The organism is Bhargavaea cecembensis (assembly GCF_001619585.1).
Lineage (GTDB): Bacteria > Bacillota > Bacilli > Bacillales_A > Planococcaceae > Bhargavaea > Bhargavaea cecembensis_A.
Window position 1 is genome coordinate 391,902 of sequence record NZ_LQNT01000011.1, and the last position, 57,671, is coordinate 449,572.

The window sequence follows — 57,671 nt, forward strand, 5'->3', positions numbered from 1 at the left end:
GTAAGAACCGTCGAAGAGCTTGGCTTTGACGTCGATAACAGGGAAGCCTGCAACGACACCGTTTTCGAGTGCGTCTTTGACACCCGCTTCAACAGCAGGGACGTATTCACGCGGAACAACACCGCCGACGATGCCGTTCGTGAACTCGAAGCCGGCGCCTTCTTCGTTTGGCGAGAATTCGATCCAGACGTGGCCGAACTGACCGCGGCCGCCGGACTGGCGTACGAATTTACCTTCGACATTTGCGGTCTGGCGGAACGTCTCACGGTAGGATACCTGAGGCGCGCCGACGTTCGCTTCAACCTTGAACTCGCGCTTGAGGCGGTCAACGATGATGTCGAGGTGAAGTTCACCCATACCCGCAATGATAACTTCACCAGTTTCCTGGTCAGTATGCGCGCGGAATGTAGGGTCTTCTTCCTGGAGCTTGCCGAGGGCAATACCCATCTTGTCCTGGTCGCCTTTGGTCTTCGGCTCGATTGCAACCGAGATGACCGGCTCAGGGAATTCCATCGACTCAAGGATGACGAGTGCTTTCTCGTCGCAGAGCGTGTCGCCTGTGCCTGTGTCTTTCAGGCCGACGGCAGCGGCGATTTCACCTGCGTGCACTTCGGAGATCTCCTCACGGGAGTTCGCGTGCATCTGCAGGATCCGGCCGACGCGCTCACGCTTGCCTTTTGTCGAGTTCTGAACGTAAGAACCGGACTGAAGGACACCGGAGTAGACACGGAAGAATGTCAGCTTACCGACGAACGGGTCAGTCATGACCTTGAACGCGAGTGCCGAGAACGGCTCGCTGTCGTCAGCATGGCGTTCCATTGCTTCGCCTGTTTCAGGGTCTGTGCCGTCGATTGCCGGGATGTCCAGCGGGGACGGGAGGTAGTCGACAACTGCGTCGAGGACGAGCTGGACACCTTTGTTCTTGAACGCCGTACCGAGGACAACCGGGTAGAATTCTACCGCGAGTGTCGCTTTACGGATGGCTGCTTTGATCTCTTCAACAGAGAGTTCTTCGCCGCCGAGGTATTTTTCCATGAGCTCTTCGTCGAACTCCGCGAGTGCTTCGATGAGCTTTTCGCGGTACTCATCAGCCTGATCCTGATACTCAGCAGGGATTTCAGTGATTTCGGTATCCGTGCCGAGGTCATTGCCATACATGATGGCTCTCTGCTCGACGAGGTCGATGATTCCGCGGAATTCATCTTCAGCGCCGATCGGAAGCTGGATCGGGTGAGCGTTCGCCTGGAGGCGGTCATGAAGCGTCTTGACGGCATACAGGAAGTCAGCACCTGTTTTGTCCATCTTGTTGACGAATACGAGACGCGGTACGCCGTAAGTGGTTGCCTGGCGCCATACAGTCTCTGTCTGAGGCTCAACGCCGGACTGGGCGTCAAGGACCGTTACCGCACCATCAAGTACGCGGAGGGAACGTTCAACTTCAACTGTGAAGTCGACGTGTCCAGGCGTGTCGATGATGTTGACGCGGTGGCCTTTCCAAGCAGCAGTCGTTGCAGCGGATGTAATCGTGATTCCGCGCTCTTGCTCCTGCTCCATCCAGTCCATCTGGGAAGCACCTTCGTGCGTTTCGCCGAGTTTGTGAATTTTACCTGTGTAATAAAGAATACGCTCAGTTGTCGTAGTCTTACCGGCATCGATGTGAGCCATGATCCCGATGTTACGAGTGTTCTCCAAGGAGAATTCTCTAGCCATAATGTGTTTCTCCTCCTGTTATGTCGGAATAGAGTGGACTTCGGCTTGAACTTACCAGCGGTAGTGAGCGAATGCTTTGTTCGCTTCCGCCATCTTGTGAAGGTCTTCGCGACGCTTCACGGATGCACCAGTGTTGTTGGATGCATCAAGGATCTCGTTTGCCAGGCGCTCTTCCATCGTCTTCTCACCGCGCAGGCGGGAGTAGTTGACGAGGTAGCGGAGGCCGAGTGTGACACGGCGGTCCGGGCGGACTTCAACCGGTACCTGGTAGTTCGCGCCACCGACACGGCGGGCACGGACTTCGAGAACTGGCATGATGTTTTCAAGAGCTGCTTCGAATACTTCCAGAGGATCCTTACCGGAACGCTCACGGACGAGTTCGAATGCGCCGTAGAGGGCTTTCTGGGCAGTACCCTTCTTGCCGTCTACCATGATTTTGTTTACAAGACGTGTCACGAGCTTCGAGTTATACAGCGGATCAGGCAACACGTCACGTTTTGCTACTGGACCTTTACGAGGCATGTGTGTTCCTCCTTTCAAACTTTAAGGCACCTTTTAAAAGGTGATTATTTTTTCTCTTTTGGCTTCTTCGCGCCGTATTGGGAACGGCTCTGCATACGGCCTTGAACGCCGGCTGTATCGAGGGCGCCGCGTACGATATGGTAGCGGACACCCGGAAGGTCTTTAACACGGCCGCCACGGATCAGGACAACACTGTGCTCTTGCAGGTTGTGGCCTTCGCCAGGGATATACGCGTTGACTTCGATCGTGTTCGTCAGGCGGACACGAGCGTATTTACGAAGCGCGGAGTTCGGCTTCTTAGGCGTCATAGTGCCGACACGTGTGCAGACACCGCGCTTTTGAGGCGAGTTCACATCTGTAAGAGATTTCTTGAAGCTGTTGTAACCTTTCCCGAGTGCCGGAGACTTCGACTTGGTCGCTTTCGACTTGCGCGGGTTGCGGACCAGTTGGTTAATTGTAGGCATCGATAGGGTCCTCCCTTCAGTTCTTTTTAATACCACACATCCAGGTGGTTCATTTTAGGGGTAAAAACAAAGTCTTTGCGCAGCATGACGCAAAAACCTACTCAGTAATGGCGATGACCGATGCGCCGACATCGATTCCGTATGCCCGGCCGAGGTCTTTCCTCGTGCCTTCATAGCGTACCGGAATCCCGTTCTCTTCCGCAAGGGACAGAACGTCGCCGATCAGCCGCCCGTCAGCATCCGAAGCGAGAATCACTTCCCGCACCAGGCCCTTCCGGAGCGCCTTTACTGCCTGCTTTATACCGATGATCGTCTGTTTCTGATTCGCTTGTCCATGAGACATGCCATTTCCTCCAAGGAACCAAAAGTCAACTCTCAACCTTGAACATATTATCATCCCTGATACGGGATGTCAATAAAAAACATATCATTTTTTCGGGTGCGAAGTAAAGGCTGATTGTATAGGTAAAGTGGTGAGTTCCGAAGGCTGCAGGTGATCCCGTGAATCCTTGCTCCCCCGTACGGTTTCCGGCTGCGAACTGCGATTCCGCCTGGATCATCCGTCTGGCCCAGACGAAACTCTGATTCTCCCAGTCTCCCTCCATTATTCCCTGCCCGCCCCAAACAAAAACCCCCGGGAAGCGCTGGGCTTCCCGGGGGTTTTGCAAGGATTATTCCGCTGCTGCGGTTTCTTCCTGTTCTTCCATGCCTTCGTAGGCCATTTCGATCTGACGGTAGCGCTGCATGCCGGTACCGGCAGGAACGAGTTTCCCGATGATGACGTTCTCCTTGAGTCCGAGGAGTTCGTCCATCTTGCCTTTGATGGCGGCGTCGGTGAGGACGCGGGTCGTCTCCTGGAACGAGGCGGCCGAGAGGAAGGATTCCGTCTCGAGAGACGCCTTTGTAATTCCGAGGATCACCGGGCGGCTTGTCGCAGGCAGACGGCCGTCGCGGATCGCATCGAAGTTCGCTTCCGTGAACTGGTGGATGTCGAGCAGCGTGCCCGGAAGAAGATCGGTTTCGCCGGCTTCGATGACGCGGACTTTGCGCATCATCTGGCGGACCATGACCTCGACGTGCTTATCGCTGATCTCAACGCCCTGCATCCGGTAGACTTTCTGGACTTCCTTCAGCAGGTATTCCTGGACGGTCTTGACATCCTTGACGACGATGAGCTGCTTCGGATCGATGGACCCTTCGGTCAGCGCTTCGCCGCGCTTGACGGTGTCGTTCAGGCCGAAGCGGAGGCGCGCATTATACGGCGGCGTATATTTGCGTGTCTCGACTTCGCCGGTGACGGTGATTTCCTTCTGGCCTTCGCGGATTTCGTCGATCTCGGTGATGACACCGTCGATCTCCGAAATGACCGCCTGGCCTTTCGGGTTCCGTGATTCGAAGATTTCCTGGATTCGCGGAAGACCCTGGGTGATGTCGTCTCCGGCAACACCGCCTGTGTGGAACGTACGCATCGTCAGCTGCGTGCCCGGCTCCCCGATCGACTGTGCCGCAATGATGCCGACTGCTTCGCCGACTTCGACCGCTTCGCCTGTCGCCAGGTTCATGCCGTAGCACTTCTTGCAGATGCCGTGCTTTGTGTTACATGTGAACGCGGAACGGATGGTGACGGTCTCGACGCCCGCATCCAGGATCGCACGCGCGATGTCCTCGGTGATGAGCCCGTCGCGCTCGACGAACACTTCGCCCGTTTCCGGATGGCGCACCGATTTTTTCGCGTGGCGGCCGATGATCCGCTCATCAAGTGTTTCGATGATTTCCGTACCTTCGGTGAGCGCGCTCACTTCGAGTCCGCGGTCCGTGCCGCAGTCGTCTTCGCGTACGATGACGTCCTGGGCAACATCGACCAGACGGCGTGTCAGGTAACCCGAGTCGGCTGTCTTCAGTGCCGTATCGGCAAGACCTTTACGTGCACCGTGTGTCGAGATGAAGTACTCGAGGACGGTGAGGCCTTCACGGAACGACGACTTGATCGGGAGCTCGATGATCCGGCCGGCCGGGTTGGCCATGAGGCCCCGCATCCCTGCGAGCTGCGTGAAGTTCGATGCGTTACCCCGGGCACCGGAGTCGGACATCATGAAGATCGGGTTCGTGTTCTCGAGGGACTCCATCAGCAGGGACTGGATGGTGTCCTTGGCCTGGGACCAGTAAGAGATGACACGATCGTACCGTTCCTCTTCGGTAATAAGACCGCGGCGGAACTGCTTCGTGACCTTGTCGACCTTGTCCTGCGCCTCCTGGAGGATTGCCCCCTTGTTCGGCAGGACGACGATGTCCGAGATGCCGATTGTGATGCCGGCACGGGTCGAGTATTTGAATCCGAGGTCCTTCATGCGGTCGAGCATCTTCGACGTTTCCGTGATGTGGAACCGTTTGAAGATCTCGGCGATGATGTTTCCAAGGATTTTCTTCTTGAACGGCTGGACAAGCTCTGCTTCCCCGATCTTCGCCTTGACATCATCAGTCGGATCGATGAAGTACTTTTCAGGCGTTTCGACCTGCAGGTTGTGGTTTGTCGGCTCGTTGATGTACGGGAACGACTTCGGAAGAATCTCGTTGAAGATGACCTTGCCGACCGTCGTCATGAGCAGCTGGCGGTTCTGTTCTTCAGTGAATGTCGGGTTGTTCAGCGATGACGCATGGATGGCGATGCGGCTGTGCAGGTGCACGAAGCCATTTTGGTAGGCGACCATCACTTCGTCCGAGTTGCTGAAGACCATTCCCTCGCCCATTGCGCCTTTGCGCTCGAGCGTCAGGTAGTAGTTCCCGAGGACCATGTCCTGGGAAGGCGTAACGACCGGCTTCCCGTCCTTCGGGTTCAGGATGTTCTGTGCCGCAAGCATCAGAAGGCGGGCTTCCGCCTGGGCTTCTGCAGAAAGCGGCACGTGGACCGCCATCTGGTCACCATCGAAGTCGGCGTTATAGGCCGTACATACGAGAGGATGGAGACGGATGGCGCGCCCTTCGACAAGGGTCGGCTCGAATGCCTGGATTCCGAGGCGGTGAAGCGTCGGTGCGCGGTTCAGGAGGACCGGGTGTTCCTTGATGACTTCCTCAAGGACATCCCAGACGTCCGAATGAAGACGTTCGATCTTGCGCTTCGCACTCTTGATGTTGTGCGCAAGCCCGCGTTCGACAAGCTCCTTCATGACGAACGGCTTGAACAGCTCGATCGCCATTTCGCGCGGCAGGCCGCACTGGTACATCTTCAGGTTCGGCCCGACGACGATAACGGAACGGCCGGAGTAGTCAACACGCTTCCCGAGAAGGTTCTGGCGGAAACGGCCCTGCTTACCCTTCAGCATGTGCGAAAGGGACTTGAGCGGGCGGTTGCCCGGACCGGTCACCGGACGTCCGCGGCGGCCATTGTCGATGAGGGCATCGACGGCTTCCTGCAGCATCCGCTTCTCGTTCTGGACGATGATTCCCGGTGCGCCGAGGTCAAGCAGGCGCTTGAGGCGGTTGTTCCGGTTAATCACCCGGCGGTACAGGTCGTTCAGGTCGGATGTCGCGAAGCGGCCGCCGTCCAGCTGGACCATCGGGCGGAGTTCCGGCGGGATGACCGGAAGCACTTCGAGAATCATCCATTCCGGGCGGTTGCCCGAATGGCGGAACGATTCGACGACTTCCAGGCGCTTGATGGCGCGTGTGCGGCGCTGGCCCTGTGCCGTCTTGAGCTCTTCTTTCAGCGCGTCGGCCTCTTTGTCGAGATCGATCTGCTTAAGAAGCCTCTCAATCGCCTCCGCACCCATGAGCGCAGAGAACTTGCTGCCGTATTTTTCGCGGTACGCACGGTATTCGCGTTCGGACAGGAGCTGCTTGCGCTCAAGCCCGGTGTCCGCAGGGTCGGTCACGACATAGGAAGCGAAATAGATGACTTCCTCAAGCGAGCGCGGGGACATGTCGAGCAGAAGCCCCATACGGCTCGGGATTCCTTTGAAGTACCAGATATGGGATACCGGAGCCGCAAGCTCGATATGGCCCATGCGTTCGCGGCGGACTTTTGCACGAGTCACTTCTACGCCGCAGCGGTCACAGACGACGCCCTTGTAGCGGACGCGCTTGTACTTGCCGCAGTGGCACTCCCAGTCCTTTGTCGGTCCGAAGATCCGTTCGCAGAACAGGCCGTCTTTCTCCGGCTTCAGTGTCCGGTAGTTGATCGTTTCCGGCTTTTTGACTTCGCCGTATGACCACGACCGGATTTTGTCCGGGGACGCGAGGCCGATTTTCATATACTCGAAATTATTTACATCTATCAAGGAGCCTACCTCCCTTTAGTCTCAATCTGAACAGGCTCACCGTTCATGGCATTGCAGCGTCCCGGGCGGCAGTGCCGCCCCGCTGCTTCCTTCATCCGCGTTATTCGGCCCCGATCGTTTCCTGCTCGTTGGCCGGCAGGATGTTCAGCGCATCAGTCGGCTGCAGGTCTTCGTCTTCGTCGAGGTCGCGGAGCTCGATCTCCTCATAGTCTTCCGTCAGCATCTTGACATCGAGGCCAAGGGACTGGAGCTCCTTGATGAGAACCTTGAACGATTCAGGGATGCCCGGTTCCGGGATGTTCTCCCCTTTGACAATCGCCTCATAGGTCTTCACGCGTCCGACGACATCGTCAGACTTGACCGTCAGGATTTCCTGGAGCGTGTAGGCTGCGCCGTACGCTTCAAGCGCCCAGACTTCCATCTCCCCGAAACGCTGTCCGCCGAACTGCGCCTTACCGCCGAGCGGCTGCTGCGTGACGAGGGAGTATGGCCCGGTCGAACGGGCGTGGAGCTTGTCGTCGACCATGTGGGCAAGCTTGATCATGTACATGATGCCGACCGACACTTTGTTGTCGAATGGCTCGCCGGAACGGCCGTCGTAGAGGGTCGTCTTACCCGAGCGGTCCATGCCGGCTTCTTCCATGGTCTCCCAGACATCTTCTTCGTTGGCGCCGTCGAAGACCGGTGATGCCATATGAAGGCCGAGGTAACGGGCAGCCATGCCGAGGTGAAGCTCGAGCACCTGTCCGATGTTCATCCGGGAAGGAACGCCAAGCGGGTTAAGCATGATGTCAACCGGCGTACCGTCCGGCATGAACGGCATGTCCTCTTCAGGAAGGATCCGGGAGATAACACCCTTGTTCCCGTGGCGGCCTGCCATCTTGTCGCCGACGGAGATTTTCCGCTTCTGGACGATGTAGACGCGAACAAGCTGGTTCACACCCGGTGCAAGCTCGTCGCCGTCTTCGCGGTTGAACACTTTGACGTCGAGGACGATTCCGCCAGCACCGTGAGGAACGCGGAGCGAGGTGTCGCGGACTTCGCGTGCCTTCTCGCCGAAGATGGCGTGAAGAAGCCGCTCTTCCGCCGTCAGCTCGGTGACGCCCTTCGGCGTGACCTTGCCGACGAGGATGTCGCCGTCGCGCACTTCCGCACCGACGCGGATGATGCCGCGCTCATCGAGGTTGCGGAGCGCGTCTTCCCCGACGTTCGGGATGTCGCGTGTGATCTCTTCAGGTCCGAGCTTTGTATCGCGGGAGTCGGATTCGTATTCTTCGATATGGATCGATGTATACACGTCGTCCTTCACCAGGCGCTCGCTCATGATGACGGCATCCTCGTAGTTGAAGCCGTCCCATGTCATGAACGCGACAAGGACGTTGCGGCCGAGCGCAAGCTCGCCCTCTTCCATCGACGGGCCGTCACCCAGTACGGTAAGCGGCTCGACGCGGTCGCCGACCTTGACGATCGGACGCTGGTTATAGCATGTCCCCTGGTTGGAACGGATGAATTTCTCAAAACGGTAGATGTCGAGGTCGCCCTTGACTTCTTTGCCGTCCACCATTTCGATGCGGCGGACACGGACTTCTTTCGCCTCGACGTGCTCCACGATTCCGTGGTGCCTCGAGACAATCGCCGCGCCCGAGTCACGCGCAGACACGTACTCCATTCCGGTACCGACGAACGGCGCTTCCGGATTAAGGAGCGGAACTGCCTGACGCTGCATGTTCGCACCCATGAGGGCACGGTTCGAGTCGTCGTTCTCAAGGAACGGAATGCAGGCCGTCGCTGCCGAGACAACCTGTTTCGGCGAAACGTCCATGTAGTCGATCGATTCGCGCTTGAACACGGAGTTGTCACCCCGGAAGCGGCCGACGACTTCCTCGTTCACGAAGCGGCCCTCTTCATCGAGCGGCGCGTTCGCCTGGGCGACGACATAGTTGTCCTCTTCGTCGGCCGTCAGGTAATCGATCCGGTCGGTGACGAGGCCCGTCTCCGGATCCACGCGGCGGTACGGCGTTTCGATGAAGCCGAACTTGTTTACTTTCGCATACGTCGAGAGCGAGTTGATCAGCCCGATGTTCGGGCCTTCCGGCGTCTCGATCGGGCACATGCGGCCGTAGTGAGAATAGTGGACGTCACGGACTTCCATGCCGGCGCGCTCACGTGTGAGCCCGCCCGGTCCGAGTGCGGAGAGGCGGCGCTTGTGCGTCAGTTCCGCAAGCGGGTTTGTCTGGTCCATGAACTGGGACAGCTGGGAGCTGCCGAAGAATTCCTTGATCGATGCGATGACCGGACGGATATTGATCAGCTGCTGAGGCACAATAGATTGTGTATCGTTGATCGACATCCGTTCGCGGACCACGCGCTCCATACGGGAAAGGCCGATGCGGAACTGGTTCTGCAGCAGTTCCCCGACCGAACGGAGACGGCGGTTGCCGAGGTGGTCGATGTCATCGGTCGTGCCGACCTGATAAAGCAGGTTGAAGAAGTAGCTGATCGACGCGACGATGTCCGCCGGCGTGACATGCTTCACTTCTTCTTCGATATCTGCATTGCCGATGACGTTGATGACTTTCTCATCTTCGCTGTTCGGCGCATAAATCTTCACGGAAGAAATCGTAATATCCTCATCGAGTACGCCGCCGACCGGCTCAAGTGTTTCATAGCCGGCGCCCTGCTCGAGGAACGGGATAATGCGGTCGAGTTCGCGGCGGTCGAGCAGCGTTCCCTTTTCCGCAATGATTTCGCCCGTCTCCGGATCAGCAATCGCTTCTGCGAGCGTCTGGTTGAGGAGGCGGTTTTTGATGCTGAGCTTCTTGTTCATCTTGTAGCGGCCGACATTGGCAAGATCGTAGCGCTTCGGATCGAAGAAGCGGGAGTAGAGCAGGTTCTTCGCGCTCTCGACCGTAGGCGGCTCGCCCGGGCGGAGGCGCTCATAGATTTCAAGGAGTGCTTTTTCAGTGCTTTCGGTGCTGTCCTTCTCAAGTGTGTTCTGGAGATATTCGTTATCCCCGATCAGCTCGATGATCTCCTGATCCGAGCCGAAACCGAGCGCACGCAGAAGGACAGAGACCGGCAGTTTGCGCGTGCGGTCGATGCGGACGTGGACGACGTCTTTCGCGTCCGTCTCGTATTCGAGCCATGCACCGCGGTTCGGGATGACTGTCGCCCCGAATCCGCGCTTGCCGTTTTTATCCGTCTTGTCGTGGAAGTAGACGCTCGGGGAGCGCACGAGCTGGGAGACGATGACGCGTTCCGCGCCGTTGATGATGAATGTCCCGTTGTCCGTCATGAGCGGGAAATCGCCCATGAAGACATCCTGCTCCTTTACTTCCTCGGTTTCTTTATTATGGAGGCGGACCTTGACGCGGAGTGGTGCCGCGTACGTCGCATCGCGCTCTTTCGACTCGCCGACTGAATACTTCGGTTCGCCGAGGCTGTAGTCGACGAATTCAAGCGAAAGATTGCCCGTGAAGTCCTCGATCGGAGAAATGTCGCGGAACATGTCCCGCAGGCCTTCCTCAAGGAACCATTCATAGGACTTCGTCTGGATCTCGATCAGATTCGGGAGCTCAAGCACCTCACTGATCCGCGCAAAACTCCTGCGCTGACGATGTTGACCGTACTGAACTAGTTGACCTGTCAACTGATTCACCCCTCAATTAAAGCGATAATGGGTCTTTGCGGATGCCGGCAAATTGATGTATGATATCCGAAAAGACAAAAAGAAAACGAGTCCGATGCAGAAGCTCATTTTCGGTTTCACCAGGCTTATTCCATACCAGGCCAGTATTCCCAATTGAAGAGCCGGACTATACGGTACGATTTATCCGGCCCCGGATGCCGCCAGGGCAGCCGGAGGCACTTCAGTCAAAAGGGCACACGACCTCAATTTTATTTGTGCATTTTATTATACTATCATTGAATATTTGTCAAGTCAATGTTTGTCAAGTCATTTTTTAACCGACCTGTAGATGAAGTAACCTTTTTTCTTTTCTTCGGCCACAACATTTCCGAAAAGCTCCTGAAGCTTCCTCTCGGTGGATGCGGCGCCCTGTTTTTTCTGGATGACGACCCAGAGCTCGCCCCCTTCGGCGAGAAGGCGGCAGGCATCTTCGTAGACCCGGAAGACGGTATCCTTGCCTGCACGGATGGGCGGATTCGTCAGGACGGCTGCAAACCCGGTCCCGCGCACATCCGCTCCCGCATCACTTTCATAGATCTCCGTGTTGCCGGCGCCGTTTGCGCCGGCATTTTCGCGCGCAAGATCAAGCGCCCGGCTGTTCACATCAACCATATGGACGGTCCTGTCCGGCAGCAGCTTCGCCGCCGTCAGCCCGACCGGTCCGTAGCCGCAGCCGATATCCAGGACATTCCCCGGAACCTGCGGCTCCCTGAACGTATCGATCAGGAGCCTTGAGCCGAAATCAACACTTTCCTTGCTGAATACGCCCGCATCCGTCTTGAAACGGAACGGGATGCCGCGGAGCGTTGCCGTCCAGGTCTTCGGTGCACTCCCGGCACCCGGGTTTTTCGAATAGTAATGGTCCGCCATGCCCGTCGCCTCCGTTCGTGAAGATGGTGTCCGGCCGAAACCGGCTGCCTTTGCCCCTATCATACCCCTCGGACATGAATAAAAAAGCCCGTCGAGTTGAGACGGGCTTTTTTGTATAGGAAGCTGGAATTACTTGAGTTCGACGCCTGCGCCGACTTCTTCGAGCTTCGCTTTCATTTCTTCTGCTTCTTCTTTCGCTACGCCTTCTTTGAGTGGCTTCGGCGCTTCGTCTACGAGCGCTTTCGCTTCTTTCAGGCCAAGGCCCGTGATTTCGCGGACAACTTTGATGACTTTGATCTTCTGGTCGCCTGCGGAAGTCAGGACAACGTCGAAGTCAGTTTTTTCTTCTGCTACAGGGCCTGCTGCGCCTGCAACTGCTACAGGTGCTGCTGCTGTTACGCCGAATTCTTCTTCGATAGCTTTGACAAGGTCGTTCAGTTCGAGGACCGTCATTTCTTTGATCGCTTCAATGATTTGCTCGTTGCTCATTGATGTTTCCTCCTAATAGATCGATTTATTTTATGCGGCGATGCCGCGTTCCGTTGGCTCAGGCTGCGGAATTATGCGCCTTGCTCTTCCTTCTGGTCTGCAACTGCCTTCGTAGCGAGTGCGAAGTTGCGGATCGGCGCCTGGAGGACGCTGAGGACCATGGAGAGGAGACCTTCCCGGGATGGGAGTTCTGCCAGTGCCTTGACTTCTTCCAGCGTTGCAACGTTGCCTTCGATGACGCCCGCTTTGATCTCAAGCGCATCGTTTTCCTTCGCGAAGTTATTGATGATCCGCGCAGGAGCAACAACGTCTTCTGTCGAGAACGCGATTGCGTTCGGGCCTGTCATGTACTCGTTGAGTGCTTCGAGGCCTGATGCTTCAGCCGCGCGGCGTGTCATCGAGTTCTTGTATACCTTAAATTCGATGCCTTCTTCGCGGAGCTGTTTACGCAGCTCAGTCACTTGCGCCACGTTGAGGCCGCGATAGTCCACGACGACGACGGATGCCGCTTCTTTCAGCTTGCCGCTGATTTCATCGACGAGCGCTTGTTTCTGTTCGAGAATCTTGCTCATGTCAACACCTCCTGTTAGAGTAGCTCATTTATACCGCATCTAAACGGAAAAGCCCTGTATCCGCGAACGCAGACACAGGGCATAAAGTCGGCTTCATTTGAATCAAGCACGTCTTTGTCCTCGGCAGGGAAGTTTAAGCGGCATGCCGCCCCTGCTGTCTACGGTACAAACGATATTCACAACATCGGCAATCTTACCAGACCGCCATATCTGTTGTCAATGATTATTTTTTGATGACGACGTTTGCCGCATCGATTTTCACTGCAGGGCCCATTGTAGTCGTCACGTTGACGGACTTCATGTAAGTGCCTTTTGCAGCTGCAGGTTTCGCCTTCTGGATCGTTTCGAAGATGGTTTCGAAGTTCTCGATGAGCTTCTCGTTATCGAACGAAACTTTTCCGATTGGCGCGTGGATGATGCCGGCTTTGTCGGCGCGGTATTCCACTTTACCTGCTTTGATGTCCTGGACAGCTTTCGTTACATCGAATGTAACTGTGCCTGTCTTAGGGTTCGGCATGAGGCCTTTTGGTCCGAGGACGCGGCCAAGTTTACCGACTTCGCCCATCATGTCAGGAGTTGCAACGACGACGTCAAAGTCGAACCAGCCTTGCTGGATCTTTTGGACGTAGTCCGCTTCGCCTACATAATCAGCACCTGCTGCTTCCGCTTCCTTCGCTTTTTCGCCTTTTGCGAAAACGAGGACTTTTTGCGTTTTGCCCGTTCCGTTCGGAAGGACGACTGCGCCGCGGATTTGCTGGTCGTTTTTACGAGTGTCGATTCCGAGACGGAAAGCGACTTCGACAGTAGCGTCGAATTTAGTAGTGCTCGTTTCTTTAGCGAGCACGATTGCATCTTCTACGCCGTAGAGTTGTTCGCGGTCTACTTTTTTAGCCGCTTCTACGAGCTTCTTGCCTTTTTTAGCCATGTTTGTTTCCTCCTTGATTGTGGTTATAGCGGATTAACCCTCCCACGAAAAAGGATTGCGGCGTTCGCGTAGAACGGGCGCAACCCTCCTGTAACAGAACAACATCAAGTGAAAGAATCAGTCTTCGATCGTGATGCCCATGCTGCGGGCCGTGCCTTCGACCATCTGCATTGCTGCTTCAACAGAAGCGGCGTTGAGGTCAGGCATTTTAGTCTCCGCGATTTCGCGGACTTTATCACGCTTGACGACGGCAACCTTGTTTTTGTTCGGTTCGCCGGACGCCTTATCGATGCCTGCTGCTTTCTTCAGAAGAACGGCAGCCGGCGGAGTTTTTGTAATGAATGTAAACGAGCGGTCTTCAAAAACCGTGATCTCAACAGGGATGATGAGACCTGCCTGGTCAGATGTCCGTGCGTTGAATTCCTTACAGAAGCCCATGATGTTTACACCTGCCTGACCGAGTGCCGGTCCGACCGGTGGTGCCGGGTTTGCTTTACCTGCAGGGATTTGCAGTTTAACGATTTTGCTTACTTTTTTAGCCACGAGACGCACCTCCTTAAAGTCCGTGATGTGGTAATAGGGTTGCCCCTCCCACTCATATGTGTCTGCCGGCATTGCCGGTAGAATACGGTTGATCCGCAGCAGACCTATTTTAGGCCTGACCTATGGAATGATACCACTAACAGTGCCCGCTTGCAAGCGGAATGTCAAATTTTACGAATCTGGACGAAATCAAGTTCCATCTTCGTTTCGCGGCCGAACATCTCGACGGCGACTTTGACTTTGCCCTTGGATGGGTCGACTTCCTCGACCGTGCCCTGGAAGCTCGCGAACGGCCCTTCCAGCACTTCAACGAGTTCGCCTTCTTCAATGTCCATTTCGACCTTGGCTTCCTTCATGCCCATCTGGCGGAGGATGAAGTCGACTTCATCCGGCATGAGCGGCGTCGGTTTTGCACCACCGCCCGACGAGCCGATGAAGCCCGTTACGCCCGGCGTGTTCCGCACAACGTACCAGGAGTCGTCCGTCATGATCATCTCGACGAGAACGTATCCTGGGAAGGTCTTGCGCATGACGGTCTTTTTCTTGCCGTCCTTCAGCTCTGTTTCTTGTTCTTCCGGGACGATGACGCGGAAGATCTTATCAAGCATCCCCATCGTTTCGACCCGTTTTTCGAGGTTCGCCTTCACCTTGTTCTCGTACCCGGAATAGGTGTGCACCACGTACCAATTTTTCTCCATTCGATCGGACTGGCCGTCCGTCCCTCCCTTTCACTTCCATATGAACGACTGAGCGCCGGGAACACTGCTCTCCGGACGCGGTTCCTCCAAAGAGTGTACCCCCATCCGGCAGATGCAACCCGTCCCGGTAACTTCAGCAAAATGAAAAAGCCCGTTCGGTTCTCCAGACGGGCTATTGTGGCCATGTATTCAGACAGTCTGAGTCAGATGCTCAGGAACCAACGGAACAGTTCCGAAATGCCGAGGTCGATGACTACGAAGAACAGAGCCATAAAAACGACCGTCGAAAGAACGACGACCGTATACTTGGTCAGTTCTTTTCGTTTCGGCCAGCTGACCTTCCGCATCTCGGAGACGACGCCGCTGAAAAACTCACGAATCTTGCCCATTTATCGTAAAACCTCCGGATTATAAATGTCTAAGTCGAGTGTGGCTGTGTCACCGGAAGCTCCGGCGTCGATCATGATTTCCGCCGGCCGCCGGGTAAAGACGGCCGTGCAGCCGATCCGCGGACCGGTCCGTTTCCAGCCTACCACCTGCTTCACAGGCTGTCAACGAGCCCGGGGCCTACCTGCGCGCCCCTGCGGCAAGGTGCTGCTCCAGCTTCCGCTTGATCCGCTGGAGAGCGTTGTCAATCGACTTCACCTGGCGGTCGAGCTTATCGGAAATCTCCTGGTAGCTGCGCCCTTCAAGATAAAGGGCGAGCACCTGGCGCTCCAGTGTGCTGAGGACATTGTTGACCTCTTCCTCAAGCCGGTGGAAATCCTCCCGGTGGACCATGAGATCAGCCGGGTCATCCAGCTCCGGCCCGGTCAGCATGTCAAGAAGCGTCCGCTCAGACTCATCCTCGTAGACAGGCTTGTCCAGCGATACCGACGAATTAAGCGGAATGTGCTTCTGGCGCGTCGCAGTCTTGATCGCCGTGATGATCTGCCGCGTAATGCAAAGCTCCGCGAACGCACGGAACGAGCTGAGCTTGTCCGCACGGAAGTCGCGGATCGCCTTGTACAGGCCGATCATCCCCTCTTGTATGATGTCTTCCCGGTCTGCGCCGACAAGAAAGTAAGAGCGCGCTTTCATCCGGACGAAATAATGATACTTCCTGATGAGGTAATCGAGCGCGTCAGACCTTCCTGCATGTACCAGCTCGACAAGAGACTCATCGCTGTTACTTTCAAATGCTTCCCCCAAAACCTCTTTCCGGCTGTCAATCATCATTTCAGATCACCCCGGTCCCCCTCGAGTTTAATGACAAGTTTACAGGAAGGAAAATATTGTCGTCAACCGCTCATTTTAGTCCGCGCCGCCATTTTTCGAAAATTTCGGCCACGTCGTCACTGAGCGGGATTTTGGAGAACGGCCGTTTTTCGCGGATTTCCCGCACACGTTTCGCAATGCCTTCGCGGACCTCGCCCATTTCGAGCCGAAGCTCCCGGGCAGATTTCCGGAGGGCACCCTGAGCGAAGATGACGCGCTGCTCGGTATAGTCCGATGTGGCGACATGCACCCGTGTGCGCCGGCTGCCGAGCTCTGAAGCCAGGCGCTCGATGCGCTCGTCGGCCGTCTCGTTCTCCCTGGTGTAAAGGACCTCGACATCCCTGCGCCGCTCCGGCTTCGGGATGCCCGGGACGTACTGCGCGTCGAAGACGACAATCACCCGCCAGCCCGTGTACGCCCGGTATTCCGCCATCATCTCGACAAGCAGGTCACGGGCATCTTCAAGCCGGGTATCCCGGAGCTTTGTCAGCTCAGGCCAGGCGCCGATGATGTTGTAGCCATCGACAATCAGGACGTCCATCACTGACCGCCTTCTGCATCACGCTTGCGGAACACTTCGTACATGAGGAGCGCCGCCGCGACGGAGGCATTCAGGGAATTGACATGCCCGACCATCGGCAGGCTGTACAGGAAGTCGCATTTGTCCCGGAGGAGGCGGCTCATGCCGCGGCCCTCGCTGCCGATGATGACGGCAAGCGGCAGGCCCGCATCCATGTTGCGGTAATCCGCATTGCCCTTGGCATCAGTTCCGGCAATCCAGACGCCGCGGTCTTTCAGATCGTCCACAGCCCGCGCCATGTTGCCGACCCGCACGACCGGGACATGCTCAATTGCGCCGGTCGATGCCTTGGCGACCACGCCGGTCAGGCCGACGGATCGCCGCTTCGGGATGATGACGCCGTGCACGCCCGATGCGTCAGCCGTCCGGAGGATTGAACCGAGGTTATGCGGATCCTCAAGCTCGTCCAGGATGAGGAAAAATGGGTCTTCCCCGCGCTCTTCGGCCCTGCGGAACAGATCGTCCATCTCCGCGTAGTCGTAGGCGGCGATGGAAGCGACAACGCCCTGGTGGGTCAGATCGGTCAGCTGGTCGAGCTTTTTATTCGGCACCTGCTGGACAACCGTGCCGGATTCTTTTGCGAGCCGGCGGATGTCCGATGCAAAGCCCTTCTGCATCCCTTCTCCAATCCAGACCTTGTTCAGCTGACGCCCGGAGCGCAGCGCCTCAAGCACGGGATTGCGTCCCGCAATGATTTCTTCTTCACGGTTAGTCACCGCACTTCCCCTCCTTTCGATTCGGCAAAGCCGATGGCGTACAGGATCACTTCTTCGAGCCGCTCCTTTTTGCCGAGCAGGTGCAGATAGCCGACCAGCGCCTCGAATGCCGTGCTGTAATTATACGTCTGCACGTCCGTGTTTTTCGGGGCATGTCCCGATTTGGCGTTCCGTCCCCGGCGGACAACTGCGGATTCCGCTTCATCGAGGAACCCGCCCTCTTCCATCGAGAGGATGATTGCCGCCTGGGACTTCGCCGATACATAGCCTGTTGCCAGCCGGTGAAGCGTGTTCGGCTTCGCCCGTCCAGAACGGATCAGGTGCTCACGGACGGCTACCTCGTAGACCGCGTCACCCATGTAGGCTAGTGCGAGTCCGTTTAGCTGGCGGATGTCGCCGTCACTGATTCCGGCCATCCGATCAGCCCCTCTTCCAGCGGACGCCCTGCCTGGTGTCCTCGAGAATGATTCCCTGGTTCAGCAGATGATCGCGAATTTCGTCGGCGCGCTTGAAGTCACGGTTTTTTCGGGCTTCTTCACGCTCGGCGATCAGTGCATCGACTTCTTCGCCCGGAAGTTCATCCGCAGTCTCAATCGAGATGCCGAGAACGCCCGCCAGCTTGCTGAACGTGCCGAGGAACGCCTGGAGCACATCCTTCTGTGTGTTTTGCTCATTCAGGTAAGTGTTCGACAGGCGGGTCAGGTCAAACAATGCCGCAACGGCGTTTGCCGTGTTGAAGTCATCGTCCATCGCGTCTTCAAACGCTTTCTGCGCCTCCTTGACCTTATGGAGCCAGATATCCGCCTGGTCTCCGTTGTCCGCTGTCTGTTCAAGGCGGAACATGAGGTTGCGGTACGCCGTGCGCAGCCGCTCAAGGGCATTTTCCGCATCAGCGATCACTTCAGATGAGAAGTTGATCGGGTTCCGGTAGTGGACCGTCAGCATAAAGTAGCGCAGCACCTGCGGATCAATTTTCTGCCGGATGTCATGGACGGTGATGAAGTTGCCGAGTGATTTCGACATTTTCTCGTTGTCGATGTTCACATAGCCGTTGTGCATCCAGTAGTTCGCGAATGTCTTGTCGTTGTGCGCCTCACTCTGGGCGATCTCGTTCTCGTGGTGAGGGAATGTCAGGTCTTGGCCGCCTGCATGGATGTCGATCGTGTCACCGAGCACTTCGCGGGCCATGACCGAGCACTCGATGTGCCAGCCCGGGCGCCCTGTGCCCCAGGGACTTTCCCAGGAAATCTCGCCTGGCTTCGCGGCCTTCCAGAGGGCAAAGTCGAGCGCATCTTCCTTTTTCTCGCCAGGCTGGATGCGTGCGCCGACCTTGAGCTCGTCGATCGACTGCTGGGAAAGCTTGCCGTAGCCGTCGAATTTCCGCGTCCGGTAATAGACGTCGCCGCCGGACTCGTAAGCGTAACCTTTGTCGATCAGCACACCGATAAAGTCGATGATGTCCCGGATATGGTCCGTCACGCGCGGGTGGTCATCCGCGTGGCGGCACCCGAGCGCCTCGATATCCGCGAAATAAGCGGCGATAAACCGCTCCGTCAGATCTCCGACTTCTTCTCCGATCTCATTTGCCGCCTTGATGATCTTGTCGTCGACATCCGTGAAGTTCGAAACGAAGTGGACGTCGTAGCCCTTGTACTCCAAGTAGTTGCGGACGGTATCATAAACAATGACCGGGCGCGCGTTGCCGATATGGATGTAGTTGTAGACGGTCGGTCCGCATACGTACATCTTCACTTTGCCTTCTTCGATCGGGACAAACGGTTCTTTCTTTCTGGTCAGTGTATTAAAAATCTGAATGGTCATCGCCGTACCTCCTTAAGCTTTTCCTGCAGCTTTTCCAATTCATGATTGAGCCGGTTGATCTTTTCTTCCAGCATGTCGCACCTGTCCGCAACCGGATCCGGAATATCTTGGTGGTCCAGCTTTTGCGTCACCTTGACTCCATTCTGGACGACGACTCTTCCCGGAATTCCGACGACCGTCGAATTCGGCGGAACGTCTTTTAGCACGACGGATCCCGCTCCGACCTTGACGTTGTCGCCGAGCGTGATCGAGCCGAGCACCTTCGCCCCCGATGCGACAAGCACATTGTTGCCGAGCGTCGGGTGGCGCTTGCCCTTTTCCTTGCCGGTCCCGCCGAGTGTGACGCCCTGGTAGAGCGTCACGTCATCGCCGATCACGCATGTTTCTCCGATGACGACACCCGAACCGTGGTCGATAAAGAACCGGCGTCCGATGACGGCACCCGGATGGATCTCGATCCCGGTCAGAAAGCGGAAGATTTGGGAGGTTGCACGGGCAAGGAACCGCATTCCTCTCTTATGGAAAGCGTGGGCGATCCGGTAGCCCCAGAGCGCATGGAGCCCGGAATAAGTCAAAATGATCTCAAAGGAGCTTCTTGCTGCGGGGTCCTGGTCGAAAATTGTCGCAATATCTTCTTTCATCCTCTTGAACATGGTAGGGCATTCCTCCAAATATCCGAAAACTGAGGCGGGCGGGAGGCATCCGGCGGCAATGCCGACAAAACAAAAAGCGCCCCTGTCAGCTGACAGAGACGCCTGGTATGCGCGGTTCCACTCTGGTTTGGGAGGAGCAAAAAGCGCCCCTCCCCCCTCGGTGCCCGTAACGGGGGCAAGGCGGCCGGCCTACTTCATTTCGGCTCGGGCGCTCCGAGGTGCATTTCCGCGCGCAGCGGCCCGGGCCGCTTTCAGCCGGCGGCGGCCCTCTCTGTCGAGCTTGCGCAACGTACTTCTCCTCTTCGTCGCTTTCGGTATGTTGATTCCTTGTTGACCTCTATTGTACTTGCGGAACACGGAATGTCAATTGATTAAACCGTATGCGGCAAACGCGGGATGCATTCAGCCCGCATACGCCGAGACGCGCCGGATGACCTTGTCGCGGCCGAGGAGCGAGATCGCTTCCTGCAGCTCCGGACCGTGTGTCTGGCCCGTCGTGACGACCCGGATCGGCATGAAGAGATTTTTGCCCTTGTGGCCCGTCTCTTTCTGCACGGCCTTGATGGCAGCCTTGATCGATGCCGGGTCAAATGATTCGAGTTCTTCGAGCTTCGCCCTGAACGCCGTCATGACTTCCGGAACCTGCTCTCCGGAAAGCACCGTCTTCGCTTCCTCATCGTATTCGATATCGTCGTTAAAGAACTGGGCGGACAATTCGACAATTTCCGCGCCGAAGCTCATCTGCTCCTGATACAGCGCGATCAGCCGCTCCGCCCATTCACGCTCGTCCGCGGACAGCTCTTCCGGCAGGCGGCCCGCCTTCTGGAGGTGCGGCAGTGCCAGCTTTACAACTTCTTCGGTCGGCAGCTGCTTGACGTACTGGTTGTTCATCCAGGTCAGTTTCTGCTTATCGAAGAGCGCAGGCGACTTCGAGAGACGGTCCGCTTCGAACATCTCGATAAACTCGTCCTTCGAGAAGATCTCATCCTCGCCCTTCGGCGACCAGCCGAGAAGGGCGATGAAGTTGAAGAGCGCTTCCGGAAGATAGCCGAGCTCTTCATACTGCTCGATAAACTGGATGATCGATTCGTCACGTTTCGACAATTTCTTGCGGCTTTCGTTCACGATCAGTGTCATGTGGCCGAATGTCGGCGGCTCCCAGCCGAACGCCTCATAGATCATCAACTGCTTTGGCGTGTTGGAGATGTGGTCATCCCCCCGGAGCACGTGCGAGATCTTCATATAGTGGTCGTCGACCGCCACCGCGAAGTTATAGGTCGGCACACCGTCCTTCTTCACGATGACCCAGTCGCCGAAATCGCCGGATTCGAACGACACTTCATCTTTGACCATGTCGTTGAACTTATAGGTGCGGCCTTCCGGCACGGCGAAACGGATGCTCGGCTTGCGGCCTTCCGCTTCCAGCTTCGCGCGGTCGTCGTCTGTCAGGTGGCGGCACTTGCCGCCGTAGCGCGGCATCTCCCCGCGCGCCTGCTGGGCTTCGCGCTCCGCTTCCAGCTCTTCTTCGGTGCAGTAGCACTTGTAGGCGAGCCCTTTTTCCAGGAGACCGTCGTACAGTTCCTTGTAGAGGTCGTTCCGCTCCGACTGGCGGTACGGTCCGTACTCGCCGCCGACATCAATGCTCTCATCCCAGTCGATGCCAAGCCATTTGAGGTAGCGGAGCTGCGATTCCTCGCCGCCCTCGATGTTGCGCTTCGCGTCGGTGTCCTCGATGCGGATGATGAACTTGCCGCCGTTGTGGCGTGCGTAGAGATAGTTGAAGAGCGCCGTCCGGGCGTTCCCGATATGCAGATGCCCCGTCGGACTTGGCGCATAGCGTACACGGACTTCCTGTGTCATAGATGGTTCCTCCTGTTCGTTCGAACATGTTTGCTCCGTCCATTTTACCACAGCACGTGCGGTTTTAAAGCGCCGGGTGTTAATCTCCCCTATCTTAAAAGGCCGCCCGGCAAAACTGGCGGCCCTGTCCTTATGCTTTCTCCAATAAAATCACCGCGAGTGCGGCGATGCCTTCTTCACGGCCGACAAAGCCGAGCTTTTCGGTCGTGGTCGCCTTGACGTTCACCTGCGACACATCCGCATGAAGCAGTTCCGCGATGCGCGCGCGAATTTTGTCGATATGCGGCGCCATTTTCGGGCGCTGGGCCATGATCGTGCAGTCGACATTGCCGAGCTTCCAGCCCTGCGCTTCAACGTCGGCCCAGACTTTCTCCAGCAGCACCGCAGAATCCGCGTCCTTGAATGCCTCATCGGTGTCCGGGAAGTGATGACCGATGTCCCCTCTCCCGATTGCGCCGAGTGCCGCGTCGGTTACGGTATGGAGCAGCACATCCGCATCCGAGTGGCCGATGAGGCCGCGCTCATGGGGAATGGTCACGCCGCCGATGATGAGCGGGCGCCCCTCCGCGAATTCATGCACGTCAAACCCTTGTCCGATCCTGATCATTCCATCTCCTCCTGCTGTCCCAACAGCGCCTCGCCGATCGCGAGGTCCACCTTGGTCGTCATCTTCAGATTATCATACGTGCTCTCGACGACGCGGACGGGATGTCCGAGCCGCTCGACCAGCATCGATTCGTCCGTACCGAGAAAACCTTCCGCCAGCGCTTTTTCCTCTGCTTCGGCCAGCAGGCCCGCACGGAACGCCTGCGGTGTCTGGACAAGCCAGACAGTGCTCCGGTCGGGTGTGGATTCCACAATACCGTCCGCCACCTGCTTCACGGTGTCCTTGGAAGGTACCGCCGCGATTGCGGCACCGTGTTCCCTTACCGTCTCCGCCAGTTCCCGGATCACCCGGCGTGAAAGAAACGGCCGTGCGGCGTCATGCACCATGACGACCGCATCGTCCGCGCCGCCCGCATCCATGAATGCCCGGATGCATGATCGGACGCTATCCTGCCGCTCTCCGCCGCCGTCCGGCATCGCCGTGACTTTCGTGATGCCGTGGGACGCCAGCATCTCCCGGATCCGTTCGCGTTCGTCCGGACGCACGGCAAGGATGATGCCGGCGCAGTCCGGATCCTGCTGGAACACGGAAAGCGTCCGGACAAGGATCGGCTTACCCGCAAGCGGCAGGAACAGCTTATTCTCCCCCGCCCCCATCCGCCGGCCGCTTCCCGCCGCCGGCAGCATGACTGTGTATTCCATTTGATTCCACTCCATCAAGCGAAAGGACAGGGCGCAGGGCCCTGCCTTTTCGTCAGTTTTTCGCTTTCACGTCACGCGGCCGGGCGAAGATCATCCGACCCGCAGACGTCTGCAGGACGCTTGTCACCGCGACGGTGAGCGTCTTGCCGATCTGGTTTTTTCCGTTTTCGATGACGATCATCGTCCCGTCGTCCAGATAGGCGATGCCCTGGTTGGCTTCCTTGCCTTCCTTGATGACGGTGACACGCATTTCCTCTCCCGGGATGACTACCGGCTTGACGGCGTTTGCCAGATCGTTGATGTTGAGCACCCGGACATTGTGCAGCTCGCACACTTTGTTCAGATTAAAGTCGTTTGTCACGACGACCCCGCCGTTTTTCTTCGCCAGACGAACAAGCTTCATGTCGACCTCGCTTACGTCGTCAAAGTCTTCGTCGGTGATGACGGTCTGTCGGTCGTCCTGGATGCGCTTCAGGATATCAAGCCCCCGGCGCCCCTTCGTCCGCTTGAGCGAGTCGGATGAGTCCGCGATGTGCTGCAGCTCTGTCAGGACAAATTGCGGAATGACCAGTTCTCCCTCGAGGAACCCGGTCTCGGAAATGTCCGCAATCCGGCCGTCGATGATGACGCTCGTGTCCAGGATTTTCTGGCTTGCACGGAATTCGTCAGACGGCTGCACACCGTCTTTTTTCTTTTCCGTACTTCTCGTGAACGTCTGGATCAGCTCTTCCCGCTTCTGGAAACCGAACTGGAAACCGAGGTAGCCGAGCAGCACGGAGAGGATCACCGGCAGGATGTCCGTGATGGGCGGGAACTGGATTGCGCCGACCGCGAAAGACAGCAGAAACGCGACGATCAGACCAATGATCATACCGACTGTCCCGAACAGCAGGTCAAGCACGGGTGCTTTCATGAGGCGCTCCTCGAGCCATTTGATCGATCGCACGGTCGGCTCTGTCAGCACGAGGCTGAGCAGATAAAAAAGAATGGCACCGATTAATGCGGAAGTATAGGCATTGGTGAGCCATGGCTGGTTAACGGATAAAAGTTCGAATAATGACGGAAGAAAAATGGCACCAAGCGTGGCCCCGATCAGTGCATAGGCGACCTTCACAAAAAAGTTCAGCATGGTTTTCACCTCCTTGCTTAAAGTATACACTTTCGACCCCCGGACTTCCTTCCGGAGGGTGATGAAAACCATATGATTTCCATAAATATTCGGACGAAAAAGAAGGGAAGAAGTTCCTTTTGGCAGGGACCCCCCATAGCCCCTCGCTCTAAACAGTCCGGATCCTCAAGTCCTTCCCCTATCCGCCGCTCCTGAAACCAAAAAACGGCCCCGCCGCATGTATATGCAACGGAACCGCCTTGTTTTAATCTATGCCGCTGACTTTTCTGCGTAAAGGCCGAAAGTCCCGGCCGGTTTTCCGGAAATACGGGGCAGATCGACATGCCTCAGTAAACCTGTCATATCCGCTTACTTGAAAGCCTCACCCAGTGCTTCGGCGACGGTGCTGACGCCGACGACCTGTATGCCTTCCGGGTAATCCCAGCCGCCCAGATTCGAGGCGGGTACGATGGCGCGCTTGAATCCGAGCTTTTTCGCTTCCTGGACGCGCTGTTCGATTCGGGACACACGGCGGATCTCGCCGGTCAGGCCGACCTCGCCGACAAAGACGTCGTACTGGCTGACGGCGGTGTCCTTGAAACTGGAGACGATGCTCGTGAGGACAGCGAGGTCAATTGCCGGTTCGTCCAGCTTCACGCCGCCTGCCACCTTGATATAGGCGTCATGTGTCTGGAGCAGCATGTTCATCCGCTTTTCCAGAACGGCCATGAGAAGCGACACGCGGCTCTGGTCGAGTCCAGTCGCCATGCGCTTCGGATAGTTGAAGCTGGACTGCGTGACAAGTGCCTGGATCTCGACGAGAATCGGCCGGGTGCCTTCCATCGAAGCGACGACGACGGAACCCGCCGCGCCCTCTGAGCGCTCCTCGAGGAACAGTTCGGAAGGGTTCAGCACTTCTTTCAGCCCGGACTGGATCATTTCGAAAATCGCCATCTCGTTCGTCGAACCGAACCGGTTTTTCACGCTCCGGAGAATCCGGTACGTGTGATGGCGCTCCCCTTCAAAGTAAAGCACCGTGTCGACCATGTGCTCCAGAAGACGGGGACCTGCGATCTGGCCTTCCTTCGTAACATGCCCGACGAGGAAAATGGCCGTCCCGGTCGTTTTCGCGATCCGCATGAGATCAGCGGTACACTCGCGCACCTGAGAAACACTGCCCGGTGCGGATGTGACGTCCGGATGGTGCACTGTCTGGATGGAGTCGACGATGACAAACTGCGGCTTCAGTTCCTCGATGGACTGGCGGATATGCTCCATGTCGGTCTCGGAATAGATATAGAGTTCCGGGGAGGTGACGCCGATCCGCTCTGCCCTGAGTTTGGTCTGCCGCACCGATTCCTCGCCGGAGATATAAAGGACGCGCCGGCCCTTCTCGGCGAGAAGCGAAGACACTTGCAGCAGGAGCGTCGATTTGCCGATCCCCGGATCGCCGCCGATCAGGACGAGGGAGCCCGGGACCACGCCGCCGCCGAGCACGCGGTTCAGCTCCCCGAAAGCCGTCTCGACTCGGGGCTCTTCCTGCGTCTCGACCGATGTGATCGGGGACGCCTTGCTGGCGGAACCCGTCCCGGTGCGGAAAGCACCGCTCCGTGCGGCTTTCCCGACAATCGCCACTTCCTCATCCATCGTGTTCCATTCGCCGCAGCCAGGGCAGCGGCCCATCCACTTCGGTGATTCGTATCCGCAATCCCGGCACATGAACTTCGTTTTCTTTTTCGCCATTTGTACCTCCAGGCACGGAAAAGACATCCCGCCGCGGATGCGGGCGGGATGTCTCAACCATTTGTTTGATAGCCAGATTATATCATTCTTTCGCGCTTCCTGCAGTTGCGGGCTCTCCGGTGCGGACCGTGTACTTGCCGTCTTCGTCGACGTCAAACACGACTTTTTGGCCGGCGAGCATTTCGCCTTTAAGCAGTTCTTCGGACAGGCGGTCCTCGACGTTCTTCTGGAGTGCGCGGCGGAGCGGGCGGGCACCATATTCAGGGTCGTACCCTTCATCGGCGATCCGTTCCTTCGCAGCCTCCGTGATGACAAGCTCGATATCCTGTTCGGCCAGGCGCTTGACAAGCTGGTCGGCCATGAGGTTGACAATCTGTCCGAGCTCTTCCTTATCCAGCGAGTGGAAGACGATCATTTCGTCCACACGGTTCAGGAATTCCGGCCGGAAGGCTTTCTTGAGTTCGCCGAGCATCGTGTCCTTCATGTCCTTGTGGTCCCGTTTGCCGTCCTGGAGGTTGAATCCGACGTATTTGTTCTGCTTGAGGGTCTCCGCTCCGACGTTCGACGTCATGATGACGACGGTGTTTCGGAAGTCGACCGTACGGCCCTTGGAGTCTGTGAGGCGGCCGTCCTCAAGCACCTGGAGGAGGATGTTGAAGACGTCCGGGTGCGCCTTCTCGATCTCATCAAGCAGGATGACCGAGTACGGCTTGCGGCGGACCTTTTCTGTAAGCTGGCCGCCCTCGTCGAAGCCGACGTAGCCCGGAGGCGAGCCGACAAGACGGGACGTGGAGTGTTTCTCCATGTACTCCGACATGTCGATGCGGATCATCGCGTCCTCGTCGCCGAACATCACTTCGGCAAGCGCACGGGCGAGTTCCGTCTTACCGACACCGGTCGGTCCAAGGAAGATGAACGAGCCGATCGGGCGTTTCGGATCCTTGAGGCCCGCACGTGCACGGCGGATGGCCCGTGAGATCGCGTCGACCGCTTCGTTCTGGCCGATGACCCGTTTATGAAGCTCTTCTTCCATGTTGAGGAGCTTCGCAGTCTCGGTCTCCGCAATCTTCGAGACCGGGACACCGGTCCACATGGAGACGACCTGCGCAACGTCTTCTACCGTCACTTCGGATTCTTTCTTGCCCTGCTTTTCTTTCCATTCTTCCTTCGTGCGCTCCAGCTCTTCTTTCAGCTTCTGCTCCTTATCGCGGAACGAAGCGGCCTTTTCGAATTCCTGGCTCTGGACCGCGGCGTTCTTTTCGGAGCGGACGCTGTCGAGCTGCTGCTCGAGTTCCTTCAGGTCAGGCGGCGTCGTGAATGAGCGCAGCCGGACTTTGGAACCTGCCTCGTCAATCAGGTCAATCGCCTTGTCCGGGAGGAACCGGTCGGAGATGTAGCGGTCAGACAGCTTGGCTGCCGCCTCGACGGCTTCATCCGTGATCTTCACCCGGTGGTGCGCCTCGTAGCGGTCCCTCAGGCCGTGGATGATCTTGATTGTATCCTCGACCGTCGGCTCGTCTACCTGGATCGGCTGGAAACGGCGCTCAAGCGCGGCGTCTTTTTCGATGTACTTGCGGTACTCATCAAGGGTCGTCGCACCGATGCACTGGAGCTCACCGCGTGCGAGCGCCGGCTTCAGGATGTTCGACGCATCGATTGCGCCTTCCGCACCGCCGGCCCCGATCAGCGTATGGAGCTCGTCGATGAAGAGGATGATGTTTCCTGCCTGGCGGATCTCCTCCATCACTTTCTTCAGGCGGTCCTCGAACTCACCGCGGTATTTCGTGCCGGCGACGACCGTGCCCATGTCGAGTGTCATGACGCGCTTGTCGCGGAGTGTTTCCGGAACTTCGTTGTTGACGATCTGCTGGGCGAGGCCCTCTGCGATCGCCGTCTTACCGACACCCGGCTCCCCGATGAGGACCGGGTTGTTTTTCGTCCGGCGAGACAGGACTTCGATCACGCGGGTGATTTCCTTGGATCGGCCGATGACCGGGTCGAGCGTGCCTTCACGCGCAATCTCGGTCAGGTCGCGGGCAAGGGAATCCAGCGTAGGCGTGCTGGCGGACGAGTTGCCGCCGCCTGCCTGGGCACCCTGGCCATTTTCATTTGAGCCGAGCAGCTGGAGCACCTGCTGGCGGGCCTTGTTCAGGGATACGCCGGCATTGGCGAGAACGCGTGCAGCGACCCCTTCCCCTTCGCGGATCAGCGCGAGGAGGAGGTGCTCTGTGCCGACATAGGAGTGGCCGAGCTTGCGGGATTCATCCAGCGACAGCTCGATGACCTTTTTCGCGCGCGGCGTATAGTGGATGATCGGGCCGACTTCGCGGTCGCCGGTGCCGACCAGCTTTTCGACGCCTTCTTCGATCGTCTCGAAATTAACTCCGATCGCCTCAAGCGCTTTTGCTGCGATGCCGCCGCCTTCTCGGATAAGGCCCAGAAGAATATGTTCGGTCCCGATGGCATCATGGCGCATCCGGATGGCTTCTTCCTGCGCAAGCTGGAGAACTTTTTGTGAGCGTTGCGTAAAGCGGTTGAACATCATACACAATCCCTCTCTTCTCATAATGATCATTTATGCAGATCCTGATGAACTTTGATTCTTGTTATATGATAGAAGGTTCCCCTAAACACTCCGGAGTCAAACCGGAAACGGAAGAACCGCCATAACTCTTTTGGGAAGGTCTTATTTGACCTTCTTTGACCATTATAAACGGGAGTACTTCCCCGTACAAAACATATGCTCGCGGAACACTTTCCATCCTGCTGATCAGTCTTCTCCGCCGCCGGACTGGCGGCCCATGCCGATCCGTTCGCGGATCAGCTTCGCCCGGAAGACGTCGCGCTCGCCGGGCTGGAGCGTCTCTCCCGCATACTGCTGGAGAAAAGCCGGCTGCATAAAGATCATGAGCTCGTTCAGGACGGATACATCGACATCGGGGATAATGCCCATGTCGATGCCGAGCCGGAGGTCGGAAAGCCGGTTTGCCGCTTCATCGGTCGCTAGCACGCGGGCGTTCGTCAGAATTCCGAACGACCGCCAGATGCGGTCCTCCAGCTTCATCTGCGAATGCTCCCGGAGCGCGCGGCGCGCCCGTTCCTCCTGCTCGATCAGCCGTTCCGTCAGATCGCGCAGGTCCATCAGGATGTCCCGCTCCGACTTCCCGAGCGTGATCTGGTTCGACACCTGATAGACGTTGCCGAGCGCATCGGATCCTTCGCCGTAGCTGCCGCGTACCGTCATGCCGAGCCGGGCGACCGCCTGGGTGATGCGCGCCATGTTGCTCGTGATGGAAAGCGCAGGCAAGTGCAGCATGACCGATGCGCGCAATCCCGTGCCCGTATTTGTCGGGCAGCTTGTGATATAGCCGAAGTCCCCATCAAACGCGTACGGCAGGGACTCTTCAAGCCGGTTGTCGATGTCGTTTGCACGGTCGAACGCTTCCATGAGGTGAAGGCCCGGGTAGATCACCTGGATCCGGATATGATCCTCCTCGTTCACCATGATCGACACCGACTCGTCACCGGAGAGAATCACCGAGCCGGGCCGCTCCGGGTCCGCCAGCTGAGGGCTGATCAGATGCTTCTCGACAAGCGCCTGCCGCTGGATCGCCGGCACAGTTTCCATCTGGATATGAGAAAAGTCCTCCATGCCCTCGAGTGCGGCGGCGACTTTTTGTTCGACCTCTCCCGCCTCCTCCCGGCTGAAATCAAGCGGGAAACGGGAACCCTTCAGGTTACGTGCAAGCCGGACGCGCGTCGACATGACGATATTCGAGTACTCGCCCTTCGGCCCCATCCAAGGGGTGACCGCATTTTTAAGGAAGCTTTCAATCGACGACATCCTGTCCGCCCCCTTCCTCCAGACTGCGCTCCAATTCCCTTACTTCATCCCGGAGCTGCGCAGCCCGCTCGAATTCTTCCTGGTTGATGGCTTCCTTCATCTGTCGCCTCAGGTCCTTGATCTTCCGTTCGGCGGCGATGCGCCCGCTGTAGGTGGCAGGCACCTTGCCCTCATGCTTCGTGTGGCCTCCCTGGACCTTATTGAACACTTCGGGCAGTTCCTTGCGGAAGGCTCCGTAGCATTCTGCACAGCCGAACTTCCCGCGCTCGATAAAGCGGCGGAACGTCAGACCGCAGTTCGGGCATTCGGGGCCGCTGTTGACCTGGGGCTGCGCTGTATTCTGAAACGCACCCGGGCCGGCAAACCAGTTCTGGAGAAATTGCTGGATGCCGAGCGGGTCCCCCCCGAAGTCCCCCTGGAACGGCTGGAAGTGCGCCGCGCAGACGTCGCACAGATGCCGCTCCTCGGTTTTTCCGTTTTTGCTCTGGGTCACGACGACCGAAGCAGGCCGTTCATGGCAGTTATCACAGATCAACGAACACACCTCTTTCAGCGGCCGGCATGCGGGTGCCGGCCGGGGTCATTTGCCTCATCCTTCGGCGGAGCCGCCCTGGTTTTTCGCCTCGCCGCCTGCCGCCTCATATTTTAACGCGCTGAGCATTGCCTGCATGATCCGGGAGCGGAGCAGATCCCGTTCCGGAAGCTGCGACATGAGCGTCATACGGTGCACGGCGGCATGCATCATGTTTGCCTCGCGCTCCGTGAGGACATCCTCATCGATAAGGCGCCGGATGATGTCCTCGGCCATCGCCTGGGTGGAGCCGCCGTCCAGCCCCTCGACAATCTGCTCGATCAGGTCGATCCGGCTGTGCGGCCGGACCCGGACGATGCGGATGTACCCCCCGCCGCCCCGCTTACTCTCAACCATGTAGCCGCGTTCCGTCGTGAACCGGGTCTTGATGACATAGTTGATCTGCGAAGGAACGCACTGGAATTTCTCCGCGACTTCACTCCGCTTGATCTCCGCCATCCCGTCCTGTTCCTTTTCGAGAATCGACTTGAGATATCCTTCAATGATGTCGGAGATGTTCCTCATGGTTTCACCTCTTTCCAGGACACATAGACTCAGTTGACTTTGACTATCTTTGACTTAATTATACGATGTTATACATGCACCCGCAAAGATTTTGCGCAGGATAGAGCCTGATTTTTTGCAGGATGAAAATACTTTTTTAATAAAAGAGGTTTATCCTGTTTTGGACCGGGTATAGAAAGGGATGTGGACTGCGTTATTCCCAACGCAGGTTTGCCGGCATGTCCGCCGGAACGTGCGAGGTTTTTTTCTCATCTGTTTTTTTCCTCATTTGAACTCCCCCCAAACAAAAACCCCGGATGAAACCAAACATACCGGAGGCGGTTCAATTTGAACTGGTACGACAAGCTCAACGAATATTTCCCCGTGGAAGAAATGAAGTCCAAGGATCATATGGAAACACTCCTGAAAGAAAAGGAAGGCGTGTACGGCAAGGATGAGGGTCCGTACCACGTGTTGATGTATGCAGAATTCGACGAGTTTCTCTTTGTCGATTATCTGTTCGTTTCGTCGAAATCTCGCGGACAGGGGCTTGGCGGCAAGCTGATCGAAAAACTGAAAGCCAAAAAGAAACCGATCATTCTCGAAGTCGAGCCTGTCGACTATGAGGACACCGACACCGCCAAGCGGCTGAAGTTTTATGCCCGCAACGGGTTTGCCCACGCCCGCCGCATCGGCTATAGCCGCCGGTCGCTGGCGACTGGCGAGAAGACCGACCTGGAGATTCTCTACTGGGCCCCGAACCATGAAGGTGAAGAATCGGTCGAGCAGGCCATCTACGATCATATGCGCAGAACGTATGAGGAGATCCACACGTACAAAGACGAAGATTTCTACGGTGACTCCTACGAGCATACCGATGAAGTGTTCAACTTCCATGAAGAAGAGCGTCAGAAAGAAGATATCCTGGAGCCGTTCACGGTCTCCGCATAATATAGCAAGCCCTCCGCAGCGCGCGGAGGGCTTTTCTTATTGTCCGATGGTTGTGTTCGTCATTTCTTTCACCGGCAGGAACAGTTCGCCGGTTTCAAGATAGGTGATGTCCAATTGGTCGCCTTCCCGGATATAAACTGCGAGCGGCACCGTCTCCGTTGATGCGAGGAAGCTCCGCCCGTCTTCTGCCAGGACCGACACGAGCGTGAAATCACCCGCGCGCTCCTTATAAACGCGCTGGACGGTGACTGCCGCTTTGGCCTCTTCCGCCCCGGAAGATCCGTCCACGGTCGAGCCGCCGCGCTGGAGCGCCGTCTTGTACAGCTTGAGGGCTTCGTTCGGCGTACCTGCGAATACGGATATCTCGGGATTCGCCGCCGAGACGATGAAGTAATTCTGCAGGAAGCCGTTCTGGTCGAGCACCGGCGTCAGCCAGCTGGCCTCGCCGTAGAAGTTGTACAGCACCGGCATCTCGCCGGACCATTTTTTCTCGATAAATTTCTTCTCAATGATTTGAAGCGTTCCCTGCGAGTCCATGTATGACTCTTCAAGATTGCCCGTGTAGTAAGTCGCCTCACCCGTCCGTGCATCGGTGAGCGCATAGCCAAGCATCGAGTCGACCCCTTCTTTCGGGCTCGTGAAGTCGGTGAAGTAATACATACGGCCGGTCTCGTCGAACACCGGGCTTACGTTGGCCTCGGTCCCTTCGTCGGACGGCAGCTTCACATCTTTCTTGCCGAACAGCGAGTTCCAGAAACCATGGACATATTTTCCGTAGTAGCTGTTTGCCAGGCTGACGGCCTCAGGCGATACGGCACCGTCGATAAACTCCGGCACGTCCCCTGTTGCGTAGCGCTGCGTCTTCCCGGTTGCGGGATCGACGGTGACGATCCCCTTCACGTCAAAGCCGTTCCGTGCGGTGATGAACTCCCCGTACGATCGGATATAGTGCGGCTTGCCGTCGTCGTCGATCTCCAGCTGGGCATCTCCGTAGAAGATGAGGCCCGGCTCCGCCATGCGCATATGGCGCCCGACATTCTTATGGAAGTACGAAGACGGCGTGTAGGCCATCTCGGACTTCACGAACTTCGGATTGTCGGCTGAGTCGGTCGCGCTCATCGTAAAGTAGCCCGGCGTCGTATCGCCGTTGATCCACTTGAAGAATCCGGCAAACTCGACCGGTGCGATGTAGACGAACTCGCCCCCGACTTTCTGGATCTGCAGCTCCCCGAGTTCATAGTAGCTCGTGTTCGGCACCTGGCCGAATGCCTTTTTCATTTTGTTGCGGGCAAACTTGGGCGGCACGCTTGCCGGCGTCTTCGTTTCATCGAACGCGCTGATCTCAACCTGCTCTTCCATCTCAACCGCCTTGTATTTGTCATTGGCGTTAAAGAGCGGCGCGGCTAGGATATACGCCGCGAACACCAGCGCGGCAAGCGACAGGATGGTCCGCGCCTTGCGCTCCATTCCCCTTGCGGCTGACGCAGCACCAATCACCGCCGCGATGACAACCGCCGGCCAGAGCGATGTCCAGTTGCGGTCAAGATTAAGGAAATAGTAGACAGCAAATATGAGGATTGAGAAAACGGCGGCGGACCCGATCAGGAGCGGTACAGTGTTGACCTGCTCCATCACTTTGTGGCCATCCTTTTTCACATCACGGGTCGCCCGGAACGGCACGGCAAGAAGCGCCAGCACCAGACCCGCAATCACAGAAAACAACAATAAATTCAGCATGAGGAAAACCCTCTCTTTTTGAAGGATATAGTCATTCTACGGTGGAAAGGGGCGAATGGTTTCATGTTGCGGGTGAGCGCGGGCCTATCCTTGATTTGTGGGGGCGGCGGAGCGCAGGACGACCGCGCATAGAATCCTATGCGCGGTTCACGGCGTTCTATGCGCGCTCGCGAGTGTTCTATGCGCGGTTATTCGGTTTCTATGCGCGCTTGCAGAACTTCTATGCGCGCTCACCAAAAAGAGCACCCTCCAGGAGTGCTCCAAGCTTCATCATTGAGAATATGTTTTCCAACGGCCTTTTCCTTTTTCAATCAGCCCGGCACTTTTCATCATTCTTCTGGCCGCATGCCGGTCCTCCACTCCAAGAAACCTCCGGCATTCCTCATTCGTGAGTTCACCGCCGAAAATGTGGAACCAATCCTGAAGTGCTTCATTATGTGCGGAGCGGGAGATGCATCCGCAACGGCAATGCCATGCCCGATTGAGCCAGTGCATGCCGATGTCACCGCAGCCCGGGCATATGATACCGGTCCGGATATCATGGGCGGTCACCTGAGGATACATCGTGCAGAGCGGCCGCTGGATATAGGGTTCATGTGCAGCGAGCACTTGCCGGGCGAGCCCGTCCAATTCATGTTCATCCAGCAAAGGCTTTGCAGGCAGATTGCGCAAGAAAAACGGAATACTGTTCGGGAAGAGAATGGGGTGTGGAGCGGCTGCCGCCTCGACCATCTGGCTCGGGTAAGCGAAGACGACAGCGCCGTATACAGGAATGGGGGTGTTGTGCTCATGCAGCCAGTCCCTGAACAGCATGAGGTGGCTGTCCAGCTGGGCAAATGGGCTGCCGAGCGCTTCTTCGCGGCCGTCCTTTGTGATCCGGACCAGTTGAGGGGGGATGTCCCTGATCACGGAGCGACCGGAGATGTTTTTGACTTCAAAAAGGCATGCCCACGAACGGGTAAGCAAAAGTGCGTCCAGCTGAAACCTGGAACCGCAGGCGAGCCCAAGATCCGCGAAAACCCGGATCGGCTCAGGATGGCGGTACTCCCGGAGCACCATGTCGACCCGCGCTTCTCCACCGAAGCCTGCCTCGGCCTGTTTCCGGCGTTCCTCCAGCTTGCCGGCAAGCGGATGGCCCGGCCTGAGCCTGCGCAGTCCGGCGTCACACACCTCTTCGATTCCGGGCCTCGCCCGATTCTTCAAGATCAACTCATCACCTCCATCTTCATAGTACCCGATTCAATGAGAAACTCCATGCAGTATCCTGCCGCTTTTTCGGGTATACACAGAAGAGAGACTCCCGATACTCGGAACAACAGACCAGCTGTCTCGAAAAGGAGTGAGCCAATTGGAACCGGAGAAGTTTGAAATTCGCTCGGTGACGCACCGCCCAGGTGTGATCACCTTTGAATGGGACGATACGGGCGATGAATACCGCGTTTATAAGGAAGGCGAACTTCGTCAGGAAGGACCGGTGTGCGATTTTACCGATGAGTACGTGAAAGACGGCAAAATGTATCACTACTCGGTCGAACGGATCCGCAACGGTCGGACCGAGGACGTCATCATGATGCAGACCTCCGCACTGAAGGCGGAAAAAGATGCCTACAACCCGCTCCGCTACCTTGTTTTCACGACAATTGTCGCCAAATCGCAAGTAGCCCTCTCTTGGGAGAAAGTCCCGAAAGCCAAGACCTACGCCGTCTTCAAAAACGGGGAACTCCTGACAGAAACCGAGGACTGCTATTTTATCGACCGGGAAGTGCCGGACGAGCAGACCTACTATATGATCCGGACAAGCCGCCCGGCACGCAAGGCGGATGAACCGATGAGTGCCGGCAAATCGATTCTCGGCCGCATTGCCGGAAAGTTCAATCCGGAATCGAGCACACAGGAAGACGTCATGGAAGAGTTCTGGATCACCAAAGTGATCGGAAAACCATCGAAGCTGCTCCTGCCGGCGGAAGAATGGCGGGAGCCTGAGCCGGTCCAGCGCTGGCGGATGCGCTATACGACTTTCCTCGAGGAGAAATTCATCAATAACCCGAACGTACTCTCCCCGAACCGGACGTTCAAGGGGGACGGCCGCGACTTCGATCCCGAGGGCGAGTCGTTCCGCACGCGCGGGGATGTGACCCTCTCCTATAAGGATCCGGGCTACCCGCTCGTCTTCCGGAAAGAAGCCGGCAAGACGGTCGCCTACGGGCTGTCAGGCCGAAAACGCGAGGAAGGCACCGCCTCGATCGAAGACTTTACAATCGAGCCGCTTGAGCATGACGGCAGAGAGTTCGGCTTCCTGCTGAAGCATTCGGTCGGAAACCCGATTACGCCTGCCCCGCTGATCGATTATGAAGTCCATGCCATCCTGCGCCGGCACGGCACGTTCCATGTGACGGGCTTCCATGACCAGGCGCCCCATCACGAGGTCTATCTCGACAAAGGGGATGGCTGGGTGCCGATTCACCGCGCGGCGTCAAAAGGCCTCGCCCACATGTCGGAAGTGATTGCCTACCAGCACTGGATTGCATCGAATTTCGAATAATGACGAAGGCCGCCTGTGAGGGCGGCCTTCTTTATTTCGGGAAATAATTTCAAAAAACAACACATTTCCCGGGAAATAAACGCGGAATCGACAATTTCCCGGGATAACAGCCATAAAAAAACCGCGGAATTCCGCGGTCATTATGCGAGGAAGCGTTCCCGGATGTTCCGGGGCGGCAGCCTGCAGGCCTCTTCTTCGGTTTTTTTGCCGAACCACTTGAAACGGTTTTCCGCGACATAGTCGTAGGCGCGGTCACGGATCGGTTTTGGCACGATGATGAAGAGGAAAGCCAAATGCCAGAGGCCGTCGAGTTTTTTCGCAATATGAAGGGCAGCAGTGGACTTGGTGTACGCCTTGTCTCCTTCGATCAGGACCATCGAGTCGACATCTTCCGGAATCTTGTGCTTTTCCCTCAATTCCTGGCCGACATCACTCTGGAGCGATGCGTAACTGAAGTGCCCGACAGGATCCCGCTTGATGATGAATTGAACACTTTTGTCACAGAAATTGCAGGTTCCGTCGAACAGCACAACACGTTCTTTCTTCATTTCGGAATGCCTCCTTCCGGACTGTCTTGATTCTCCTTCAAGTATTCCCCGTCCGCCATGCGGCAAAACAGGACCGGGACGTGACGAGTGTCCATCCGCCTCCGCCAGTCATGCATGTAATAAGAAGAGAGAGGAGGTGCTTACCATGATGCGACACATGCATCACCATCACCATGGTCACGGCTGCAGTTGCCACAGGTGTGTCAGGCAACCGATCGTCTGCCCGCCGATGTACCGGTTCCATGACACCTTCAAAAAGTGCGAAGTGCCGGTCATCCATCCGATTGTCAACGTCAACCGGCAGAACGTCGTGAACGTACCGCGCCACTACTTCACCGAGTCCCAAAGAACGGTCCCAGGCCGCGAAATCTGGGCAGATTCTTCCGGTCCCGGCTTTGGCGGACCAGGCTTTGGCGGACCAGGCTTTGGGGGACCAGGATCCTTCCCGGGCGGCCGCTACTGATCCGTTGTGGTAAAATCGGGTCAACAACACACAAAGGATGACTCCGATTGAAACGAGCACTTAAATTTGCCATTCCCATCATGCTCATCGTCGCCGGTCTGGCCTGGTGGTATCTGAATAAGGAATTCCAGGACATACCCGGAACACACCGCATGTATATCACAATTGGCGCTGCCCTCCTGAGCGGCGTCCTCTCCTGGTTCCTGTTTCCCGAAGGACCGCAGGACCCGGAAAGGTGATTCCCCCCCGCCTCGTGCGGGGTTTTTTAGTTCCCTGCAATTACCCGTTCGACGAATTCCAATTTCCCATCGGCATAGGCACGCTCGTCACCGGGATACCGATCTGCCAGTTCAAGCTTCAGCCGCTCATAGTCTCCAGAAATCTCCGGATTTTCCCGAAGCCGGTCCCGGAACAGGATATGTTTTTTCCACCAGTCACCACCGTGATCAACAATGTGCACGACATGGGTCTTGACCGGCGGGTCGAGCTGCCGGAATTTCGCCATAATCTCCTTTCCTTCAATCGGCTCGTTCCGCAGCCGGTAAAAGCCATGGGCTCCGAGCGACTTAAAGTCGAACCTGTCGTATTGAGCCAATTCGTCCAGCCCAACGAGCAGGTCTACTAGTGGCTTGGCTTTCAGGCCCGTCACTGCCGTGCTTCCGATGTGCTCAAACGCAACAATCTGCTCGCCGAGCAATTGCCGGAGCAAAGCCGCCTCTTCCCGGAATGATTCTTTCCATCTGTCGTCATGGGCAACGAGAAACACCTTTCCTGCCGGCAGTCCTTTCATACATATCCCCTCCTGAACACAGCGTAGCGAACCTGTACACACAATAAAAGACTGAACAGCAATGCACATGGATCATTTAATTGAATGACCAAAAGCGGAGGCCAAGCGCCTCCGCTTTTAAACCACATGTCGGGTCTATCAATGTTTTCCCGGGAAATGCTCCCGCTTATGAAAGATCCCTTTTCCTGAACAGCAGATGCCCAAGTGCCATCAGCAGCAATCCGACGCCCCCGACAGCCAGGCAGGCCGTCAGATTGACGGCTTCGTTCGGTGTTTCATTGAGGTAATAAAATGGCGTCAGGATCCGGTAGATGTCGTCCAGGCCCAACAGCTGGCCGAGATAGCAGACCAAGAAGTTGTAAAACAGATACAGCCAGACAATCACGTGAAGACGGTGATGGAGGCCGATCAGGAAGGCGGACAGCCCGGTAAACAGCATGACCGCGGGAATGTAATTGAGCGTGCTCACTGTGTAATCACGGAATGTGAGCCCGATACCCTCCACTCCGAGACTGGCCGCATACATTCCGGCATTTGCGAGGAACAGAGACAGCGCCCCTGTCGCCAATGCGAGGATCATGTAATCTCCCATCATTCTCAAGCGGCTGATGTTCAGTGTGCCGAGGATTTCTAGATGAGAGCGGCGCTCTTCTTTCAGGAGCTTTCCCATCACCATCAGCGGCGGTACGAGTCCGATAATGGTGACGATCACCATGAGCGTCCCGACAAATTGGACGGTCAGGCCGCTTCCTCCCTCTCCGGCCATCTGGCGGAGCATCTCATTGTCGCCGATGAACGATTCCAGATCACCGAGGACGGAGCCGTAGCTTGCGCCGAGCAGCAGTAATCCGGCAAGCCAGCTGATGATGAGTGTCCGGCTCAGGGTAAATGCCAGGCGCAGATGGCTTCCGATGTTCCGGATGCGGCGGTTCACCTGCAGCCTGATGACCGAATCCCCGAGGTCCCGATTTCTGAACAGCAGCCAGGCGGCAATCAGAAAGACCGGTCCCAGGAAAAACGGGACAAGCCAGACAACCTCATTTTCGCTGTACAGCGAAAGCCTGCTGATCCAGTTGTAGGGCGAGATGACGGAAAGATCGGGAGCCGCCACATCAGTCGCAGCGCGGTACGCATAGCCGAGGAGCAGCACGGCCAGCATGATGCCGAACGCCCAGTCCGCTGATGGCAGCAACTGTGCAATCAGCAATGTCAGGCCGTAGAAAAACAGGCCGAAGCCGAATGTCTGGGCAGCATACAGGAAGTTGTCCGCGGTCTCCATCGATTCATAGCCGAACGACTGGAGGCCAGCAAACAGCACAAGCGCGAGGATGGCGTTCATCAGGAGGCCGAGTAAAACCTGCGCCGAAAAAACACCGCCACGTGTGATGTTTTTGGACAGCACCACTTCAAGCAGACCATCGTCCTCTTTTCGGCGGCTCAGCGAGTTCGCAATCATGATATTGAACAGGCCGATGACAATTGCCATGAATACCGCCATCTCATGCGAGAACATGACGCCGAGTGTGTAGTCGCCTTCCTGGATCGGTCCTGTCATGGCGATGACAGCCGGATTTTCCATCGTCGCCTTCAGTACGTCCCGGTCCCCCTGGGTCGGATAGAGCCCATGGAACGCAGGCGGCATCATGAGCGTGAGTGAAGCGATGCCGAAGATCCACCAGAAAATCCGGAACCGGGTGTCTTTCATGGAAAGGCGGAAATAGTGCCTCATGACGCACCGCTCCCGGTGTCGTAATAGCGCATGAAAATATCCTCGAGCTTCGGAGGCAGTGTCTCGAGGCTATCCAATTCGTAGCCCCTCAGCACACCGAGTACTCCTTTCACCCTGTCCGCGTCAACAAGAAACTCTGCTTCAGGGCCTTCCTGCCTGAACTCATGCACCCCCTTCATGCGTCCGACCTCCGCCAGATCATCCGGCGTCCGGACCCGGTAGTGCACGCGCGTGATGTGCTTGAGTTCGCTGAACCGGCCGGTCTCGATGATTTTCCCTTCACGGATGATGGCGATCCGGTCGGCCAGCTTCTCGACTTCCGAGAGAATATGGCTGCTGAGGAGGATGCTTTTGCCCTCCGATTTGGCTGCGAGCACCTGGCGGTGGAACGTCCGCTCCATGAGCGGGTCGAGCCCGGTTGTCGGCTCGTCGAAAATGAGCAGGTCTGCATCGGACAGGAATGCCGAGATCAATGCGACTTTCTGCCGGTTCCCCTTTGAATAGGTCTTGCATTTCTTTTTTGGATCGAGCCGGAACTCCCGGATCAGCGCTTCCATCTTTTCCGTATCAGCATTTCCGCTCATCTTCATGAAAAAACGAATGACTTCTCCGCCGGTCAGGTTCGGCCAGAGCTGGACATCGCCGGGAACGTAGGCGATGTACTTCCGGTAGTCCGGCTGCACGGCAACCGGCTTTCCATGAATTCGTACTTCCCCCGACGTCGGGCTGATCGCGCCGATAATGGCCCGGATTGTCGTCGATTTGCCGGCGCCGTTCGGCCCGATGAACCCGAACACTTCCCCTTCCCGGATTTCGAATGATACCTCTTCCACCGCGGTGAACTTCCCGAACCGCTTCGTGATCCCCTTTAGTTCCAGCACGCTCATGACCGGTCCCCCCTGTAATAGATCGTCTTCATCGCATCCAGATAGCCGCTGAATTCATCCCAGTAACGGTCAAGGTCTGCAAAATCCATCCCTTCCGCCTTCATCCGCTCCTCAGTCTCACGCGCATAGCCGTCGAACGTCCACTGGACGAGCCTCATGAGCGTTTCCGCCGGCAGGTCACTGCGGAACCGTGACAGATCAAGCCCGTCGAACATCTTCCGCTTCCCTTCCTCACCGAGCGACTCCAGCCTCTCCTTGAAGGGCGCGGGCACATCCGGCGACAGGAAAATCACCGCCACAAATTCGGAAACCTCAGGGTTCTCCGTGAAATATCGTCGCTTCGCCTCGGCGATGCGGGCCATCCGCTCGATGAATCCCTCCCGCTCCGTACCGATCCAGTCCTCCAGGCTCTGTTCCATATGGTCCAGTGCATAACCGATACAATCCCGGAACAGATCTTCCTTGTTCTCAAAGTAGTAATAGAGCATTCCCTTGCTCATGCCGGCATCCTTGACGATCCGGTTTGTCGACGCTTTATCGAATCCGTTTTGCGCAAACTCACGCATGGCAGCCTTTAGAATTTCGTCCTGCCGTTCGCTCTCCAGGCGCCTGAACGCTTCTTTCATCGTTTCACCCCGCTCTGCAGTTGGCCATTGACCACACTGGTCAATACCAGTATATGCATGTTGACCAGTGTGGTCAATAAGCAGTTAAAGCAAGGCGGAGGCATGCTGCCTCCGCCTTTTATCGAGCTACTATTAGGGCTAACAGAAGGTGGGTGAAGCCTAATGGTAACCACCGCCTGTCCGCCGGGCTCCCGCATCATTCTATGAGCGCCTGCCCGGATTCTATGAGCGTTCCCGGCCATTCTATGAGCGCTTACTCAGTTCCTATGAGCGCTTGTCGTCCTTCTATGAGCGCTCCCCGATCACGGGCAGCCGGCCCGCCGACTCCAGGCGCATCGCGATGGCCAGGCCGATCAGCGCACCGCTGATGCTCGAGACGAGGAAAGCCGGAAGGAAAAAGAGAACACCGGCCGATGCGCCCATCAGAAGATTGGCATAAGGTGCTGCGAGCAGCGAGGCGATAACACCCGTTCCGGCCATTTCGCCGGCGGATGCCGTCCACGCCCTGCCCGTCTTCCGGTACAGCCAGCCTGCCAGGAGGGCACCGATCATGCCACCCGGGAAAGCGAGCAGCGAACCGGTCCCGGTAAGGATCCGGATTAGCGCCGTCAGAAACGCGATTACGACGGCCGGGCCCGGACCGAGCGAGACGGCCGCGATGACATTTACCGCGTGCTGGACCGGATAGGCCCGTGCCACGCCCGCCGGGAAGGATACAAACACCGAGCCTGCGACCGCAATGGCCGTGAACATGGTCATGAGAACAAGTGTCTTTGTATTCCATTTCATTTGAAGACACGCCCCTTCCGCTCAAACGCTTCTTCAACCGTCTGCCGAATGCCACGGACTGCACGCTCCGGGTCGGCCGCCAGGGAAATTGCCGTGATAAGGGAGACACCGGCTGCACCCGCTGTGATGACTGGCCAGGCATTGTCTGCGGTGATGCCGCCGATGCCGACTGAGGGAAGCCCGGGGAATGCCTCAGCCGCCTCCCGGAGCGGCTGTGTGCCGCATACAGGGCGGGCGTCCGGCTTGGACGTTGTCCCGTAGACCGGGCCGATGCCGACATAGTCCGCACCCGCGGCAGCAGCTTCTCTGACTTCATTCAAATTGTGTGCCGATACGCCGAGGATCCTGTTGCCGATCTGCCTGCGCACTTCCCTTGCGTCTCCGTCCTCCTGCCCGATATGGACTCCGTCCGCCTCAAGCTCGAGCGCAAGACCGACATCATCGTTCACGATAAACGGGACACCGTGAGCACGGCAAAGATCCCGGCAAGCCTTACCGAACGCGCGCAGCTCGCTTCCCTCAAGCGCACCGGGCCCCTTTTCCCTAAGCTGGAAACAGGTGATGCCGCCCCTCAGCGCTGCCTCCAGCACCTCAAGTGGATCGCGCGAGCCGGCATTCCGGCTGCCCATGATGAAATAAACGCCAAGCTTATCACGTATCAACGAGCACCTCTCCCTTCAGGGCGTTGCCCGCCCGGTGGTAGGCCCAGTGGTTGGTCGGGCCATGGCCGGCACCGAGACCGAGGCCGTCGGAGATCGCCGCGTGGATGAACCGCTTGGCTCCCACAACAGCTTTTCCAAGCGGGTCCCCGGCTGCAAGAAAGGCGGTAAGCGCCGCAGAGAATGTGCACCCCGTGCCGTGGGTGTCATTCGTCCGGATCCGCTCCGCCGACAGCCAGAACCGCTCACCGCTGCCATCCATGAACAGATCGCAAGCCCGCTCTTCTCCCTCAAGATGGCCGCCCTTTACCACCACAGCCCGCGAGCCGAGTGCAATCAGCCGGCGGCCGGCTTCTTCCATGTCTTGTTGATTCCGGATCGTCATCCCGGCAAGCACTTCCGCTTCCGGGATGTTGGGCGTGATGACCGTGGCCATCGGCAGGATCTTCTCCCGCATCGCCTCCACGGCCTCTTCCCGGAGCAGATGCGCGCCGCCCTTTGCGATCATGACCGGGTCCACGACGAGCACCGGGCTTCCTGCCGCGGCAAGGCCGGCAGTGACTTCTCCGATGATCTCCGCAGAAAACAGCATGCCGGTTTTTACAGCCGAGACATCAAAGTCGGCAAACACAGCCTCCATCTGTGCCCGTACCGCATCCGGGCCGAGCGGCCAGACGCCGTGAACACCAAGCGTATTCTGCGCGGTGACTGCGGTGAGCGCGGATGTACCGAACACACCAAGTTCCTGGAAAGTTTTCACGTCCGCCTGGATTCCGGCACCGCCGCCCGAATCCGATCCGGCAATTGTTAGTGCCACCCCCGTCATGCGCGCACCTCCTTAACAAGCTCCGGAACCGCAAAGTCCCCGTCTGAAAGAAGTGCCAGTTGGTCGATAAATGCCTGAAGAAAGCTTCCCGGCAGCTCTGAAACCTCAGCCGCCCGCTCTCCCGCCGACTTGTAGAAGGTGAGTGCCACAGCTGCAGAGCGGAACGGATCTTCTTTGCCGGCACTGAGGAAAGCCCCGCAAACCGCACTCAGCAAGCAGCCGGCACCGGTGATCCGGCTCATGACCGGATGTCCGCCGCTGATGCGCAAAGCCCGCTCCCCGTCCGTCAGCACGTCCGTTTCCCCCGTCACCGCGACGAGACATCCGTGCTGCCGTGCCACCTGCGCAGCAACAGCCTCCACGTTCATTTCACCTTCTCCCGCGTCCACACCGGACGCCTTCCAGTCCACTCCCGCAATTGCAGCAAGTTCACCTGCGTTGCACCGGATCAGCGCGACATCCACCGACCCCAGAAGCCGGCTGACAGCCTTCCTTCTGAACCGGGTTGCGCCAGCACCGACAGGGTCCAAAATCACGGGAGTTCCCGCACTGTTCGCCGCCTTGCCTGCCATTTCCATCGTCTCAAGCGACTCCTGATGAAGCGTGCCGATATTCAGCACCGTGCAGGAAGCGGCGCTTGCCATTTCTTCAACTTCCTCCGGTGCATCCGCCATAACCGGAGAGGCACCAAGTGCAAGCAGCCCGTTTGCCTGGAAGTTCGCGACGACGATGTTCGTCATACAGTGGACAAGCGGCCGTCTTTCACGCAGTTCCGACAGCAGATGACTCATCGGACGCCCTCCTTTTCTAACGTTTCCCACTGTTCTTTCGTCCAGGCCATCTCCCAGAAATTAAGCTCATAGATGCTGCTCTTCCGGAAGCGCTCCGCAAGCTCCAGGACCCGCTCTCCCGGCAGTCCTTCCGCCAGCCGGTTCATCCTGCCGATCTGTTCGTTCACCAGCCCGCAGAACCATTCAGAGCCATAAGTCTCGATCCACTTATCGTAGATCGGGTGCCCCAGCTCGGCGCCCTTCAGCCGTTCGCCGATCTCCCAGTACAGCCAATAGCATGGAAGCAGCGCCGCGAGAACATCGGCAAGGTCCCCCTCGATTGCCGCCCGGTACATATGTGACGTGTAGGCGTAGGCGGTCGGCGCTGGCCGGAACGCCGCATGCTCTTCAGGCGTTACACCAAGCATCGTGAAGAATTCCTCATGAAGCGCCAGTTCCGCGGTACATGTTGCTTCGGCATGCTTCGCGAAACTTTGTGTCGTCAGCAAGTCCTTCGCCTTCACCGCGCCAAGCGCCTGGACTTTTGCAAAATGTGACAGGTAATACGCATCCTGCAGCACATAAAAGCGGAAGACGTCCTCTTCGAGTGTTCCGTCCGCCAATGACTCGACAAACGGATGCCGGAAGCTCGCCTCCCAAATTCCGTTGCACTCTCGCCGTACCCGTTCACAAAACCCCATCTTCTCCGTCCCCTTTCCTGGTTGGAGAACATGAAAAAGCCGCCTTCCGGATCAACGCGGAAGGCGGCCTGAATCTGCATTCGGATACAGCAAAAAGCTGAGGGCCCCACTTCCCTACGCCGGTATGATCCGGATCAGGTTCCAAGGGTCCGCGCAGCCCATGCGCGTCTCAGCCTTTCTAAAGGCTCCCCCAGTGGCAGTTCATGTTCAGTTTTCACCCACTATATCATGGGCAGAATATTTTGCAAGCGACGGAATTACCTGCAGATCCGGCCGACTGAATCCCGGATGAGCGCTTCCACCTTCTCAGCCGCGAGCCGCTCCGGTTCAAGAAACGCATGGAGCGCAAGCCCGTCGGCGATGGAATATAGCCTCTCCTCCTCGAGCTCGATGTCCAGATCCTCCCTCAGCACCTTTTCATGGCCGAGGAAGGCAAACAGCTTGGTGACGGCACCGCGGAGCGCATGGCCCGGCGCGCCCTCCAGGTCCTTCCGGTGTCGGACATGAGCCTGAAAGGTGAACCAGACATCCATTTCCGCCCGGCGCTCTTCGTCTACCGGCACAATCTCGAGGAGTACCCGGATCACTTTCTCTTTGGGAGGAAGTTCCTCTTGCAGGATATTCAGCGCGCGTTTTTCCACGCGCTCATTGACCAGGCGCATCGCGTACACCAGCAGTTCATCCTGGTCTTTGAAATAATGCCGCAGGGCGCCCGTTGAAAGCCCTGCTTCCCCGGCAATATTCCTCACCGTCGCTCCTTCCATGCCTTTCTCCAGGATGACCCGCCACATGGCCTCTGCGATCTGCTCGCGCCGCTCTTCATGATTCACGATTTTTGGCATATCTCTAGTATATCATCCATTTCTAAATAAAACACTTGTGCTAAATAAAAGCGGCATGCTAAAATCTAAATAACACAGATGTATTAAAAAAGGAGTGCAAACATGAGTCTCATCGCCTACCTGATCATTGCCGTGGAAATCGGTTTCTGGGTGTTTATCGCCGCCGGCCTGGTCACCCGCTATCTTTTTGGAAGAAAACGGCTGGGACTGCTGCTGCTCGCCATGACGCCGGTGCTCGACCTGACGCTGCTGATTGCGACGACTTACGACATCCTCGCAAACAATGCGACTGCCACGGCTGCCCATGGCATCGCCGCCATCTACCTCGGCGTCTCTCTCACCTTCGGCAAACGGATGATCCGGTGGGCGGATGAGCGTTTCCTTTACCACATCATGAAAAAAGGGCCCAAACCGGCAAAGCGGTACGGCTACGACCATGCCCGGTATGAACTTTCGGGCAGCCTCCTGCATGTGCTTGCCTGGGTGCTCGGCGGGGGTTACCTGTTTCTCCTGATCTACCTTGCAGGAAACCCCGGGCAGACCGAGGTCCTCCTGCAGATCCTGAAAGTCTGGACCCTCGTGGCCGCCATCGACGTTGCCCTCTCCCTTTCGTATTTTATCTGGCCGAGAAAAGCCAAAACGGACAGCGCCCGTTAAGGTCAACCACACCACTGTTATATAACAATGAAAGGTTTCCGTCAGTCCTTCTAAAGGGAAGAGTGGAACAAACTGTCCGAATCCGGACACGGGAGTGATGGAATGGATCCTTATATTTTCGGGGCATTTGCCCTTGCCTATCTCGGACTGCTGATCTGGGCAGTCAAAAAGCAGCGTTACCTGACACTGATGAGTGCGCTTCTGCTCGTCATGCTGGCCCTCGTCTATGACAATGGCATTCTGGCAATCGGAGGCCTGATCGGTGAAAGCACCCTTCTGGAAGGACTGAACGCCGCCCGCTTCTGGCTACATGCCATTGTGACGCCTACACTCATCCTGTTCTCGCTCGGCGCGATGCGTCAGGCAGGGATCGGATGGGCACAAAAAAGCTGGGCGGCCGTGCTGTTCTGGGCAGCTGCCATCGCAGCGGTCGTCGTCGAATACACCACCGTGCTGAGCGGCCTCAAGCTGGAGAAAAGTGAAAGCTATGGCGTGCTGAGCTACTCATCAGCGGCTGAAGCAAGCGGACCGCCGGCCATGATCCTGATCGTCCTCGCTGCGCTTCTGGTCGCCGGAATCTTCCTTGCATGGAAGGCCGGTTCCTGGTGGATGCTTGCCGGGACAATCATCATGACCCTCGGCAGCATGTTCAACCCGGACATCCCGAGCGACGCTGCGACGAATCTGTTCGAACTCATCCTGATTGCCTCGCTAGCAGTGACAAAGGTGAAGTTGGAGACCAGGTCAGCCGGTACCGCGGCTGCCGGTGTCCCTATTCGGGAATGACAGCCTGGAAGCCGGGTTTGTATACGGGACGATTCAGCTCTTCAGAACAAAAGCCGGCCGCGCCCCATTTCAAGGGTGCGGCCGGCTTGCTTTTTTCATTCCGCAAGGAGTCTGTCTATGCGCTTCTCCAACATTGGCATGCCGCCTTCGCCCGCCTGGTAGTGCCGGAGACGGCCGCTCTTATCAAAGACGTAATAGGCGGGCACATACTGGTTACGGAATGCGACGGTCAGTTTATTCCTTCCGTCGACAAATACCGGCTCCGTGATTCCGTGTACCGCAGCCGATTCTCTTACCTTCACCGGGTCCGTATCTTCCCTTGAGCGGGGCATATGGACGGCGATGACGTTCAGCCGGTCACGGTATTTGTCCCGGATCTCACTGACGTGCGGCATCATGTCCTTGCAGAAGCTGCAGCTGACGGACCAGAAATGGATCAGCGTCGGCCGTTCACCGACGAGGTCCGCCCTTGTCCTCACACCGTTCAACCATTCGGTTGCGCCATGAAGTTCGGGCATCGGTGTGCGAATTTTCATCAGATCTCCTCCTGTTTAAAAGGTCCCCGTCCCAAGTCAGTTCGCAGCACGGCGGCCGTCCACTTGCAGGCCCTGGAGCACGCGGAGCGCCTCATCGACGTCGCGGCCGATGTCTTCGCGGAAGGCAGTCTGAAAGCGCAGTTCGCCTTCCGGGCTGATGATGAAGAGGCCCCGGAGCGTGATGCCCTCTTCTTCAATAAGCATTCCGTAAGCACGGGAAACGGCGAGCTTCCGGTCCGAGGCGAGCGGGAAGTTCAGCCCGCCGGGACCATTGTTCCTGCGGGCGAGCCCGACCCAGGCGAGGTGGGTGTGGACCGTGTCGGTCGAGATGCCGATGACTTCGGCATTCAGTTCCGCGAACTCCACCTGCCGGTCGGAAAATGCCGTGAGTTCTGCCGGGCTTGCCAGCGAGAAATCCATCGGATAAAAGATCAGAACCGTCCATCTGCCCTTGGCCATGTTTTTCTCCAGGCTGACGGTGCCGAATTCCCGGCTCGGGAGGACGGCCTTCATCTCAAAGCGGGGTGCCGGATTGCCGATCAGTCTATTAACCATTGCACCTACCCCCTTAATTTAAAGAAAATTCAAATATTAAGGAAAGAATAGCAGAACAATGGCCGGTTTTCAATGGTTCAATTGCCTTTCCGGCATTCTTCAAGCTGCCTGATTTCGCGGGTCAGCTCCAGGAAACGGCGGTCCAGCCCGGCATATTCCAGGTCACCCGGCATTAGGAGGCTGAGTTTCCCGAGTACGGCCTGGCGCTCGGTTTCGAGTCGCATGCGGTTTTCTTCCTGCACCTTGCCGCCCCTTTGCTCTCCTGTCACACTCCGCTTTTCTTCCCATTCAGCGGGGCCCATCAGCAGTTTCCGGACAGTCCCTTCCCCGAAGACCAGGATGCCGTCCGCGAGCTTTTCCGTGAAATACCGGTCATGCGAGGCGAACAGAAGCGTTCCCGGGAATGTACCGAGCGTCCGCTCGAGTTCCTCGCGGGACGGCAGGTCGAGGTGGTTCGTCGGCTCGTCGAGGAGCAGGACATCGGTGCCTTCCAGGATGAATCGCATGAGCTTCACCTTGAGCCGCTCGCCCATGCTCAAATGTGAAAGCGGGAGCGTCCATTGCTCCGGGCTGAAGCCAAGGTTCGCTAGGTCGGTCCGCAGCTTTCCCTGTTGTTCGTAGGTGGTTGAAGAAAAGTAGGCCTTCATGGTTTCCTCAAGCGGCAGATCGAGCACCGACTGACTGAGGACGCCGATCGTCATCCCTTCCGTCCTCCAGAGCTCCCCTTCATACGGCTCCTCACCAAGAAGCATGCGGAAAAGCGTCGTCTTTCCCGAACCGTTCGGCCCAAGGAGGGCGAGGCGTTCTCCGGAAAGGATGGTAAGACGCACAGCGCGGAAAAGCGTGCGGTTTCCATAAGACTTCGAGACATCCCGGAGTTCAAATACCCGCGTGCCCTTGCGCTGCCCGCCTTTTACGTCGAACGTGACCGATGCCTCCTCTGCGGGCTTTTCGACGCCATCCTGATCCAGCTCGGCTTCTAGACGTCTGCGCTTTGAGCGGATCTGGATGTCTTTTTTCTTGGCCTTCATCCGGAAGTATTCCTTGGCTCCCATCCTGCCTTCGCCCTTTTTCATTGACTCCCGATGTCCCTTGTCCGACCAGTCCGACAGCTGATCGATCTGTTCCTGGACCCGGGCAACTTTTTTCTGCTGCTGTTCGTAATGCTTTTGCTGCGCGGCGCGCGCGGCTTCCTTCTTGTTCCGGTAATCGGTGTAGTTGCCCTCGTATTCGGTGAGGGTGCCGTGGTCCAGCTCCCAAATGCGGTCTGCGACCCGGTCGACGAAATGCCGGTCGTGCGACACGACGATGAAGGTCGACCGGCTTCCCCTGATTTGCCCGATCAGCCGCTCCAGTGCCTCCCTGTCGAGGTGGTTGGTCGGCTCATCGAGCAGCACGAGCCGGCTTTGCTCCGCCAGGGCGGCAGACAGCCGGAGCTTCATCCGCTCACCCCCGCTCGCGGTATTGTATGCAACACCTTCGGATAGGCGCCATTTTTTCCGTTCGGCCAGCACTTCGCCTGTATCGGCAGACAGGTCCGGCGAAGCCTCTTCCTGCCGGAAATAAGTGATGGACGGACGCTTCCCGTTCCAGCGCACAAGCCCCGAAGAGGGTTCCCTGCTGCCCGCAATCCGTTCCATCAGCGTCGATTTTCCGGCACCGTTCGGCCCGACAAGAGCGATGACCGCGCTTTCCGGAATTTCGGCCGACACCTGCTCAAAAATCGTGACATCCCCGTACGCAACGGAGAGTTCCTCCAGTCGTCCCAGCAACATCTAAATTCCTCCCTGTATCCCGGAGGGCACGAAAAAGCCCCCCCGGCCATAGTGGCCGGAGGGATCCGAATAACGCCTCATTTTACGCGTCGCCAAACAAACCGCATTGATGCGGCTGTGCTTCTGGATGACGATGGAAAAATGGGCAGACGGATCCCGCCGACGTTCGAAATAAGCATTCGATTCGTCTAAAGCGCTCCGTCACTTGTCCATCTTCCCATTCGTCATCCCTTTCCGATATAAGTTGAGTCCAGATTATCATATGCCCCGCCGCCCGGCAACTATGTCCGGGCCCGCATCAAAAAGCCCGGCGCTGATGCACCGGGCCTCTTCTTATTGTTCGATGACGCGCTCGATCCGGTCTTCCACCATATCAAGACCGGTCCTGCCCGCCTGATAGTGGCGTAGCTGTCCTTCCCTGTCGAAGACATAATAGGCCGGAGCAAGCTCGTTCTCGAAAGCATCTGTGAGCTTGTACTCACTGTCGACGAATACCGGCTGGGTGAGGCCGTACTGGTCTGCCGTCTCCCGGACCTTGTCCATGTCGTTGTCCGCACCGGTAAGCGGCATGTGGACCGCCACGACATTCAGATCGTCTTTGTACTTGTCCCTAAGCTCATTCACTTCGGGCATCGTTTCCTTGCAGATGTTGCAGCTTACAGCCCAGAAATGGATGAGCGTCGGTTTCTCGCCGACTAGCTCGGCCTTCGTCGTTTCGCCATTCAGCCAATCGGTTGCGCCGGACAGTTCCGGCATCGGTTCATGCAATTTCATCCGGTATCCCCTCCTGCTGAATAAGTTTCCCGGGAAATGAACCGTTGAAACCGCAGGTTGGGAGTTCGGTTAATATTAGCTGAGATAAGGGGTTGCTTCACATTCGCCGATCCGGCTCATGTGAGAGCTAATCTTAACCCTCCCCGCGCATTCTTCAAACTCACACACCTATTCTTCAAACTCGGACACTTATTCTTCAAACTCGGAAGGTTATTCTTCAAACTCGCAGGGTCTCCAATAAAAAAACAGCCGGGGTTTCTCCCGGCTGCAGACGAGCTTCTCATCCCTCTTTCACAAACTCGATAAACGCATCCACTTTCTGATCAAGGAAATCAAGCGTGGATTCATCGATCAGGCCGCCCGATTCGCCTTCGAATTTCTGCTGGGCAAAATTGACGAGCACTTCGTTGCCGCCCGGAGGCAATACTTTTGCGGAGACACCGGGCGCGACAAGGATCTGGCGCAGGTGGATCTGTGCCCGGAGCGTACCCGCCATGCCGATCGAGGCGCCCAGCGGGAAGACCGGCTTGCCGACCATGACCCGTTCCCCCCTGGACGTCCAGTCCAGCGCGTTTTTCAGGACGCCCGGGACCGACCAGTTGTACTCGGGCGTCACGATAATGATCGCGTCCGCATCAAGCACTTTCTGCTTGAAGTCCTTTACAACAGCAGGCGGATCAAGTTCCTCGTCCTGGTCAAAATGGGGCAGCGCGCCGATATCGGCGATTTCCATCTCGAATTTATCCTGATAGCGTTCCTGCATCGTCTCGGCCAGCCGGCGGTTGAACGATTCCTTCCGCAGGCTGCCGACCAGTGTCAGTACCTTCACAGCAATTCCCTCCCCTTATGTAGACCTCTTCTATTTTCAGGCAAGGAGTTGGAAAATTTCAAGTATTAGATTTGCATCAGCACGAGAATCACCACCAGGTTGGCGATGAAATGGGAGGCCGAACTGAGCCACAGATTGCCGGTTTTATGATAAATGAAACCGTACAGCATGCTGTTGATGAAGATGAACACCAGGTCATAGGAAACCAGCATGAAATCGCCCGCCGCAGCATGCCCCAATGCAAAAACAATGGAAGTGACCAAGATTGCAGGCAAGGCGGGTGCCAGCCGGCCAAGCTGCTTCTGGAAAAACCCTCTCCATGCGATCTCTTCACCGAGGGCCAGCAGCGCAATTTGCAATGCAAGGACAGCCAGCGGAACTTCCGCCACCATGAGGGCGATCCGTTCTCTGAGATGTTCATTGAAAGTAGGCATGATATAGGTGGATGCGCCGATTGAAAGGCCATTCATCACAAGAGGAAGCAGGAGCAGGAGCCAGACAGATCCGCTTTTGAGATGCCGTCCCGCATTTGTCACGCTGAGGCTACTGTCGGCAGAACGGTTCCGGTTCAAAATAAAACACAGAATTCCGATGAGCACCGAAAGGCCGGCGATGTTCAAACCGATGAAAAACGAAAATGATATGGCCGCCATGATTACAAGGCCTGCCCGGCAGATTCTATGTGCTCCCGCTTCTTTCTCTGTTAACTGAATCGTTCTCATCCCCCACTGTTTATTAAGGTAAAGCGTTCTGCCCACCTGCCATCCGGAAAACAGGCAGCCGCCGAGGAAGGTGCCTCCAAGTGACCGGTAGCCGTGGATACCGCCAGGTTCGCGATGAAACGGATAGTCGATCAGTCTCCGTCCTCTTCCATCAGCTTCTTCTTCTCTTCGTTGCCCTTCTTCAGAACATCTTGCCTAATCTCAAGGCCCTTCTTCACTGCTTCCTTTCGAATTTCCAGGAAGCCGTCGTTCACATGTTTCCGCATCGGGAGTGCTCGATCAACGATCATTCTCCGGATCTCAATATCGTCAATGTCCTCCATCCGCTCCTTCAGGTAGCGGGAAAGCTCGTTTTGCCTGAGCTGTTCCTCATTCAGCAAGTTGATGGCTTCGATCTGATATTCGTTCGAGTCGTTCACATAATCAATGACCTCGCTATTGTTAGTGTTGAAATTGTCTACGACCCAGCTGTTCCATTCATTGATCAGGACGGTCCGCTCTTCGCGGAATGTATCCCTCAGTTCTTGAGCGGTGTCTGCGCGGAGGTACTCCCCGCCGCCCGCTTCGGCGATGGCCTCGAGGGATTGCCGCTCGTCTTCTCCGATGTCGAAGCCGATGATGTTCACGACTGCCTGAATGCCTTCCTGCTGCATGCGTTTTGCAGCGGCGGCAGCATCGCCGCCGCACGTCTCCTTGCCGTCGCTGACCACATAGACGACGTTTTGTGCATCGCTTTCCCGGGATTCCAGGTCGGCTGCCGCTTGATCCATTGCCAGGCCGATCGGCGTGTAGCCCGTCGGCGAAATGCCGGCAAGTGCCTCGCTGAAGGCTCCATTTTCATATGTACCGAGCGGATACACTTCTTCCGTCGTCGTACAGGAAAGTTCCTTCCCGTCAGGTTGGTTGGAGCCGGCGTGTCCGTAAACCCGGAGAGAGACGTTCGCCTCATCCGGCAGGCTTTCCGCGAAGTCGGTGATGGCTTCTTTGGCAAGATCCATCTTCGTCTGACCTTCCATCTGACCCGCCATGCTTCCGCTTGCATCCAGCAGAATCTGAATGTTAAGCGCCGGTTCATTTTCCGGAGCTTCAGTCGCGGCTTCACTGCCAGGCGTTCCGGTCAGTTCAGAGAACGCGACTTCCGTCTCATCGAGGACTTCCTGATACTTCCGGTAGTCGGCGGATGTCAGCGAGACGATGGCACGGAAGTAGTCCTCGGGTTCGAGGCCCTCCGGCCACTTGTCCATTTCTTCCCGGACCGCCGCCTCATCGTACCGGTCGCCTCCGTACGGCCCCGGGCCGGTCTTCATCCAGCCGATAATGTCGCCTTCCTCCACCCGGAAAGCCGGGTCGATGAGGTCTTCGGCATCAGCAACAGCAGGATCCTCTCCTCCACCGTCCGTTTCTTCGGCGGCAGCCGCCTCATTCTCCGGTTCGGGCAATGCTTCCTCCCCGCCGCATCCCGCCAGGCCAAGCAGGCCGGCAAACAATATTCCAGCAAATAATTTACGCATATTTCGCGGCACTCCCCGTGCCGCCCACTCCCCCTGTCTGTTGGTCTCTTCTTCTCTACGGTCCCGCACAGGCAAAAGTTCCTACTCCCGTCCGAGCGCCCTTCCCGCCTGCCGCCCGGAGAACAGGCATCCGCCGAGAAAGGTGCCTTCGAGCGACCGGTAGCCGTGGACGCCGCCTCCGCCGAAGCCGGCCGCCTCACCTGCGGCGTAAAGGCCCGGCACCGGTTCGCCGTCCGCTCCCATCACCTGGCCCGACAGATTCGTCTGAAGGCCGCCGAGGGTTTTCCGGCTGACGATGTTCAGCCGAACCGCGATGAGCGGACCGGCAGACGGATCGAGGATACGGTGCGGCGGAGAGACCCGCACGAGCTTATCTCCCATGGACGCACGTGCGCTCCGGATCGCCATCACCTGAAGGTCCTTTGCGAACTTGTTGTCGATCTCGCGGTCGCGCGCCCGGATCTGCCGCTCCATCTCTTCCAGGAAGATGCGCTCTTCGCCGACCAGGTCGTTCATGCCGTCTACAAGATCCGGAAGTGTCCTGGCGACAACAAAGTCCTCTCCCTGCTTCAGGAACTTCTCGACAGGTTCCGGCGCGCCCGGAAGCACGCGCGATAGGATCATGCGGATGCTTTTGCCGGTCAGGTCGGGGTTCTGCTCGGAGCCGGACAGGGCGAACTCCTTCTCGATCATCTTTTTCGTCAGGACGAACCAGGAATAGTCGTAGCCGCTTTTCCCGATCGCCTGAAGCGTTGAGAGGGTATCAAAGCCCGGGAAATTCGGGGCGCCGAAGCGCTGGCCTTCCGCGTCAAACCAGAGCGGTGACGGACCCGGCAATATGCGGATGCCGTGATTCGGCCAGACCGGATCATAGTTTTGGATGCCTTCGGTATAATGCCACATTCTGTCACGGTTGACGAGCCGTCCCCCGGCTTTTTCCGCTGCCCCGAGCAAGTGTCCGTCCACATAGGCCGGGACGCCTGACAGCATGCGCGCAGGGGGCCTGCCGAGCCGCTCCGGCCAGTTTTTCCGGACCAGTTCGTGGTTGCCCCCGATGCCGCCGCTCGTCAGGAGCACAGCACCCGCATGCACTTCAAAAAGCTGCTCCACTCCACGGGAGGTCTTTTCGCCGCGTGCCCGGTCGTCCGGCACGAGCTTCTCTCCGCGCACCCCCGTCACCGCGCCATTTTCCTTGACGAGTTCCGTCACACGGTGGCGCGGCATGTAATGGATGAGGCCGTCGCGGATTCCCTGCCGGACGCGATCGGCGAACGGTTTGACGATTCCCGGGCCCGTCCCCCACACGATATGGAAGCGCGGGACCGAGTTTCCGTGACCGTCCGCGAGGCTGCCGCCCCGCTCCGCCCAGCCGACTACCGGGAAAAACCGGACGCCGAGCGACCGCAGCCACTCGCGCTTCCCACCCGCGGCAAAGTCGACATACGCCCTCGCCCATTGGTAGCCCCACTCGTCTTCATCATTCATCCGGTCAAACCCCGCCGTCCCGAGCCAGTCCTGCCAGGCCAGTTCATGGGAATCCTTGATCCCCATCCGGCGCTGTTCCGGCGAATCGACGAGAAACAGCCCGCCGAACGACCACCACGCCTGGCCTCCGATGTTTGACGCCGGTTCCTGGTCGAGGAGCAGAACCTTCTTGCCCGCAGCGGCCAGCTCCGACGCGGCCACAAGTCCCGCGAGCCCGTGTCCGACCGTGATTACATCGTATTCCATCCCCATCCCGCCTTCCGAATCTACTTACCTCTCATTGTAAAGGAATCTTCTGTCTATTCACAGAATGACGAGGAAAAGCCGCGCTCCATGGGGAGTGCGGCTTAAGATTTTATGATTTGGTCTTTTCCGATTGCTGCTCTTAACCATTTCGCGGTCACTGTATCCGCGTTCAGCATGTCCTTCGGCGTTCCTTCAAACAGGATTTGCCCGCCTTGCTTCCCGCCGCCCGGGCCCATTTCGATGACCCAGTCACTTGCCGCGATAAAGTCCAGATTGTGCTCGATGATGATGACCGAGTTTCCACGGTCCACAAGTTTCTGGAAGACATCCAGAAGCTTTTCATCGTCCTGTGCGTGCAGGCCAAGTGATGGTTCATCCAGCAGGTAGACCTGGCCCTCTTTTTGTAATTGGCTCGCAAGTTTCAGGCGCTGGATTTCTCCACCGCTCAGAGAACTTGTCGTCTGGCCCAATGTCAGGTAGTCCAATCCGACGTCCTTGAGCGTATTGACCCTGTTCAAGATCTTTTTCTGCTTGAAATAACCGGCAGCTTCGTCGATCGTCAGTTCAAGGATCTCAATAATATTTTTGCCCTCAAACCGGTAAGACAATGCTTCGTCCGAGTATCTCGTCCCGCCGCATGCTTCACATGGGATGGTCACCGGATCCGCAAATGCAACTTCCGGTGTCAGCACCCCTTTTCCCTTACACACCGGACACGCACCCAGAGAGTTGGAGCTGAACAATCCTGCCGGCTGTCCCGTCGCTTTTGAAAAGGCTGCCCGGATATCATCCATGATCCCCATATACGTGGCCATGGTCGACCGGTTGGAAGTCCCGATCCCGCCTTGCCCGACCGTTATGGATTCCGGATAGTGTTCCTTGAACGCCTCAAGGATCAGGGAGCTTTTGCCGGAACCGGATACTCCGCATACAGCGACCAGTACACCTTTCGGAATCTCAGCATCCACATGTTTCAGGTTATTGTTCGTGGCTTCTCTGATCACATAGTAACCGTTATGATCTCTCGGATTGCTGTTGATGCCAGGCTGATGCTGAAGGGCTTTTGCAGTCGGGGAGTTTTCCAATCCTTCCAAGTGTCCCTGGAAGACAACGTTTCCTCCATTAACGCCCGCTCCCGGTCCCATCTCTACGATTTCATCGGCCGACCTGATGACTGACAGATCGTGCTCGATAATGATGACGGTATTGTGCTGATCTTTAATCTTTCCAAGCATCTGAATGAGCAGGCTCACTTCTTCAGGATGAAGGCCGGCGCTCGGTTCGTCGAAAATGTAGGTGAGGTTATTCAGGCTGTTCCCCAGATGACGGGCAATTTTCACTCTTTGGGCCTCGCCGCCGGAAAGGGTGCCCATTTTCCTGGACAGGCTCAAATAACCGAGTCCCATATCAACCAATTGTTCGACAGAGGGAATCGCCTGTCTGGCGATGGCTTCTCCCGTCGGATCCTGAATGTTCCTCAGTTCTTCCGCCAACTCCGGAAGCTCCAATTGATCGTATTCGGCGATGTTCAAGCCGTTGATCCGGGACTCCAATACCTTTGGGTTCAGGCCTGAGCCCTGGCAGGTCGGACACAACGAATGGGTCGACACCGCCAGTACATCTTCCTGGGAGACTTGCTTGAGCTTTGAAATGTCCCGGTTAATATAGACCCGCGTAAACCTGGGCAATAACCCGTCCCACTCCGCATTATGGGGTCCATTTTTCGTGTGGAACGGCGCGTAGGCCCGCTCGCCTTCCCGCGGACCATACAACAGCAGTCGCCGGTCTTCTTCCGAATAGTCCTTGATCGGCTTATCCGGGTCGAACAGCCCGCAGGTCATCATCCAATTGCCTTGCCATCCGGAAGGGGACAACGGCTTGAACCGGACGGCATATTCCCTGAGCGACTTGTCAAAATCAACGAGCTTATTAACATCCGGGGCGATCACTTCCCCGAACCCGCCGCATTCCGGACACCTGCCGAATGAGCTCTGGCTTGTGAAGTCATGGGCAGTACCGATCGACGGTTCCCCGATTCTTGAGAACAGCAGCCTGATCAGCGGGTCGATATCCATGTACGTGCCGACCGTGGAGCGGGAATTGCCGCCTACCGCCTTCTGCTCCACCACAACCACCGGGCTCAAGTTTTGCATCAGGTCGGCATGGGGCCTTTCGTACCTTGGCATCTGGTACCTGACATAGGCAGGGTAGTTCA

General features: G+C 57.3%; 56 protein-coding genes, 1 riboswitch and 1 other annotated feature (2 of these 58 cut by a window edge). Of the genes, 6 read left to right on the forward strand and 50 right to left on the reverse strand.

Annotated features, from left to right (window positions below; all coding sequences use genetic code 11):
• The 28 genes from fusA to AV656_RS12880 form a co-directional block, all read right to left on the reverse strand.
• Positions 1-1,710 carry the 5' portion of an elongation factor G gene (gene fusA, locus AV656_RS12740; RefSeq protein WP_063182540.1) on the reverse strand. 369 nt of this gene lie to the left of the window's left edge, so only the first 1,710 of its 2,079 coding nucleotides appear in the window; the start codon lies at positions 1,708-1,710; its stop codon lies beyond the left edge, outside the window.
• Positions 1,711-1,761: 51 nt separating this feature from the next.
• Positions 1,762-2,232 (reverse strand): 30S ribosomal protein S7, encoded by a 471-nt coding sequence (gene rpsG, locus AV656_RS12745; RefSeq protein WP_063182541.1) that lies wholly within the window; start codon positions 2,230-2,232, stop codon positions 1,762-1,764.
• Between the two features lie 44 nt (positions 2,233-2,276).
• Positions 2,277-2,696 (reverse strand): 30S ribosomal protein S12, encoded by a 420-nt coding sequence (rpsL, locus tag AV656_RS12750; protein WP_008298903.1) that lies wholly within the window; start codon positions 2,694-2,696, stop codon positions 2,277-2,279.
• Between the two features lie 97 nt (positions 2,697-2,793).
• A complete protein-coding gene (locus tag AV656_RS12755; protein ID WP_063182543.1) occupies positions 2,794-3,039 on the reverse strand; it encodes a ribosomal L7Ae/L30e/S12e/Gadd45 family protein in 246 nt (81 codons plus the stop codon).
• A gap of 328 nt (positions 3,040-3,367) precedes the next feature.
• Positions 3,368-6,970, reverse strand: a complete 3,603-nt coding sequence (gene rpoC / locus AV656_RS12765) for a DNA-directed RNA polymerase subunit beta' (RefSeq protein ID WP_063182547.1) — start codon at positions 6,968-6,970, stop codon at positions 3,368-3,370.
• A 100-nt stretch (positions 6,971-7,070) separates the two neighbouring features.
• The gene (rpoB, locus tag AV656_RS12770) at positions 7,071-10,619 is read right to left on the reverse strand and encodes a DNA-directed RNA polymerase subunit beta (RefSeq protein ID WP_063182549.1); all 3,549 of its coding nucleotides are present in this window, start codon (positions 10,617-10,619) and stop codon (positions 7,071-7,073) included.
• A gap of 306 nt (positions 10,620-10,925) precedes the next feature.
• Positions 10,926-11,528, reverse strand: a complete 603-nt coding sequence (locus tag AV656_RS12775; protein WP_063182551.1) for a class I SAM-dependent methyltransferase — start codon at positions 11,526-11,528, stop codon at positions 10,926-10,928.
• A 129-nt stretch (positions 11,529-11,657) separates the two neighbouring features.
• On the reverse strand, positions 11,658-12,017 hold the full coding sequence (gene rplL, locus AV656_RS12780; protein WP_063182553.1) for a 50S ribosomal protein L7/L12: 360 nt from the start codon (positions 12,015-12,017) through the stop codon (positions 11,658-11,660).
• 71 nt (positions 12,018-12,088) lie between these two features.
• Positions 12,089-12,589 carry a 50S ribosomal protein L10 gene (rplJ, locus tag AV656_RS12785; RefSeq protein WP_063182555.1) on the reverse strand — a complete coding sequence of 167 codons (501 nt, stop codon included), beginning with the start codon at positions 12,587-12,589 and terminating at the stop codon, positions 12,089-12,091.
• Between the two features lie 36 nt (positions 12,590-12,625).
• Positions 12,626-12,771: a sequence feature (ribosomal protein L10 leader region), on the reverse strand.
• 41 nt (positions 12,772-12,812) lie between these two features.
• Positions 12,813-13,514, reverse strand: a complete 702-nt coding sequence (gene rplA / locus AV656_RS12790) for a 50S ribosomal protein L1 (protein WP_063182557.1) — start codon at positions 13,512-13,514, stop codon at positions 12,813-12,815.
• Positions 13,515-13,631: 117 nt separating this feature from the next.
• Positions 13,632-14,057 (reverse strand): 50S ribosomal protein L11, encoded by a 426-nt coding sequence (gene rplK / locus AV656_RS12795; protein WP_143020570.1) that lies wholly within the window; start codon positions 14,055-14,057, stop codon positions 13,632-13,634.
• A 164-nt stretch (positions 14,058-14,221) separates the two neighbouring features.
• Positions 14,222-14,755: a transcription termination/antitermination protein NusG gene (gene nusG, locus AV656_RS12800; protein WP_063182559.1), complete on the reverse strand. Its 534-nt coding sequence runs from the start codon at positions 14,753-14,755 to the stop codon at positions 14,222-14,224.
• Positions 14,756-14,958: 203 nt separating this feature from the next.
• Positions 14,959-15,144: a preprotein translocase subunit SecE gene (gene secE, locus AV656_RS12805; RefSeq protein WP_063182561.1), complete on the reverse strand. Its 186-nt coding sequence runs from the start codon at positions 15,142-15,144 to the stop codon at positions 14,959-14,961.
• Between the two features lie 178 nt (positions 15,145-15,322).
• On the reverse strand, positions 15,323-15,973 hold the full coding sequence (gene sigH / locus AV656_RS12810; RefSeq protein WP_197462254.1) for an RNA polymerase sporulation sigma factor SigH: 651 nt from the start codon (positions 15,971-15,973) through the stop codon (positions 15,323-15,325).
• 70 nt (positions 15,974-16,043) lie between these two features.
• The gene (locus tag AV656_RS12815) at positions 16,044-16,553 is read right to left on the reverse strand and encodes an NYN domain-containing protein (protein ID WP_063182563.1); all 510 of its coding nucleotides are present in this window, start codon (positions 16,551-16,553) and stop codon (positions 16,044-16,046) included.
• Positions 16,553-17,308 (reverse strand): 23S rRNA (guanosine(2251)-2'-O)-methyltransferase RlmB, encoded by a 756-nt coding sequence (gene rlmB / locus AV656_RS12820; RefSeq protein ID WP_082818740.1) that lies wholly within the window; start codon positions 17,306-17,308, stop codon positions 16,553-16,555. Before rlmB ends, AV656_RS12815 begins: the two co-directional genes overlap by 1 nt.
• Positions 17,305-17,724 (reverse strand): Mini-ribonuclease 3, encoded by a 420-nt coding sequence (locus tag AV656_RS12825; protein ID WP_063182567.1) that lies wholly within the window; start codon positions 17,722-17,724, stop codon positions 17,305-17,307. Before AV656_RS12825 ends, rlmB begins: the two co-directional genes overlap by 4 nt.
• 4 nt (positions 17,725-17,728) lie before the next feature.
• On the reverse strand, positions 17,729-19,129 hold the full coding sequence (gene cysS, locus AV656_RS12830; RefSeq protein ID WP_063182569.1) for a cysteine--tRNA ligase: 1,401 nt from the start codon (positions 19,127-19,129) through the stop codon (positions 17,729-17,731).
• Positions 19,126-19,800, reverse strand: a complete 675-nt coding sequence (cysE, locus tag AV656_RS12835) for a serine O-acetyltransferase (protein ID WP_419865559.1) — start codon at positions 19,798-19,800, stop codon at positions 19,126-19,128. The genes cysS and cysE overlap by 4 nt, the downstream gene beginning before the upstream one ends.
• 384 nt (positions 19,801-20,184) lie before the next feature.
• Positions 20,185-21,642, reverse strand: a complete 1,458-nt coding sequence (gene gltX / locus AV656_RS12840; protein WP_063182573.1) for a glutamate--tRNA ligase — start codon at positions 21,640-21,642, stop codon at positions 20,185-20,187.
• A gap of 130 nt (positions 21,643-21,772) precedes the next feature.
• Positions 21,773-22,249 (reverse strand): 2-C-methyl-D-erythritol 2,4-cyclodiphosphate synthase, encoded by a 477-nt coding sequence (gene ispF, locus AV656_RS12845; protein ID WP_063182575.1) that lies wholly within the window; start codon positions 22,247-22,249, stop codon positions 21,773-21,775.
• Positions 22,246-22,950 (reverse strand): 2-C-methyl-D-erythritol 4-phosphate cytidylyltransferase, encoded by a 705-nt coding sequence (ispD, locus tag AV656_RS12850; RefSeq protein ID WP_063182577.1) that lies wholly within the window; start codon positions 22,948-22,950, stop codon positions 22,246-22,248. The genes ispF and ispD overlap by 4 nt, the downstream gene beginning before the upstream one ends.
• A gap of 52 nt (positions 22,951-23,002) precedes the next feature.
• Positions 23,003-24,079, reverse strand: a complete 1,077-nt coding sequence (locus tag AV656_RS12855; protein WP_063182579.1) for a PIN/TRAM domain-containing protein — start codon at positions 24,077-24,079, stop codon at positions 23,003-23,005.
• 348 nt (positions 24,080-24,427) lie between these two features.
• Positions 24,428-25,801, reverse strand: coding sequence for a DNA repair protein RadA (gene radA / locus AV656_RS12860; protein WP_063182581.1), 1,374 nt, complete (start codon positions 25,799-25,801; stop codon positions 24,428-24,430).
• An 82-nt stretch (positions 25,802-25,883) separates the two neighbouring features.
• On the reverse strand, positions 25,884-28,346 hold the full coding sequence (clpC, locus tag AV656_RS12865) for an ATP-dependent protease ATP-binding subunit ClpC (RefSeq protein ID WP_063182583.1): 2,463 nt from the start codon (positions 28,344-28,346) through the stop codon (positions 25,884-25,886).
• Positions 28,347-28,571: 225 nt separating this feature from the next.
• On the reverse strand, positions 28,572-29,645 hold the full coding sequence (locus tag AV656_RS12870; RefSeq protein WP_063182585.1) for a protein arginine kinase: 1,074 nt from the start codon (positions 29,643-29,645) through the stop codon (positions 28,572-28,574).
• Positions 29,632-30,180 carry a UvrB/UvrC motif-containing protein gene (locus AV656_RS12875; RefSeq protein ID WP_063182587.1) on the reverse strand — a complete coding sequence of 183 codons (549 nt, stop codon included), beginning with the start codon at positions 30,178-30,180 and terminating at the stop codon, positions 29,632-29,634. The genes AV656_RS12870 and AV656_RS12875 overlap by 14 nt, the downstream gene beginning before the upstream one ends.
• Positions 30,181-30,234: 54 nt before the next feature.
• Positions 30,235-30,741, reverse strand: a complete 507-nt coding sequence (locus AV656_RS12880) for a CtsR family transcriptional regulator (protein WP_063182589.1) — start codon at positions 30,739-30,741, stop codon at positions 30,235-30,237.
• 327 nt (positions 30,742-31,068) lie between these two features.
• Between AV656_RS12880 and AV656_RS12885 the strand changes: the two genes are divergently transcribed.
• The gene (locus AV656_RS12885; RefSeq protein WP_063182591.1) at positions 31,069-31,671 is read left to right on the forward strand and encodes a GNAT family N-acetyltransferase; all 603 of its coding nucleotides are present in this window, start codon (positions 31,069-31,071) and stop codon (positions 31,669-31,671) included.
• 36 nt (positions 31,672-31,707) lie between these two features.
• On the opposite strand, the gene AV656_RS12890 is transcribed toward AV656_RS12885, so the two are convergent.
• On the reverse strand, positions 31,708-33,408 hold the full coding sequence (locus AV656_RS12890; RefSeq protein ID WP_063182593.1) for a hypothetical protein: 1,701 nt from the start codon (positions 33,406-33,408) through the stop codon (positions 31,708-31,710).
• A gap of 270 nt (positions 33,409-33,678) precedes the next feature.
• A complete protein-coding gene (locus AV656_RS12895; protein WP_063182595.1) occupies positions 33,679-34,617 on the reverse strand; it encodes a nuclease-related domain-containing protein in 939 nt (312 codons plus the stop codon).
• A gap of 139 nt (positions 34,618-34,756) precedes the next feature.
• On the opposite strand from AV656_RS12895, the gene AV656_RS12900 reads away from it, so the two are divergent.
• Positions 34,757-35,950, forward strand: coding sequence for a DUF3238 domain-containing protein (locus AV656_RS12900; RefSeq protein ID WP_063182597.1), 1,194 nt, complete (start codon positions 34,757-34,759; stop codon positions 35,948-35,950).
• A gap of 140 nt (positions 35,951-36,090) precedes the next feature.
• Here AV656_RS12900 and AV656_RS12905 read toward each other — a convergent pair whose 3' ends face one another.
• Positions 36,091-36,498, reverse strand: coding sequence for a thiol-disulfide oxidoreductase DCC family protein (locus AV656_RS12905; protein ID WP_063182599.1), 408 nt, complete (start codon positions 36,496-36,498; stop codon positions 36,091-36,093).
• Positions 36,499-36,643: 145 nt separating this feature from the next.
• Between AV656_RS12905 and AV656_RS16185 the strand changes: the two genes are divergently transcribed.
• Both AV656_RS16185 and AV656_RS12915 read left to right on the forward strand, forming a co-directional pair.
• Entirely contained in the window at positions 36,644-36,961 is a 318-nt protein-coding gene (locus AV656_RS16185; RefSeq protein ID WP_156484862.1) for a hypothetical protein, read from the forward strand.
• Positions 36,962-37,008: 47 nt separating this feature from the next.
• Positions 37,009-37,200, forward strand: coding sequence for a hypothetical protein (locus AV656_RS12915; protein WP_063182609.1), 192 nt, complete (start codon positions 37,009-37,011; stop codon positions 37,198-37,200).
• Positions 37,201-37,226: 26 nt separating this feature from the next.
• Here the strand turns inward: AV656_RS12915 and AV656_RS12920 are convergent, their stop codons facing one another.
• The 10 genes from AV656_RS12920 to AV656_RS12965 all read right to left on the reverse strand — a co-directional run bounded on the left by AV656_RS12920 (position 37,227) and on the right by AV656_RS12965 (position 45,580).
• The gene (locus AV656_RS12920; RefSeq protein WP_063182611.1) at positions 37,227-37,751 is read right to left on the reverse strand and encodes a GrpB family protein; all 525 of its coding nucleotides are present in this window, start codon (positions 37,749-37,751) and stop codon (positions 37,227-37,229) included.
• A 166-nt stretch (positions 37,752-37,917) separates the two neighbouring features.
• Complete coding sequence (locus AV656_RS12925) at positions 37,918-39,480, reverse strand: ABC transporter permease (RefSeq protein WP_063182614.1); 1,563 nt, start codon at positions 39,478-39,480, stop codon at positions 37,918-37,920.
• A complete protein-coding gene (locus AV656_RS12930) occupies positions 39,477-40,367 on the reverse strand; it encodes an ABC transporter ATP-binding protein (protein ID WP_063182616.1) in 891 nt (296 codons plus the stop codon). The genes AV656_RS12925 and AV656_RS12930 overlap by 4 nt, the downstream gene beginning before the upstream one ends.
• Positions 40,364-40,993, reverse strand: coding sequence for a TetR/AcrR family transcriptional regulator (locus tag AV656_RS12935; protein WP_063182617.1), 630 nt, complete (start codon positions 40,991-40,993; stop codon positions 40,364-40,366). Before AV656_RS12935 ends, AV656_RS12930 begins: the two co-directional genes overlap by 4 nt.
• A 285-nt stretch (positions 40,994-41,278) precedes the next feature.
• Positions 41,279-41,782, reverse strand: a complete 504-nt coding sequence (gene thiW, locus AV656_RS12940; RefSeq protein ID WP_063182619.1) for an energy coupling factor transporter S component ThiW — start codon at positions 41,780-41,782, stop codon at positions 41,279-41,281.
• Entirely contained in the window at positions 41,779-42,411 is a 633-nt protein-coding gene (thiE, locus tag AV656_RS12945; protein ID WP_063183003.1) for a thiamine phosphate synthase, read from the reverse strand. Before thiE ends, thiW begins: the two co-directional genes overlap by 4 nt.
• A 22-nt stretch (positions 42,412-42,433) precedes the next feature.
• Entirely contained in the window at positions 42,434-43,267 is an 834-nt protein-coding gene (gene thiD, locus AV656_RS12950) for a bifunctional hydroxymethylpyrimidine kinase/phosphomethylpyrimidine kinase (protein WP_063182621.1), read from the reverse strand.
• A complete protein-coding gene (thiM, locus tag AV656_RS12955) occupies positions 43,264-44,058 on the reverse strand; it encodes a hydroxyethylthiazole kinase (RefSeq protein WP_063182623.1) in 795 nt (264 codons plus the stop codon). The genes thiD and thiM overlap by 4 nt, the downstream gene beginning before the upstream one ends.
• Positions 44,055-44,738, reverse strand: coding sequence for a thiaminase II (gene tenA, locus AV656_RS12960; RefSeq protein WP_063182624.1), 684 nt, complete (start codon positions 44,736-44,738; stop codon positions 44,055-44,057). Before tenA ends, thiM begins: the two co-directional genes overlap by 4 nt.
• 94 nt (positions 44,739-44,832) lie before the next feature.
• Positions 44,833-44,940, reverse strand: a riboswitch (TPP riboswitch).
• A 55-nt stretch (positions 44,941-44,995) separates the two neighbouring features.
• Positions 44,996-45,580 carry a TetR/AcrR family transcriptional regulator gene (locus tag AV656_RS12965; protein ID WP_063182626.1) on the reverse strand — a complete coding sequence of 195 codons (585 nt, stop codon included), beginning with the start codon at positions 45,578-45,580 and terminating at the stop codon, positions 44,996-44,998.
• Between the two features lie 102 nt (positions 45,581-45,682).
• Here AV656_RS12965 and AV656_RS12970 point away from each other — a divergent pair, with 102 nt between their 5' ends.
• Positions 45,683-46,237: a hypothetical protein gene (locus tag AV656_RS12970; RefSeq protein WP_063182629.1), complete on the forward strand. Its 555-nt coding sequence runs from the start codon at positions 45,683-45,685 to the stop codon at positions 46,235-46,237.
• 102 nt (positions 46,238-46,339) lie between these two features.
• Positions 46,340-47,023, forward strand: coding sequence for a hypothetical protein (locus tag AV656_RS12975; protein WP_063182631.1), 684 nt, complete (start codon positions 46,340-46,342; stop codon positions 47,021-47,023).
• Between the two features lie 95 nt (positions 47,024-47,118).
• Here AV656_RS12975 and AV656_RS12980 read toward each other — a convergent pair whose 3' ends face one another.
• The 9 genes from AV656_RS12980 to AV656_RS13020 form a co-directional block, all read right to left on the reverse strand.
• On the reverse strand, positions 47,119-47,559 hold the full coding sequence (locus AV656_RS12980) for a TlpA family protein disulfide reductase (RefSeq protein WP_063182633.1): 441 nt from the start codon (positions 47,557-47,559) through the stop codon (positions 47,119-47,121).
• Positions 47,560-47,595: 36 nt separating this feature from the next.
• Positions 47,596-48,114 carry a peroxiredoxin gene (locus AV656_RS12985; protein ID WP_063182635.1) on the reverse strand — a complete coding sequence of 173 codons (519 nt, stop codon included), beginning with the start codon at positions 48,112-48,114 and terminating at the stop codon, positions 47,596-47,598.
• A 77-nt stretch (positions 48,115-48,191) separates the two neighbouring features.
• Positions 48,192-49,889 carry a ribosomal protection-like ABC-F family protein gene (gene abc-f / locus AV656_RS12990; protein ID WP_063182637.1) on the reverse strand — a complete coding sequence of 566 codons (1,698 nt, stop codon included), beginning with the start codon at positions 49,887-49,889 and terminating at the stop codon, positions 48,192-48,194.
• Positions 49,890-50,222: 333 nt separating this feature from the next.
• Entirely contained in the window at positions 50,223-50,663 is a 441-nt protein-coding gene (locus AV656_RS12995; protein ID WP_063182639.1) for a TlpA family protein disulfide reductase, read from the reverse strand.
• A gap of 280 nt (positions 50,664-50,943) precedes the next feature.
• Entirely contained in the window at positions 50,944-51,492 is a 549-nt protein-coding gene (locus AV656_RS13000) for an NADPH-dependent FMN reductase (RefSeq protein WP_063182641.1), read from the reverse strand.
• A gap of 65 nt (positions 51,493-51,557) precedes the next feature.
• Complete coding sequence (locus tag AV656_RS13005; RefSeq protein ID WP_197462255.1) at positions 51,558-52,145, reverse strand: CPBP family intramembrane glutamic endopeptidase; 588 nt, start codon at positions 52,143-52,145, stop codon at positions 51,558-51,560.
• A 200-nt stretch (positions 52,146-52,345) separates the two neighbouring features.
• On the reverse strand, positions 52,346-53,725 hold the full coding sequence (locus AV656_RS13010; RefSeq protein WP_063182645.1) for a VWA domain-containing protein: 1,380 nt from the start codon (positions 53,723-53,725) through the stop codon (positions 52,346-52,348).
• 81 nt (positions 53,726-53,806) lie between these two features.
• The gene (locus tag AV656_RS13015) at positions 53,807-55,456 is read right to left on the reverse strand and encodes an FAD-binding dehydrogenase (protein ID WP_063182647.1); all 1,650 of its coding nucleotides are present in this window, start codon (positions 55,454-55,456) and stop codon (positions 53,807-53,809) included.
• Positions 55,457-55,557: 101 nt separating this feature from the next.
• Positions 55,558-57,671, reverse strand: the 3' portion of a protein-coding gene (locus AV656_RS13020) for an ATP-binding cassette domain-containing protein (protein WP_063182649.1). Its footprint extends 175 nt past the window's final position; 2,114 of the gene's 2,289 nt are visible here — the last part of the coding sequence; its start codon lies off the right edge, out of view — the gene reads right to left on this strand; the stop codon is at positions 55,558-55,560.

Coding starts and splice junctions, on each gene's coding strand:
- rplL (WP_063182553.1), bottom strand. CDS start 12,017: ATGAGCAACGAGCAAATCATTGAAGCGATCAAAGAAATGACGGTCCTC.
- AV656_RS12980 (WP_063182633.1), bottom strand. CDS start 47,559: ATGAAAATTCGCACACCGATGCCCGAACTTCATGGCGCAACCGAATGG.
- abc-f (WP_063182637.1), bottom strand. CDS start 49,889: ATGTTGCTGGGACGACTGGAGGAACTCTCCGTTGCGTACGGGGATGTC.
- thiE (WP_063183003.1), bottom strand. CDS start 42,411: ATGGGCAGCCGGAATGCCGGCTCGCGCGATCCACTTGAGGTGCTGGAG.
- AV656_RS12995 (WP_063182639.1), bottom strand. CDS start 50,663: ATGAAATTGCATGAACCGATGCCGGAACTGTCCGGCGCAACCGATTGG.
- AV656_RS12890 (WP_063182593.1), bottom strand. CDS start 33,408: ATGCTGAATTTATTGTTGTTTTCTGTGATTGCGGGTCTGGTGCTGGCG.
- tenA (WP_063182624.1), bottom strand. CDS start 44,738: ATGGGGTTTTGTGAACGGGTACGGCGAGAGTGCAACGGAATTTGGGAG.
- thiD (WP_063182621.1), bottom strand. CDS start 43,267: ATGACGGGGGTGGCACTAACAATTGCCGGATCGGATTCGGGCGGCGGT.
- AV656_RS12965 (WP_063182626.1), bottom strand. CDS start 45,580: ATGCCAAAAATCGTGAATCATGAAGAGCGGCGCGAGCAGATCGCAGAG.
- AV656_RS13005 (WP_197462255.1), bottom strand. CDS start 52,145: ATGGCGGCCATATCATTTTCGTTTTTCATCGGTTTGAACATCGCCGGC.
- AV656_RS12935 (WP_063182617.1), bottom strand. CDS start 40,993: ATGAAAGAAGCGTTCAGGCGCCTGGAGAGCGAACGGCAGGACGAAATT.
- ispF (WP_063182575.1), bottom strand. CDS start 22,249: ATGATCAGGATCGGACAAGGGTTTGACGTGCATGAATTCGCGGAGGGG.
- thiW (WP_063182619.1), bottom strand. CDS start 41,782: ATGAAATGGAATACAAAGACACTTGTTCTCATGACCATGTTCACGGCC.
- AV656_RS13010 (WP_063182645.1), bottom strand. CDS start 53,725: ATGCGTAAATTATTTGCTGGAATATTGTTTGCCGGCCTGCTTGGCCTG.
- AV656_RS12870 (WP_063182585.1), bottom strand. CDS start 29,645: ATGTCGTCGATTGAAAGCTTCCTTAAAAATGCGGTCACCCCTTGGATG.
- clpC (WP_063182583.1), bottom strand. CDS start 28,346: ATGATGTTCAACCGCTTTACGCAACGCTCACAAAAAGTTCTCCAGCTT.
- thiM (WP_063182623.1), bottom strand. CDS start 44,058: ATGAGTCATCTGCTGTCGGAACTGCGTGAAAGACGGCCGCTTGTCCAC.
- ispD (WP_063182577.1), bottom strand. CDS start 22,950: ATGGAATACACAGTCATGCTGCCGGCGGCGGGAAGCGGCCGGCGGATG.
- AV656_RS12905 (WP_063182599.1), bottom strand. CDS start 36,498: ATGAAGAAAGAACGTGTTGTGCTGTTCGACGGAACCTGCAATTTCTGT.
- AV656_RS12825 (WP_063182567.1), bottom strand. CDS start 17,724: ATGGCCGGAATCAGTGACGGCGACATCCGCCAGCTAAACGGACTCGCA.
- AV656_RS12775 (WP_063182551.1), bottom strand. CDS start 11,528: ATGGCGGACCATTACTATTCGAAAAACCCGGGTGCCGGGAGTGCACCG.
- gltX (WP_063182573.1), bottom strand. CDS start 21,642: ATGACACAGGAAGTCCGTGTACGCTATGCGCCAAGTCCGACGGGGCAT.
- AV656_RS16185 (WP_156484862.1), top strand. CDS start 36,644: ATGATGCGACACATGCATCACCATCACCATGGTCACGGCTGCAGTTGC.
- rplJ (WP_063182555.1), bottom strand. CDS start 12,589: ATGAGCAAGATTCTCGAACAGAAACAAGCGCTCGTCGATGAAATCAGC.
- AV656_RS12815 (WP_063182563.1), bottom strand. CDS start 16,553: ATGGACGTCCTGATTGTCGATGGCTACAACATCATCGGCGCCTGGCCT.
- AV656_RS12985 (WP_063182635.1), bottom strand. CDS start 48,114: ATGGTTAATAGACTGATCGGCAATCCGGCACCCCGCTTTGAGATGAAG.
- AV656_RS12855 (WP_063182579.1), bottom strand. CDS start 24,079: ATGCTGAACTTTTTTGTGAAGGTCGCCTATGCACTGATCGGGGCCACG.
- secE (WP_063182561.1), bottom strand. CDS start 15,144: ATGGGCAAGATTCGTGAGTTTTTCAGCGGCGTCGTCTCCGAGATGCGG.
- cysS (WP_063182569.1), bottom strand. CDS start 19,129: ATGACCATTCAGATTTTTAATACACTGACCAGAAAGAAAGAACCGTTT.
- rpsG (WP_063182541.1), bottom strand. CDS start 2,232: ATGCCTCGTAAAGGTCCAGTAGCAAAACGTGACGTGTTGCCTGATCCG.
- AV656_RS12975 (WP_063182631.1), top strand. CDS start 46,340: ATGGATCCTTATATTTTCGGGGCATTTGCCCTTGCCTATCTCGGACTG.
- rpsL (WP_008298903.1), bottom strand. CDS start 2,696: ATGCCTACAATTAACCAACTGGTCCGCAACCCGCGCAAGTCGAAAGCG.
- AV656_RS12925 (WP_063182614.1), bottom strand. CDS start 39,480: ATGAGGCACTATTTCCGCCTTTCCATGAAAGACACCCGGTTCCGGATT.
- AV656_RS12920 (WP_063182611.1), bottom strand. CDS start 37,751: ATGAAAGGACTGCCGGCAGGAAAGGTGTTTCTCGTTGCCCATGACGAC.
- AV656_RS12880 (WP_063182589.1), bottom strand. CDS start 30,741: ATGAGGAACATCTCCGACATCATTGAAGGATATCTCAAGTCGATTCTC.
- sigH (WP_197462254.1), bottom strand. CDS start 15,973: ATGATGATTGACAGCCGGAAAGAGGTTTTGGGGGAAGCATTTGAAAGT.
- AV656_RS12930 (WP_063182616.1), bottom strand. CDS start 40,367: ATGAGCGTGCTGGAACTAAAGGGGATCACGAAGCGGTTCGGGAAGTTC.
- AV656_RS12970 (WP_063182629.1), top strand. CDS start 45,683: ATGAGTCTCATCGCCTACCTGATCATTGCCGTGGAAATCGGTTTCTGG.
- rplA (WP_063182557.1), bottom strand. CDS start 13,514: ATGGCTAAAAAAGGCAAGAAGCTCGTAGAAGCGGCTAAAAAAGTAGAC.
- radA (WP_063182581.1), bottom strand. CDS start 25,801: ATGGCGAAAAAGAAAACGAAGTTCATGTGCCGGGATTGCGGATACGAA.
- AV656_RS13015 (WP_063182647.1), bottom strand. CDS start 55,456: ATGGAATACGATGTAATCACGGTCGGACACGGGCTCGCGGGACTTGTG.
- nusG (WP_063182559.1), bottom strand. CDS start 14,755: ATGGAGAAAAATTGGTACGTGGTGCACACCTATTCCGGGTACGAGAAC.
- AV656_RS12755 (WP_063182543.1), bottom strand. CDS start 3,039: ATGTCTCATGGACAAGCGAATCAGAAACAGACGATCATCGGTATAAAG.